Annotated in this window: 54 protein-coding genes and 4 pseudogenes (1 of these 58 only partly in view); 27 read left to right on the top strand and 31 right to left on the bottom strand. The window is 69.1% G+C overall.

Translation table 11 applies throughout. The features are described from left to right. The 3 genes from pstC to aroC all read right to left on the bottom strand — a co-directional run. Window positions 1–168: the start of a phosphate ABC transporter permease subunit PstC gene (pstC, locus tag PARN5_RS0100275; RefSeq protein ID WP_017997798.1), read on the bottom strand. The gene continues 1,023 nt to the left of window position 1, outside the view; 168 of the gene's 1,191 nt are visible here — the first part of the coding sequence; its start codon is at window positions 166–168; the stop codon falls past the left edge of the window. A 71-nt stretch (window positions 169–239) separates the two neighbouring features. Next, window positions 240–1,268 (bottom strand): substrate-binding domain-containing protein, encoded by a 1,029-nt coding sequence (locus PARN5_RS0100270; protein ID WP_017997797.1) that lies wholly within the window; start codon window positions 1,266–1,268, stop codon window positions 240–242. A 257-nt stretch (window positions 1,269–1,525) separates the two neighbouring features. Continuing rightward, window positions 1,526–2,626: a chorismate synthase gene (aroC, locus tag PARN5_RS0100265; RefSeq protein WP_017997796.1), complete on the bottom strand. Its 1,101-nt coding sequence runs from the start codon at window positions 2,624–2,626 to the stop codon at window positions 1,526–1,528. Window positions 2,627–2,832: 206 nt separating this feature from the next. Here aroC and PARN5_RS21350 point away from each other — a divergent pair, with 206 nt between their 5' ends. Continuing rightward, window positions 2,833–4,596, top strand: coding sequence for a calcium-binding protein (locus PARN5_RS21350; RefSeq protein WP_017997795.1), 1,764 nt, complete (start codon window positions 2,833–2,835; stop codon window positions 4,594–4,596). Between the two features lie 63 nt (window positions 4,597–4,659). Here PARN5_RS21350 and PARN5_RS0100255 read toward each other — a convergent pair whose 3' ends face one another. After that, window positions 4,660–6,474, bottom strand: coding sequence for an ATP-binding cassette domain-containing protein (locus PARN5_RS0100255; protein ID WP_026155053.1), 1,815 nt, complete (start codon window positions 6,472–6,474; stop codon window positions 4,660–4,662). Window positions 6,475–6,600: 126 nt separating this feature from the next. Next, window positions 6,601–7,563: a serine hydrolase gene (locus PARN5_RS0100250; RefSeq protein ID WP_017997793.1), complete on the bottom strand. Its 963-nt coding sequence runs from the start codon at window positions 7,561–7,563 to the stop codon at window positions 6,601–6,603. 107 nt (window positions 7,564–7,670) lie between these two features. Between PARN5_RS0100250 and PARN5_RS0100245 the strand changes: the two genes are divergently transcribed. From PARN5_RS0100245 to recR, 4 genes are read left to right on the top strand one after another with little or no spacing between them, the layout of a single operon-like run. Beyond that, window positions 7,671–7,964 (top strand): DUF2218 domain-containing protein, encoded by a 294-nt coding sequence (locus tag PARN5_RS0100245; protein ID WP_017997792.1) that lies wholly within the window; start codon window positions 7,671–7,673, stop codon window positions 7,962–7,964. A gap of 58 nt (window positions 7,965–8,022) precedes the next feature. Beyond that, window positions 8,023–9,792, top strand: coding sequence for a DNA polymerase III subunit gamma/tau (locus PARN5_RS0100240; protein WP_017997791.1), 1,770 nt, complete (start codon window positions 8,023–8,025; stop codon window positions 9,790–9,792). A 3-nt stretch (window positions 9,793–9,795) separates the two neighbouring features. Next, the gene (locus PARN5_RS0100235; RefSeq protein ID WP_017997790.1) at window positions 9,796–10,140 is read left to right on the top strand and encodes a YbaB/EbfC family nucleoid-associated protein; all 345 of its coding nucleotides are present in this window, start codon (window positions 9,796–9,798) and stop codon (window positions 10,138–10,140) included. Further along, complete coding sequence (gene recR, locus PARN5_RS0100230; protein ID WP_017997789.1) at window positions 10,141–10,740, top strand: recombination mediator RecR; 600 nt, start codon at window positions 10,141–10,143, stop codon at window positions 10,738–10,740. A 182-nt stretch (window positions 10,741–10,922) separates the two neighbouring features. Here the strand turns inward: recR and PARN5_RS0100225 are convergent, their stop codons facing one another. The 4 genes and pseudogenes from PARN5_RS0100225 to PARN5_RS0100215 all read right to left on the bottom strand — a co-directional run bounded on the left by PARN5_RS0100225 (window position 10,923) and on the right by PARN5_RS0100215 (window position 12,656). Continuing rightward, window positions 10,923–11,369, bottom strand: a complete 447-nt coding sequence (locus PARN5_RS0100225) for an Hsp20 family protein (RefSeq protein WP_017997788.1) — start codon at window positions 11,367–11,369, stop codon at window positions 10,923–10,925. 182 nt (window positions 11,370–11,551) lie between these two features. Next, window positions 11,552–11,824, bottom strand: a pseudogene (locus tag PARN5_RS24665) (glycolate oxidase iron-sulfur subunit); the annotation flags it as partial. Window positions 11,825–11,939: 115 nt separating this feature from the next. After that, window positions 11,940–12,414 (bottom strand): annotated as a pseudogene (locus tag PARN5_RS23065) (FAD-binding protein); the annotation flags it as partial. Then, on the bottom strand, window positions 12,414–12,656 hold the full coding sequence (locus PARN5_RS0100215; RefSeq protein ID WP_017997786.1) for a DUF465 domain-containing protein: 243 nt from the start codon (window positions 12,654–12,656) through the stop codon (window positions 12,414–12,416). The gene PARN5_RS0100215 and the pseudogene PARN5_RS23065, both read right to left, overlap by 1 nt. A 92-nt stretch (window positions 12,657–12,748) precedes the next feature. On the opposite strand from PARN5_RS0100215, the gene PARN5_RS0100210 reads away from it, so the two are divergent. Then, window positions 12,749–13,501, top strand: coding sequence for a DUF599 domain-containing protein (locus PARN5_RS0100210; RefSeq protein ID WP_017997785.1), 753 nt, complete (start codon window positions 12,749–12,751; stop codon window positions 13,499–13,501). Here PARN5_RS0100210 and PARN5_RS0100205 read toward each other — a convergent pair. The 7 genes from PARN5_RS0100205 to PARN5_RS0100175 form a co-directional block, all read right to left on the bottom strand. After that, complete coding sequence (locus PARN5_RS0100205) at window positions 13,412–14,608, bottom strand: MFS transporter (RefSeq protein WP_017997784.1); 1,197 nt, start codon at window positions 14,606–14,608, stop codon at window positions 13,412–13,414. The two genes, PARN5_RS0100210 and PARN5_RS0100205, sit on opposite strands and share 90 nt — an antisense overlap. Before the next feature lie 276 nt (window positions 14,609–14,884). Beyond that, window positions 14,885–15,670, bottom strand: coding sequence for a crotonase/enoyl-CoA hydratase family protein (locus PARN5_RS0100200; protein WP_026155052.1), 786 nt, complete (start codon window positions 15,668–15,670; stop codon window positions 14,885–14,887). Beyond that, window positions 15,667–16,521, bottom strand: coding sequence for a hydroxymethylglutaryl-CoA lyase (locus tag PARN5_RS0100195; protein WP_017997782.1), 855 nt, complete (start codon window positions 16,519–16,521; stop codon window positions 15,667–15,669). The genes PARN5_RS0100200 and PARN5_RS0100195 overlap by 4 nt, the downstream gene beginning before the upstream one ends. Next, a complete protein-coding gene (locus PARN5_RS0100190) occupies window positions 16,508–17,173 on the bottom strand; it encodes a glutathione S-transferase (RefSeq protein ID WP_017997781.1) in 666 nt (221 codons plus the stop codon). Before PARN5_RS0100190 ends, PARN5_RS0100195 begins: the two co-directional genes overlap by 14 nt. Continuing rightward, window positions 17,166–19,091 carry an acetyl/propionyl/methylcrotonyl-CoA carboxylase subunit alpha gene (locus PARN5_RS0100185; RefSeq protein WP_017997780.1) on the bottom strand — a complete coding sequence of 642 codons (1,926 nt, stop codon included), beginning with the start codon at window positions 19,089–19,091 and terminating at the stop codon, window positions 17,166–17,168. The genes PARN5_RS0100190 and PARN5_RS0100185 overlap by 8 nt, the downstream gene beginning before the upstream one ends. A 79-nt stretch (window positions 19,092–19,170) precedes the next feature. Further along, entirely contained in the window at window positions 19,171–19,674 is a 504-nt protein-coding gene (locus tag PARN5_RS0100180) for an O-acetyl-ADP-ribose deacetylase (RefSeq protein WP_017997779.1), read from the bottom strand. A gap of 4 nt (window positions 19,675–19,678) precedes the next feature. After that, on the bottom strand, window positions 19,679–21,283 hold the full coding sequence (locus tag PARN5_RS0100175; RefSeq protein ID WP_017997778.1) for a carboxyl transferase domain-containing protein: 1,605 nt from the start codon (window positions 21,281–21,283) through the stop codon (window positions 19,679–19,681). Window positions 21,284–21,432: 149 nt separating this feature from the next. Here PARN5_RS0100175 and PARN5_RS0100170 point away from each other — a divergent pair, with 149 nt between their 5' ends. After that, complete coding sequence (locus PARN5_RS0100170; protein ID WP_017997777.1) at window positions 21,433–22,044, top strand: OmpW family outer membrane protein; 612 nt, start codon at window positions 21,433–21,435, stop codon at window positions 22,042–22,044. Window positions 22,045–22,118: 74 nt separating this feature from the next. Here PARN5_RS0100170 and PARN5_RS0100165 read toward each other — a convergent pair whose 3' ends face one another. From PARN5_RS0100165 to PARN5_RS0100155, 3 genes are read right to left on the bottom strand one after another with little or no spacing between them, the layout of a single operon-like run. Further along, on the bottom strand, window positions 22,119–22,592 hold the full coding sequence (locus PARN5_RS0100165) for a lysozyme inhibitor LprI family protein (protein WP_017997776.1): 474 nt from the start codon (window positions 22,590–22,592) through the stop codon (window positions 22,119–22,121). Further along, a complete protein-coding gene (locus PARN5_RS0100160; protein WP_017997775.1) occupies window positions 22,589–23,086 on the bottom strand; it encodes a lysozyme inhibitor LprI family protein in 498 nt (165 codons plus the stop codon). The genes PARN5_RS0100165 and PARN5_RS0100160 overlap by 4 nt, the downstream gene beginning before the upstream one ends. Continuing rightward, the gene (locus PARN5_RS0100155; protein ID WP_017997774.1) at window positions 23,086–24,246 is read right to left on the bottom strand and encodes an isovaleryl-CoA dehydrogenase; all 1,161 of its coding nucleotides are present in this window, start codon (window positions 24,244–24,246) and stop codon (window positions 23,086–23,088) included. The genes PARN5_RS0100160 and PARN5_RS0100155 overlap by 1 nt, the downstream gene beginning before the upstream one ends. Before the next feature lie 147 nt (window positions 24,247–24,393). Here PARN5_RS0100155 and PARN5_RS0100150 point away from each other — a divergent pair, with 147 nt between their 5' ends. Further along, window positions 24,394–24,948 carry a histidine phosphatase family protein gene (locus PARN5_RS0100150; RefSeq protein ID WP_017997773.1) on the top strand — a complete coding sequence of 185 codons (555 nt, stop codon included), beginning with the start codon at window positions 24,394–24,396 and terminating at the stop codon, window positions 24,946–24,948. Continuing rightward, window positions 24,945–25,886: an adenosylcobinamide-phosphate synthase CbiB gene (gene cbiB, locus PARN5_RS0100145; RefSeq protein WP_017997772.1), complete on the top strand. Its 942-nt coding sequence runs from the start codon at window positions 24,945–24,947 to the stop codon at window positions 25,884–25,886. The genes PARN5_RS0100150 and cbiB overlap by 4 nt, the downstream gene beginning before the upstream one ends. Here the strand turns inward: cbiB and hemC are convergent. After that, window positions 25,883–26,818 carry a hydroxymethylbilane synthase gene (gene hemC / locus PARN5_RS0100140; RefSeq protein WP_017997771.1) on the bottom strand — a complete coding sequence of 312 codons (936 nt, stop codon included), beginning with the start codon at window positions 26,816–26,818 and terminating at the stop codon, window positions 25,883–25,885. The genes cbiB and hemC overlap by 4 nt on opposite strands. Before the next feature lie 76 nt (window positions 26,819–26,894). On the opposite strand from hemC, the gene hemE reads away from it, so the two are divergent. Together hemE and PARN5_RS0100130 are read left to right on the top strand one after the other, a co-directional pair. After that, a complete protein-coding gene (gene hemE / locus PARN5_RS0100135; protein ID WP_017997770.1) occupies window positions 26,895–27,923 on the top strand; it encodes a uroporphyrinogen decarboxylase in 1,029 nt (342 codons plus the stop codon). Then, on the top strand, window positions 27,923–28,801 hold the full coding sequence (locus PARN5_RS0100130) for a DMT family transporter (RefSeq protein ID WP_017997769.1): 879 nt from the start codon (window positions 27,923–27,925) through the stop codon (window positions 28,799–28,801). Before hemE ends, PARN5_RS0100130 begins: the two co-directional genes overlap by 1 nt. On the opposite strand, the gene PARN5_RS0100125 is transcribed toward PARN5_RS0100130, so the two are convergent. Next, window positions 28,788–29,378, bottom strand: a complete 591-nt coding sequence (locus PARN5_RS0100125) for a LysE family translocator (RefSeq protein ID WP_017997768.1) — start codon at window positions 29,376–29,378, stop codon at window positions 28,788–28,790. The two genes, PARN5_RS0100130 and PARN5_RS0100125, sit on opposite strands and share 14 nt — an antisense overlap. Window positions 29,379–29,445: 67 nt before the next feature. Between PARN5_RS0100125 and PARN5_RS0100120 the strand changes: the two genes are divergently transcribed. Both PARN5_RS0100120 and PARN5_RS0100115 read left to right on the top strand, forming a co-directional pair. Further along, on the top strand, window positions 29,446–29,922 hold the full coding sequence (locus tag PARN5_RS0100120) for an Lrp/AsnC family transcriptional regulator (protein WP_051070963.1): 477 nt from the start codon (window positions 29,446–29,448) through the stop codon (window positions 29,920–29,922). A gap of 165 nt (window positions 29,923–30,087) precedes the next feature. Further along, complete coding sequence (locus tag PARN5_RS0100115; protein WP_017997766.1) at window positions 30,088–31,623, top strand: AAA family ATPase; 1,536 nt, start codon at window positions 30,088–30,090, stop codon at window positions 31,621–31,623. Here the strand turns inward: PARN5_RS0100115 and PARN5_RS0100110 are convergent. Then, complete coding sequence (locus tag PARN5_RS0100110; protein WP_017997765.1) at window positions 31,620–32,441, bottom strand: EcsC family protein; 822 nt, start codon at window positions 32,439–32,441, stop codon at window positions 31,620–31,622. The genes PARN5_RS0100115 and PARN5_RS0100110 overlap by 4 nt on opposite strands. Window positions 32,442–32,578: 137 nt before the next feature. Here PARN5_RS0100110 and PARN5_RS0100105 point away from each other — a divergent pair, with 137 nt between their 5' ends. Further along, entirely contained in the window at window positions 32,579–33,046 is a 468-nt protein-coding gene (locus PARN5_RS0100105) for an Ivy family c-type lysozyme inhibitor (protein WP_017997764.1), read from the top strand. A 1-nt stretch (window position 33,047) separates the two neighbouring features. On the opposite strand, the gene PARN5_RS21345 is transcribed toward PARN5_RS0100105, so the two are convergent. Beyond that, the gene (locus PARN5_RS21345; protein WP_017997763.1) at window positions 33,048–33,584 is read right to left on the bottom strand and encodes an N-acetyltransferase; all 537 of its coding nucleotides are present in this window, start codon (window positions 33,582–33,584) and stop codon (window positions 33,048–33,050) included. Window positions 33,585–33,843: 259 nt separating this feature from the next. Between PARN5_RS21345 and PARN5_RS0100095 the strand changes: the two genes are divergently transcribed. The 7 genes from PARN5_RS0100095 to PARN5_RS0100065 all read left to right on the top strand — a co-directional run bounded on the left by PARN5_RS0100095 (window position 33,844) and on the right by PARN5_RS0100065 (window position 38,400). Next, window positions 33,844–34,437, top strand: a complete 594-nt coding sequence (locus PARN5_RS0100095; RefSeq protein ID WP_017997762.1) for a flavin reductase family protein — start codon at window positions 33,844–33,846, stop codon at window positions 34,435–34,437. Next, window positions 34,437–34,979 (top strand): adenine phosphoribosyltransferase, encoded by a 543-nt coding sequence (locus PARN5_RS0100090; protein ID WP_017997761.1) that lies wholly within the window; start codon window positions 34,437–34,439, stop codon window positions 34,977–34,979. The genes PARN5_RS0100095 and PARN5_RS0100090 overlap by 1 nt, the downstream gene beginning before the upstream one ends. 39 nt (window positions 34,980–35,018) lie before the next feature. Then, on the top strand, window positions 35,019–35,972 hold the full coding sequence (ispH, locus tag PARN5_RS0100085; RefSeq protein ID WP_017997760.1) for a 4-hydroxy-3-methylbut-2-enyl diphosphate reductase: 954 nt from the start codon (window positions 35,019–35,021) through the stop codon (window positions 35,970–35,972). 223 nt (window positions 35,973–36,195) lie between these two features. Further along, a complete protein-coding gene (locus tag PARN5_RS0100080) occupies window positions 36,196–36,525 on the top strand; it encodes a DUF1330 domain-containing protein (protein WP_017997759.1) in 330 nt (109 codons plus the stop codon). 94 nt (window positions 36,526–36,619) lie between these two features. Then, window positions 36,620–37,225 carry a glutathione S-transferase family protein gene (locus PARN5_RS0100075; protein ID WP_017997758.1) on the top strand — a complete coding sequence of 202 codons (606 nt, stop codon included), beginning with the start codon at window positions 36,620–36,622 and terminating at the stop codon, window positions 37,223–37,225. Between the two features lie 85 nt (window positions 37,226–37,310). After that, window positions 37,311–37,772 carry a ribonuclease HI gene (gene rnhA, locus PARN5_RS0100070; RefSeq protein WP_026155049.1) on the top strand — a complete coding sequence of 154 codons (462 nt, stop codon included), beginning with the start codon at window positions 37,311–37,313 and terminating at the stop codon, window positions 37,770–37,772. A 1-nt stretch (window position 37,773) separates the two neighbouring features. Further along, window positions 37,774–38,400: a trimeric intracellular cation channel family protein gene (locus PARN5_RS0100065; RefSeq protein ID WP_017997756.1), complete on the top strand. Its 627-nt coding sequence runs from the start codon at window positions 37,774–37,776 to the stop codon at window positions 38,398–38,400. 10 nt (window positions 38,401–38,410) lie between these two features. Here PARN5_RS0100065 and PARN5_RS0100060 read toward each other — a convergent pair whose 3' ends face one another. The 4 genes and pseudogenes from PARN5_RS0100060 to PARN5_RS24655 form a co-directional block, all read right to left on the bottom strand. Further along, a complete protein-coding gene (locus PARN5_RS0100060; RefSeq protein ID WP_017997755.1) occupies window positions 38,411–38,734 on the bottom strand; it encodes a VOC family protein in 324 nt (107 codons plus the stop codon). Window positions 38,735–38,794: 60 nt separating this feature from the next. After that, complete coding sequence (locus PARN5_RS0100055) at window positions 38,795–39,193, bottom strand: group III truncated hemoglobin (RefSeq protein WP_036744623.1); 399 nt, start codon at window positions 39,191–39,193, stop codon at window positions 38,795–38,797. 114 nt (window positions 39,194–39,307) lie between these two features. Further along, complete coding sequence (locus PARN5_RS24660) at window positions 39,308–39,895, bottom strand: FAD-dependent monooxygenase (RefSeq protein ID WP_232419360.1); 588 nt, start codon at window positions 39,893–39,895, stop codon at window positions 39,308–39,310. A 170-nt stretch (window positions 39,896–40,065) separates the two neighbouring features. Continuing rightward, window positions 40,066–40,425 (bottom strand): annotated as a pseudogene (locus PARN5_RS24655) (FAD-dependent monooxygenase); the annotation flags it as partial. 183 nt (window positions 40,426–40,608) lie between these two features. On the opposite strand from PARN5_RS24655, the gene ileS reads away from it, so the two are divergent. Continuing rightward, window positions 40,609–43,524, top strand: a complete 2,916-nt coding sequence (gene ileS / locus PARN5_RS0100045) for an isoleucine--tRNA ligase (RefSeq protein ID WP_017997753.1) — start codon at window positions 40,609–40,611, stop codon at window positions 43,522–43,524. Window positions 43,525–43,554: 30 nt separating this feature from the next. On the opposite strand, the gene PARN5_RS0100040 is transcribed toward ileS, so the two are convergent. Further along, window positions 43,555–44,751 (bottom strand): hypothetical protein, encoded by a 1,197-nt coding sequence (locus tag PARN5_RS0100040; protein ID WP_017997752.1) that lies wholly within the window; start codon window positions 44,749–44,751, stop codon window positions 43,555–43,557. 609 nt (window positions 44,752–45,360) lie between these two features. Between PARN5_RS0100040 and PARN5_RS0100035 the strand changes: the two genes are divergently transcribed. Beyond that, a complete protein-coding gene (locus tag PARN5_RS0100035; protein WP_017997751.1) occupies window positions 45,361–46,608 on the top strand; it encodes a urate hydroxylase PuuD in 1,248 nt (415 codons plus the stop codon). Window positions 46,609–46,617: 9 nt separating this feature from the next. Here PARN5_RS0100035 and PARN5_RS0100030 read toward each other — a convergent pair whose 3' ends face one another. After that, a complete protein-coding gene (locus PARN5_RS0100030) occupies window positions 46,618–46,965 on the bottom strand; it encodes a hypothetical protein (protein WP_017997750.1) in 348 nt (115 codons plus the stop codon). Window positions 46,966–47,105: 140 nt separating this feature from the next. Continuing rightward, entirely contained in the window at window positions 47,106–48,002 is an 897-nt protein-coding gene (locus tag PARN5_RS0100025; protein ID WP_017997749.1) for a LysR family transcriptional regulator, read from the bottom strand. A 117-nt stretch (window positions 48,003–48,119) separates the two neighbouring features. Here PARN5_RS0100025 and xdhA point away from each other — a divergent pair, with 117 nt between their 5' ends. From xdhA to guaD, 4 genes are read left to right on the top strand one after another with little or no spacing between them, the layout of a single operon-like run. Then, a complete protein-coding gene (xdhA, locus tag PARN5_RS0100020) occupies window positions 48,120–49,568 on the top strand; it encodes a xanthine dehydrogenase small subunit (protein ID WP_017997748.1) in 1,449 nt (482 codons plus the stop codon). Next, window positions 49,565–51,862 carry a xanthine dehydrogenase molybdopterin binding subunit gene (gene xdhB / locus PARN5_RS0100015; protein ID WP_017997747.1) on the top strand — a complete coding sequence of 766 codons (2,298 nt, stop codon included), beginning with the start codon at window positions 49,565–49,567 and terminating at the stop codon, window positions 51,860–51,862. The genes xdhA and xdhB overlap by 4 nt, the downstream gene beginning before the upstream one ends. Beyond that, entirely contained in the window at window positions 51,859–52,602 is a 744-nt protein-coding gene (gene xdhC / locus PARN5_RS0100010) for a xanthine dehydrogenase accessory protein XdhC (RefSeq protein WP_017997746.1), read from the top strand. Before xdhB ends, xdhC begins: the two co-directional genes overlap by 4 nt. Next, window positions 52,590–53,897, top strand: a complete 1,308-nt coding sequence (guaD, locus tag PARN5_RS0100005) for a guanine deaminase (RefSeq protein WP_017997745.1) — start codon at window positions 52,590–52,592, stop codon at window positions 53,895–53,897. The genes xdhC and guaD overlap by 13 nt, the downstream gene beginning before the upstream one ends. 65 nt (window positions 53,898–53,962) lie before the next feature. On the opposite strand, the pseudogene PARN5_RS21335 reads toward guaD, so the two are convergent. After that, window positions 53,963–54,468 (bottom strand): annotated as a pseudogene (locus PARN5_RS21335) (IS5 family transposase); the annotation flags it as partial. Window positions 54,469–54,480 lie beyond the last annotated feature (12 nt).

Below are 54,480 nucleotides of genomic sequence, written 5' to 3'. Positions count from 1 at the left end.
CAGCGCGGGCAGCGCGGTCAGCAGCGCCGCGTTCCAGCCGTGGTAGCTGGGCCGCGAATGCAGCTTGCGGGTATCGCCGCCGGTCAGGGCGACGGCCCGCGCCCGGGTGGCAAGATAGCCCGCCAGTGCCAGCGCAAGCACGATCAGCAGGGTCCAGGAGACAGGCATGAGGCCCTCGTGGCTGGGAAAGTGTCTGGAAACGGAAAAGGGCGCGGGATCCCTGCCCCGCGCCCGCCACCTTATTCGGCCATAGTCACTTCATCGGCGACGGCCTTCTGCACCGTGGCCAGTTCCGGATCGGCGACCAGGCCATAGGCGGCCAGCGGCCCCTCGGGTCCGGCGATCTCGTCCGAGACGAAGAATTCGGCGAATTCCTTCAGGCCCTGGATCTCGCCGATGTGCTGCTTCTTGACATAGAAAAACAGCGGGCGCGACACCGGGTATTCGCCCTTGGCGATGGTCTCGGTCGAGGGGGTGATGCCGGCGATGGTCGCGACCTTCAGCTTGTCGGTGTTGTTTTCATAGAAGGACAGGCCGAAGACGCCGATGCCGTTCTTGGCCGACTGGATGCGGGCCAGGGTCTCGGTATAGTCGCCGTCGATGTCCACGGACTTGCCGTCGGTGCGCAGCGCCATGCAGGCCGATTCGCCGTCCTCCTCGCCCTTTTCCTTGGCAAAGACCTCGGCGGCGCCGGATTCCTTGCAGCCGGCCGCGATCACCTTCTCCTCGAAGACCTCGCGGGTGCCGTGCTTGGTGCCGGGCACGAAGGCCAGGATCTCCTGCTCGGGCAGGTCGGCGCGGATCTCGCTCCACTTGGTATAGGGGTTCGCGACCACCTTGCCGTCCTTGACCACCTCGGCGGCCAGGGCGTTGAACCAGTCGGCGGCGGTGAACTGGAAGTCGTTGCCGGCAATGTCGCTGGCAAAGACGATGCCGTCATAGCCGATGCGGACTTCCATGATGTCGGTCACGCCGGCGGCCTTGCAGGCCTCCCTCTCGCTGTCCTTGATCGGGCGCGAGGAGTTGGCGATGTCGATGGTGTTCTCGCCCACGCCCTCGCAGAATTTCTTCAGACCGGCCGAGGAACCGCCCGATTCCACCACCGGGGTCGGGAAGTCGGTATTCTCGCCGAAGGCTTCGGCGACGATGGTCGAATAGGGCAGCACCGTGGACGAGCCGGCGACCTGGATCTGGTCGCGGGCCGAGGCGACCGAGGCGGTGGCGGCGATCACGGCCAGGGCCGAAACGGTGAGTTGGGCGGATTTCATCGGATCACTCCTGAAGTTCATCGGGCCGTCTTGGCCTGCGCGCTGTCTAGGCCGGTGATGCGACGGTTATGCGAAAACATTGTGACAATCTTGCGACAACATCACCGCCGCAGGGGTATTTGAAAAACAAAGAAGGCCCGAGCCGCCACGCCCGGGCCTTCTTTGTTGCGAAAATACCCCATGGGGTGAATTGGCCCGCGAAGCGGGGCAAGAGGGGAACGGCGTTCCCCTCCCTTGCGCGCTGCCGAATCGCGCGCTTAGCCGATGCGGCCGCGTTGGCCGCCGGTCTGGGCCCGGTCCAGAAGCAGATGGTCCAGGATCACGCAGGCCGCCATGGCCTCGGCGATGGGCACGGCACGGATGCCGACGCAGGGGTCGTGCCGGCCCTTGGTGATCAGCTCGATCTCCTCGCCCTTCTGGTTGATGGTCCGGCGCGGGGTCAGGATCGAGCTCGTGGGCTTCACCGCGAAACGGACCACGATATCCTGCCCGGTCGAGATGCCGCCCAAGATGCCGCCGGCGTGGTTCGAGAGATAGCGCGGGCCCTCGTTGCCCATGCGGATCTCGTCGGCATTCTCGGTGCCGGTCAGGGCCGCCGCCGCCATGCCCTCGCCGATCTCGACGGCCTTCACCGCGTTGATCGACATCATCGCCGCCGCCAGGTCGGTGTCGAGCTTGGCATAGACCGGCGCGCCCAGGCCCGGCGGGCAGCCCTGGATCAGCACCTCGAGCGCGGCGCCGACGCTGTCCTGGGCTTTGCGGATGCCGTTCAGGTAATCCTCCCAGGCCGGCACCGCCGAGGCATCGGGCAGAAAGAACGGGTTCCTGCCGATCTCTGCCGCGTCGAAATTCGCCCGGTCCAGGTGCAGCGTGCCCATCTGCACCATGTAGCCGGTGATCTTCAGCCCCGGCACCAGGTCGCGCAGCACCGCCTGGGCGACGCCCCCGGCCGCGACCCGCGCCGCCGTCTCGCGCGCGCTGGACCGCCCGCCGCCGCGATAGTCGCGGATGCCGTATTTCAGGTGATAGGCGATATCGGCATGGCCGGGACGGAAGGCCTGGGCGATGTCGCCGTAATCCTTGCTGCGCTGGTCGGTGTTCTCGATCATCAGCTGAATCGGCGTGCCGGTGGTCCGTCCCTCGAACACGCCCGAAAGGATGCGGACCTGGTCCGGCTCTTGCCGCTGCGTGGTGAATTTGGACGTGCCGGGCCGGCGGCGGTCCAGGAATTGCTGGATCCAGGCCTCGTCCAGCGCGACGCCGGGCGGGCAGCCGTCCACGGTGGCGCCAAGCGCCGGACCGTGGCTTTCGCCCCAGGTGGTGAAGGTGAAGACGCGGCCGAATGTGTTGACGCTCATGGTTCCCGGACCCCCTTTTTGCCTGCGATAGCGGCGCAGGCGGCAGGGGGCAATCCCTGCCCGCCCCGGTCCCGCCCATGGCTCGCGCCGATTGTGCAGGGATTTCAGCGCCGAGCCCATATTTCACGCCGGCTTCACGGGCGCGGGCGCACTCTCGCGACACGGGCGGAACAGGCCCCAGCGACAAATGCGAACAGGAGGAAGACATGCCAACCGGCACAACGGGCAACGACACCCTGATCGGGACGTCGGCCAATGAGGTATTCTACGCCTTGGCGGGGAATGACTATGTCCTGGGTCAGGGCGGAAACGACACCATCTACGGCGACGCCGGCAACGACTATCTCTCCGGCGGCAGCGGCAATGATTATATCCACGCCGGCACCGGCATCGATACCGTGCATGGCTGGGAAGACAACGACACGATCGTTTCCAGCGGCTACGGCCAATATTATGGCGATACCGGCAACGACTATATCTATGCCGGCAGCGGCGGCGGCGAGACGCTGGACGGCGGCGGTGGCACCGACTGGCTGAATACCACCAGCTGGAGCGGAAATTACTCGGTGAACCTTGGCACCGGCGCGACCAACTTCTCATTTGAAAGCTTCGTGAATTTCGAAAACATCTATTCCGGTTCGGGCAATGACACGCTTTACGGCACCGCCGGCGCGAATACCATGTATGGCAATGACGGTAACGATTACATCTATGGCTACGGCGGCAACGACTACCTCTATGGCGGCAATGGCAACGACTATCTGCATGCCGGAACCGGCACCGACACGGTCTATGGCGTGGCCGGCAACGATACGCTCGTTTCCAGCGGCTACGGCTATTACTCCGCCGGGAACGACAACGACTATGTCTATGCCGGAAACGGCGGCGGCGAGACGCTGGACGGCGGCGCCGGCACCGACTGGCTGAATACCGCCGCCTGGAGCGGGGACTACTCCGTCAACCTCGCCAGCGGCGCCACCAACTGGAGCGGAGAGAGCTTCGTCAATTTCGAACATCTCTATTCCGGCTCTGGCAATGATACGCTGATCGGAACCGACATCGCAAATTACATCTACGGAAACGACGGAAACGACTATATTTACGGTTACAACGGTAACGACTATCTCTACGGCGGCAATGGTAACGATTATATCAATGCTGGTGTAGGCACTGATACCGTTTACGGCGTTTCTGGCAATGACACCATCATTTCCAGTGGATACGGCCAATATTACGCTGGAGACGGAGCCGATTCGGTTCTTGCTGGAAATGGCGGCGGCGAAACTTTGGATGGCGGCAACGGCACCGACTGGTTGAACACCACGGCATGGTCGGGGAATTATTCCATCAACCTTGCAACCGGCGTCACCAACTACGGCGGCGAAAGCTTCGTGAACTTCGAGAACGTGCTTTCGGGCATCGGCAATGACACGATCAACGGCACGGCCGGCGCGAATCGCGTGAACGCCAATGCCGGCAACGACAGGGTCTATGGCCTTGGGGGCAACGACTTCCTGCAAGGCATGGGCGGTAACGACCTCGTTTCGGGTGGGGTAGGCGCCGATTTCATCCAGGGTGGCAGCGGCAACGACACCATGATTGGTGGCGCAGGCTCTGACACGCTGAACGATGGCGCCGGGTTCGATGTCTTCCGCTTTGTCGCCCTCAGCGACTCGGCGGTCGGGGTCGGTATCGACCTGATCAACGGCTTCGACGGGGCCGGCGGGGCGCCGGGCGACCGGTTCGATCTGTCGGCCATCGACGCCAATACCCTGGTCGCAGGCAATCAGGCGTTCACCTTCCACGGCACCACCAATGGCGGCGCCGGCACCGCCTGGGTGATCAACAACGGCGCCGAGACCTGGCTCCAGGTCAATGTCGACGGCGATGCCGCAGCCGAGATGCGCATCCGCATCGCCGATGGCGCGACCCTGGCGGGCAACTACGCCGCCTCGGACTTCATACTCTGAGCCGTTCTCCCCCCGGCTCGACGACTGGCGCGGTCCTTCGGGGCCGCGCTTTTTCGCGGGCGGCTAGCCCTGCTCGCGCCCGGCCAGATCCAGCCATTCCTCCTCGGCGGCCTCCAGCGCGGCCTGGCGCTCGGTCAACCCCTCGCTCGCCTTGGAGAATTTCGCGGGCTGGGTCTGGAACAGGTCGGGCTGGGCCAGGAATTCGGTCAGCTTGCCGATCTCGGCCTCGAGCCGCTCGATGATGCCGGGCAGCGCCTCGAGCCGCTTCTTCTCGGTGAAGCTCAGGCCGGTGCGCGGCGCGGTAGCCCTTGGCTCGGGTGCCGCGGGCTTCGGTGCCGCGGGCTTGGGCGGCTCGGCAACCGCGACCGTCTCGGGGCGCTGGCGGCGATAATCCGACCAGCCGCCGGGATAGATCGTGGCGCGGCCGTCGCCCTCCATCGCCACGGTGGTCGTGGCCACGCGGTCGATGAAATCGCGGTCGTGGCTGACCAGCAGAACGGTGCCGTCGTAATCGCCCAGGATGTCCTGCAAGAGGTCCAGCGTCTCGACGTCCAGATCGTTCGTCGGCTCGTCCAGCACCAGGAGGTTCGAGGGCCGGGCCATGATCCGCGCCAGCAGCAGCCGCGCCTTCTCGCCGCCCGACAGGCTGCCGACCGGCGCGCGGGCCTGCGCCTCGTCGAACAGGAAATCCTTGAGATAGGCGACGACATGGCGGGGTTGGCCCCGCACCATGACCTGGTCGGCGCGCCCCGAGACCCGCATCGCCGGATCGCCCGCCAGCGCGTCCCACAGGCTGACCGTTTCGTCGATGGCGCTGCGGGCCTGGTCGAAGACCGCAATGTCGAGATTGGTGCCGTGCTTCACCTCGCCGTTGTCGGGGGCCAGCTCGCCGGTCAGCATCTTGATCAGCGTGGTCTTGCCGGCGCCGTTCGGGCCGACGAAGGCGACGCGGTCGCCGCGCAGCACGCGCAGGTCGAAGGGCTTCAGGATCACCCGCTCGCCGAAGGATTTCGAGATACCCCTGGCGTCGATGACCCGCTTGCCGGACTGCTGGCCGGCGTCCATCTCCATCGCCGCGGTGCCCTGACGGCGGATCTGGCCGGCGCGTTCCTCGCGCAGCGCGGCCAGGGCGCGCACCCGGCCCTGGTTGCGCTTGCGCCGGGCGCTGATGCCCTCGACGGCCCATTTCGCCTCGGCCTTGATCTTGCGGTCCAGCTTGTGGCGGGCCTCGTCCTCGGCCGCCCAGACGGTTTCGCGCCAATCCTCGAAATGCTCGAAACCGCGGTCCTGGCGGCGCACCGCGCCGCGGTCGATCCACAGCGTCGCCCGCGTCAGCGCCCGCAGGAAGGCGCGGTCGTGCGAGATCAGCACGAAGCCCGCGCGCGTGGTCGAAAGCTGTTCCTCGAGCCAGCCGATGGCCTCGATGTCCAGATGGTTCGTCGGCTCGTCCAGCAGCATCAGCTCGGGCGCCTCGGCCAGAAGCCGGGCCAGCGCCGCGCGCCGCCGCTCGCCGCCCGAGGCGGTGGCCACGGCCCGGTCGGGGTCGAACTTCAGCCCCTCGGCCGCCATCTCGACCCGGTAGCCCTGGTCGTCGCCCAGGCTGGCGCGGGCGAAATCGCCCAAGGTGGCAAAGGCCGCAAGGTCCGGCTCCTGCTCCATATAGCCGACATGGATGCCGGCGGGCGTGATGACCTGGCCGGCATCGGGCTCGACCAGCCCGGCCATGACCTTCATCAGCGTGGACTTGCCCGAGCCGTTGCGGCCGACCAGCGCCAGCCGGTCGCCCTCCTGCACGGTCAGATTCAGCCCGTCGAAGACGGGGTTGCCGCCGAAGGTCAGCGAAATGTCGGAGAGTTGCAAAAGCGGTGCGCGTGCCATGGCTCGCAGATAGGCCGCGCCGCTGGTCGGGTCAACGGGGGACGGATGCGGGCGGAATGGGGGCGCTGCCCCCGGCCCTGCGGGCCTCCCCCGGGGTATTTTCGCAACGAAGAAATGGCGGAGCAATCACAGCGCCGCGACCAGCCGGCCGGCCAGCGCGTGCAGCTCGGTACGATAGCCCGAGCGCGCCGAGGGCCGGTCGGGGTCGGAGGTCATGGCGATGGCGACCGGCACCCGGCCGGGAAAGACGTAGATCATCTGCCCGCCATAGCCCCAGCCGTAGCGCACCGGCCGGCCGGCGATGCGGCTGACGAACCAGCCATAGCCATATTCCTCGCCGTTGAAGATCGAGCGGGTGCGCGGCCGCCAGCTCTCGGCGATCCAGTCCTCGGGGATCACCCCCTGCCCGCCCGCGGCATAGGCGGCGCCGAAGGAAAGCAGGCTGCGGGTGCTCATCGCCATCTGGTTGCCGCCCAGATAGATGCCCTGCGGGTCGCGCTCCCATGCGGCGATGGCGAAGCCGGGCAGCGTCAGCCAATCCCGCGCCAGCGCCAGCGTCGAGCGCCCCGAGGCACGCGTCAGCATGGCCGAGACCAGATGCGTCGAGGCGGTGGAATAAAGCATCCCCTGCCCCGGATCGGCGACGAAGGGTGCGGCCAGTGCGGCGCGCACCCAGTTGCGGCTGCTGACCCAGGCCCCGTAATTCGGCCCCGACTGCCGCTCCAGCCCGGCCTGCATCGACAGCAGATGCCCCAGGGTCAGCCGGGCCAGGCGCGGATCGGGATCGGCCGGCAGGTCGGCGCGCAGCAGTTCGGCCACCCTCTGGTCGGGGCCGGAAAACAGCCCACGCGCGATGGCGATGCCCGCCAGCGCCGAGACGATGGATTTCGAGGCCGATTTGATGTTCGTCGCCCGGTCCGGGGTAAAGCCGCCGAAGCCGCGCGCCGCCACCTCCTCGCCGTCGCGCCAGACGGCGATGGCGCGCAGTTGCGGCAGGTCCGCCGCCTCGAGCACCTCGCGCAGCGAGGCCCGCGCCAGGTGCGGCATCGCCAGGAGCGGCAGGGCCAGCAGGATTGAACGTCGCTTCATCCGGGTTATATGGGGGACACCGGGTCCGGGCCGAGCCCCCTCACCCATTCGTGACCCTTTCATGTCCGCCAGCCGCCGCCAGCCGGACCCGCAAGACAGGAAAGCCCATGTCCCAGACCGTCATCCTTTCGACCTGCCGCGTGGCGACCGCGCATGGCAGCCGCTATCTGCAACAGCTCTGCAAGCATTGGGCGCACAAGTTCGAGGTCGAGTTCGACGCCAGCCGCGGCCGCATCGCCATGCCCGAGGATCGCACCGTCAACCTGACCGCCACGCCCGAGGCGCTGGAAATCACCCTCGACGCCCCGGCCGAGACGACCGAGCACATGCGCCACATCGTCGACAGCCATATCGCCCGCTTCGCCTTCCGCGAGGAGCTGGTCTTCAACTGGACGCCCTGACCCGGTTGCCGGCCCGCGCCGGCACCGCTAATCTCGGCCGGTCACGAAAGGCCGGCGGATGAGCGAAGAACAGACCTATCAAGTACTGGCGCGGAAATACCGCCCCGAGACCTTCGCCGACCTGGTCGGCCAGGACGCGATGGTGCGCACGCTGAAGAACGCCTTCGCGGCCGACCGGATTGCGCAGGCCTTCATCATGACCGGCATCCGCGGCACCGGCAAGACCACCACCGCGCGCATCATCGCCAAGGGGCTGAACTGCATCGGCCCCGACGGCACGGGCGGCCCGACGACCGAGCCCTGCGGGGTCTGCGAGCATTGCGTGGCGATCTCCGAAGGCCGGCATGTCGACGTGCTGGAAATGGACGCCGCGTCTCGAACCGGCGTGAACGACATCCGCGAAATCATTGAATCGGTTCACTATCGCGCGGCTTCGGCGCGCTACAAGATCTATATCATCGACGAAGTCCACATGCTCTCGACCAGCGCCTTCAACGCGCTGCTGAAGACGCTGGAGGAACCGCCGCCGCATGTGAAATTCATCTTCGCCACCACGGAAATCCGCAAGGTGCCGGTGACGGTGCTGTCGCGCTGCCAGCGCTTCGACCTGCGCCGGATCGAGCCCGAGGTGATGATCGCGCTTCTGCAGAAGATCGCCGGCCGCGAGGGCGCCGAGATCACCGATGACGCGCTGGCGCTGATCACCCGCGCGGCCGAGGGCTCGGCCCGCGACGCGACCAGCCTTCTTGACCAGGCGATCAGCCATGGCGCGGGCGAGACGACGGCGCCCCAGGTTCGCGCCATGCTGGGCCTCGCGGATCGCGGCCGTGTCCTTGACCTGTTCGACATGATCCTGCGCGGCGCCGCGGCCGAGGCGCTGGCCGAGTTGCAGGCGCAATATGCCGATGGCGCCGACCCGATGGCGGTCCTGCGCGACCTGGCCGAGATCACGCATTGGGTCAGTATCGTGAAGATCACCCCCGAGGCGATCGAGGATCCGACCATCGGCCCGGACGAACGCGCCCGCGGCCAGCAGATCGCCGAGCGCATCCCGATGCGCGCCCTGACCCGGCTGTGGCAGATGCTCTTGAAGGCGCTGGAAGAGGTCGGCCAGGCCCCGAACGCGATGATGGCGGCCGAAATGGCGATCATCCGCCTGACCCATGTCGCCGACCTGCCCGACCCCGAGGCGCTGATCCGCAAGGTCCAGGCCTCAGCGGCGGCCGGCGAGTTCAACCGCGCGCCCGCCGCCTCGCAGCGCAGCGAGGCCCCGCGCGCCGCCGCGCCCCGCGCCCCGGTCGCGGTCCGCGAGGGCGGCAGCGCCGCCGCCATCGCCGTCTCGCCCGACGCGCTGGCCGGCTTCCCCGATTTCGCCTCCGTCATCGAACTGATCCGCCGCATGCGCGACATGAAGCTGCTGCTCGATGTCGAGGATCACCTGCGCCTCGTCCGCTATGCCCCCGGCCGGATCGAGTTCAACCCGACCGAGGACGCGCCCCGCGACTTTGCCCAGCGGCTGGCCGAGCGGCTGCGCGGCTGGACCGGCGGCCAGCGCTGGGCGGTGGTCGTGGTCTCGGAACCGGGGGCGCCGACCCTGCGCGAACAGGCGCTGGCGCGCGAGGCCCAGACCCGCGCCCGTGCCATGGAAAACCCGGCCGTGCAGGCGATCTTCGCCCATTTCCCCGAGGCCAAGATCACCAGGATTCGCCCGGTGCCGCAGCCGGTCGCGGTTGAAAAACCGGCGGGCGAGGATACATCCCCGCATGAGCTGACCGAAGGCCCGGTGGCCGAGGTCGAGGAATGGGATCCTTTCGAGGACGAGGAGTAGGCGATGTTCAAGGGCTTGGGCGATATGGGCGACCTGTCGAAGATGATGGAAGCCGCCCAGCAGATGCAGACCAAGATGGCCGAGATGCAGGAGGGGCTGACCCGCCTGACCGTCACCGGCGAATCCGGCGCCGGTCTGGTCAAGGCCACGGCGACGGCCAAGGGCGAGCTGACCGCACTCGACATCGACCCCTCGATCTTCAAGGCCGAGGACAAGGAGGTGGTCGAGGACCTGATCCTGGCCGCGATCAAGGACGCACAGCGCCGCGCCCAGGACAAGGCGGCCGAGGAAATGGCCCGGCTGACCCGCGAGCTGGGCCTGCCCGCCGACATGAAGATGCCGTTCTGAATGGTTTCCTCGGGCGATGAGATCGAGACGCTGATCGCCACCATGGCGCGGCTGCCGGGCTTGGGCCCGCGCTCGGCGCGCCGCATCGTGCTGCACCTGATCCGCAAGCGCGCCGGCCAGATGGCGCAGCTGGCCGGGCTGATGGGCCATGTCGCGGAAAACGCCCGCGAATGCCTGGTCTGCGGCAATGTCACCGGCGCCGACATCTGCCCGATCTGCGAGGATCCTGCCCGCGCCACCGGCGAGATCTGCGTCGTCACCGACGTGGCCGACCTCTGGGCGATGGAGCGCGGCCGGGCCTTCCGCGGCCGCTATCATGTGCTGGGCGGCAGCCTGTCGGCGCTGGACGAGATCGGCCCCGAGGACCTGCGCATCCCGCAACTCATCGACCGCATCGCCGAGGAAAACATCACCGAGGTCATCCTCGCGCTCTCGGCCACGGTCGAGGGCCAGACCACGGCGCATTACATCGCCGAGGCGCTGGCCGCGACCGGCGCCACCGTCACCGGCCTGGCGCAAGGCGTGCCCATCGGCGGCGAGCTCGACTATCTCGACGACGGCACCATCGCCGCCGCGCTCCGCGCCCGCCGCAGGTTCTAGCGGCGCCCGCAGAGCCGGGGCTCTGCCCCGGACCCCGGGGTATTTTCGCAACAGAGAAAGACGCGGGCAAGCGCTTCCGCCTGCGCATGACGAAAGGGGCCCCGAACCCGGCGCCCCTTGGCTTTCACCGTTTTGCAAATACCCCGGGGGTCCGGGGGCAGCGCCCCCGGCCGCGGCCGCCCTCAGGCGTCCAGCTTGCCCACCGCCTTCACCGGTTTCGCGATCTCGATCCGGCGCGGCTTCAGCGCCTCGGGAATCTCGCGCACCAGGTCGATGTTCAGCATGCCGTCCTCATGGCTCGCGCCTTCGACGCGGACATGGTCGGCCAGGGTGAAGCGGCGCTCGAAGGCGCGGTTGGCGATTCCGCGATGCAGGAAGCTGCGGCTTTCGTCCTCGCTGGCCTTGCGGCCCGAGACGATCACGGCGCCGTCCTTGACCTCGACGGTCAGCTCGTCGGCGGAAAAGCCCGCGACGGCAATCGAGATGCGATAGGCATTCTCGCCGGTCTTCTCGATGTTATAGGGCGGGTAGCTTGCGATATCGGCGGAAAGAGCCCGGTCCATCACATCCGCCATGCGGTCGAAGCCGACCGAGGCACGGTAGAGCGGGGTAAGATCGAAGTTGCGCATTTTCGCATCCTTTTCCAAAGCGATACAAAGGCTTGCCCCCCGGCTGCCGGGCGGGCAGGTCCGTCGGCGCCATCCGGCCCTCCGACAGCGCATAGCTGGGATCGGCGCGGGCGGTTTTCAAGACCCTGCGCCGGGGCCGTGGCGCGGGTGGCGTGGGTATTTGGGCAACAAGGAAGACGGGTCTAGGGTGTCAGGACGCGCGGACGCGGGCCGCCGCTGGCCCGATCAGCAGTTCCACGATATGGACCAGCGGCAGCGCGGTGCCGGTGCCGATCTGCATCATGCAGCCGATATTGCCGGCGCCGCAATTCCCCGGACAATTCCGGTTGCAGCAGATTATAGGTCCTGGCCGAGCAGAGATGCGGATTTTCTGGTTCCATGATGTGGAATCCGACCTGCGCCAGCAGCATCTTGGGAGCCGTGCGGATCTGATGGCCGTGCCGCAGCGAGCAGGCGACGCGCATGCCCCGGCCGCGGCCGTTCTGCTCGGGGCCGAGCGCGGCAGCGATGGCCTGGTAGACCGCCGGTTCGAGATCCGCGAGGACCGGCTGTTCGTCGCGCAGCGCGCCGGCCACCGATGGCGCAGGCGAGTTGGCTGGACGGATCGGGCGCATAGAAGAAGCCCGCCGCCTCGACCGCGCCCGAAACCGACAGCGTGGTGCGGCCGGCCTGCACGCGGATGAAGCGATCGGCGAGGTCGGTTTCCAGCACCGCGTTCATGCGCGCCAGGCTGATCACCACCGCGTCGGCTGTGGGCATTGAGCCGCCGGCCAGGCTGGTCCCGCCCCGCGCGGCACCACCGGCACGCGCTCTTCGTGGCAGAGCCGCAGCACCGCCGCGACGCCCACGGTGGTCGAGGGCAGCACGACGGCCAGCGGCGGCAGTGATAGGCCGAGAGCGCGTCGCATTCATAGGCGCGGGTCTCGGCCGGGTCGGCGATCACCCGCGCCGCGACGTCGCCCGCCGCCGACAGCGCCACGATCAGCCGCGCCACGATCAGGTCGCGGCGGGCGATGACGGCCTGGTCCGGGGCGGGCATCTGCATCAGGCGGGCGCCGCGGCGATCAGGCGCGCGATCTCGTCCTTCAGCGCGGCGCGACGCTTGCGCAACGCGGTTTCGGCCTCGTCCGACATGGGCGTGTGGCGGCTTTCGGCGGCACCGACCTGGTCGTTCACCTGGTCGTAATCGACCAGCAGCCGGGCGAAATGCGCGTCCGACAGCTTCAGCGCATGGATGCGGGCGGCATCGTTCGGAAATTCCTCGTGAATGGCGTGCGGTGCGGCCATGTTACCCTCCGGTTCTCTGCGCGTTTCCTCCTGCAGGTTAGGCAGCCGGGCGGACGCTGGCAACACGTGCCGGGTGGCGGTAAGATCTGGTCATGCAGATTCCCCTTCCGCCCGCCGGCCCCTTCACCCCCGCCGACCTGGCCGCACTGGCCTGGCTTTTCCTGGCCTGGCTGGGCATCGGCTGGATCACCGAGCATCCGCCAAGGCAGCACCCCTCGGTCTCGGTGCTGATGAAGGACTACCGGCGCGAATGGATGCGGCATTTCGTCACCCGCGATCCGCGCATCTTCGACGGCAATATCCTGACCACATTGCGCGAGGGCACGGCCTTCTTCGCCTCGGCCTGCCTGATCGCCGTCGGCGGCGGGCTGGCGCTGATCGGCAAGACCGACCAGCTGGCGGGCGTGGCGCGGCAGTTCGACCTGGGCCATGTCCCGGCGCTGAAATGGGAAATCAAGATCGTCGTGGTGCTGTTCTTCGTCGCCAACGCGCTGTTGCGCTTCGTCTGGGCGCATCGGCTGTTCGGCTATTGCGCGGTGATGATGGCGGCGGTGCCGAACGATCCCGAGGATCCGCGCGCCATGCCCGCCGCCATGCAGGCGGCCGAGATCAACATCACCGCGGCGCGCAGCTTCAACTCGGGGCTGCGCTGCGTCTATTTCGCGCTCGGGGCGCTGGGCTGGCTGGCGGGACCGCTGGGGCTGTTCCTCGCCACGCTCTACGTGCTTGTCATCTCGTGGCGGCGGGAATTCGCCTCACACTCGCGCGGGGTGATCCTGCATGCCCATCCCGGCAGCGCGGGACTGCCACCAGGCCAGGCCCAGGGCCAGCATCCCCGCGACTGACAGCGCCATCGCCACCAGGCCTGAGCTCTGCCAGCCCCAGCCCGCCGCCAGCGCCATGCCGGCAAGCCAGGGCCCCAGCGCATTGGCGGCGTTGAAGGCGGCGTGGTTCATCGCGGCGGCCATGCTCTGCGCGCGCCCGGCCACGTCCATCAGCCGGGTCTGCAAGGGCACCACCATGCCCGAGCCCAGCCCCAGCAGGAACGAGGACAGAAGCATCAGCCCCCAGCTGCCGACGGCCCAGGCGGCAAAGCCCTGCGTCGCCAGCATGAAGCCCATCAAGAGCAGCGCCGAGCGCCAGGTCCCCAGCCGGATGGTCAGCCGCGCCGCCATGATGCTGCCCAGCGTGCCGCCGATACCGAAGCCCGACAGCATGGCCGGCACCGCCCAGCCCGGAGGCTGCGTCGTGGCCAGCATCGCGGCCGAGAGATAGGAATAGACCGCGAAAAGCCCGCCGAAGCCGATGGCCCCGACCAGCAGCGTCAGCACCACGGCCGGATTGCCGAGCGCCTTCAACTCGTCCATCGGCCGGGCATCCTTCGCGGCACCGACGCGCGGCGCCAGCCGCAGGATCAGCCAGCCCGCCAGCAGCGCCAGCACGCCCGGCAGGGCAAAGCCCCAGCGCCAGCCGAGGCTCTGGCCCAGCACGCCGGCCAGCGGCACGCCGGCGATATTGGCGATGGTCAGGCCCAGCAGCACCTGGGTCACGCCCTTGGCCCTTTGCTCGCGCGGCAAGGCGTCGGCGGCGAACAGCATGGCGACGCCCAGGAAGCCGCCATGCGGCAGCCCGGCCAGGAAGCGGGTGGAGACCAGCGTGCCATAGCCCGGCAGCACCGCCGCCAGCAGGTTCATCACGCCATAGGCGGCGATCAGCGCCGCCAGATAGCGCCGCCGCGGCAGCCGCGCGCCCAGGATCGAGGTGATCGGCGCCCCCACCACCACCCCCAGCGCATAGGCGCTGACGACATGGCCCGCCTGCGGCTCGGTGATGCCGAGGTCGCCGGCATACCAGGGCAGCAGCCCCATGGCGGCGAATTCCGAGGTGCCGATGGCAAAGGCACCGAGGCCAAGGGCGAGAATCGCAAGTTTCAGGTTTGGCTGCGGCGGCATGGCGGCACCTTCCGGGGCATGGTGGCGGGATTTTCGGGAATCCTGTTGGCGATAACAGATTCCCGGCCCGCCCGTCACCCTGCCGCCGCCGAAATGCGGCCATGCACTGCGCGCAAATGTCGCGCCCGAGCGGGTCTGACCAGCCTTCTCTGTTGCATAAATACCCAAACCGCAAGGCTGCCACGGCAGCACCCTCGCCCATTCCCGCGAAACCGGCATCGCGGGCGCCTCGCCGCCGCGCAGCGTGGGTATTTATACAACAGAGAAGGCCGGGGCTCAGCCCTGCTGCCAGCGCGGCTTTCGCTTCTCGAAGAAGGCGGCGATGCCCTCGGGTGCCTCGTCGCCTTCCCAGACCGCGATCAGGGCGTCGATGCTGGCCTCGATCTCGGCCGGGCCGATGGCGGGGCCAAGGCGGCGGGCCAGGCGCTTGGCCGCCGCCACGGCGCCGGGGGCGCAGGAGAGATAGGGCGCGACCTCGGCCTCGACGGCGGCGTCCAGGGTCTCGGCCTCGGCGGTGGCCGCCAACAGGTTCAGCCGGATCGCCTCATCCGCGCCGAAGAGCCGGGCGGACATGAAGACGCGGCGCGCGCAGTCCTCGCCCATCCGGGCCAGGACATAGGGGCCGATGGTGGCGGGGATCAGGCCGAGTCGGGTTTCGGTCAGGCCGAAGCGGGCCTCGGGCACGGCGATCGCCACGTCGCAGACCGAGATCATGCCGACGCCGCCGCCGAAGGCGTTGCCCTGCACCCGGCCGATCAGGGGCTTGGGCAGGGTGTTCAGCGCGTTCAGCATCATCGCCAGCTCGCGGGCGCCGGCGCGGCGGGTGTCGGCATCGGCGCGCATCTGCTCCTGCATCCAGCCGAGGTCGCCGCCGGCGCAGAAGCTGCGCCCCTCGGCCGCCAGCACCACCACGCGCACGGCCGGGTCATGGCCCAGATGCTGCGCGGCGAGCGTCAATTCGCGGATCATCTGCGCCGACAGCGCATTGTGCTTGTCGGGGCGCGCCAGCCAGAGATGAGCGACGCCGCGCGGGTCGGTCTCGATGCGGATGGTCTCCATCACGGCTGTCCTCTCAGGCTGCGGGCCATGGCGGCGGCGCGGGCGATCACGTCCATGTCCAGGCCCGTGTCGTGGCCCGCCGTCGCCAGATGCGCGGCGACGGCTTCCGTCGCGACATTGCCGGCCGCGCCCGGGGCATAGGGGCAGCCGCCAAGGCCGCCCACGGCGGCGTCGAAGACCCGCAATCCGCGCGCCAGGCTCGCCTCGATATTGGCCAGCGCGCGGCCGGCGGTGTCGTGATAGTGGCCGGCCAGCCGCTCGGGCGGCAGTTCTTCCAGCACCGCCGCCAGCATGGCATCGATGCTCTCGGGCCGGCCCTGGCCGATGGTGTCGCCCAGGCTGATCTCGTAACAGCCCATGTCGCGCAGCGCCGCCGCGACGCGGGCGACATGGGCAGGCGGAGTCGGCCCGTCGAAGGGGCAGTCGGTCACCACCGAGACATAGCCCCTGACCGGGATGCCGTCCGCGCGGGCGGCCTCGGCCACCGGCGCCAGCCGTTCCAGGCTCTCGGCAATGCTCGCATTGAGGTTCGCGCGCGAAAACCCTTCCGAGGCCGAGGCGAAAATCGCGACCTCCGAGGCGCGGGCTGTCCGCGCCGCCTCGTAGCCCTTCATGTTCGGGGTCAGCACGGCATAGCTGACGCCGGGCGCGCGGCGAATGCCGGACATGACCTTGGCGGCGTCGGCCATCTGCGGCACCCATTTCGGCGAGACGAAGCTGGTGACCTCGATGCGCCGGAACCCGGCCTGCGACAAGAGGTCGACCAGCGCGATCTTTTCGGCGGCCGGGATCAGGCGCTTTTCGTTCTGCAACCCGTCGCGCGGGCCCATTTCGAAGATCTCAACGCGGGACATCGGGCACCTCGTAGAAGTCGCGGGCATAGATGACCGCCGTGCCCTCGGGGGGCAGGCTGCGCTGGAAGGCCGGCCGCGCCGCGCAGCGGTCGCGATAGGCAGCCAGCGCCGGGCGGTCGGCGAAGCTGACGAAACGCGCGGCGATCCAGACCGAATAACCGACCTGGCAATCGACGCCGGAAAACTCGCTGAGCAGCCAGTCCGATTCCGCGACGCAGGTCTCGACCAGGCGCAGCGCCCGCGACAGCCGCGCCGCCTCGAGCCGCATCAGCGTGGCCGAGCGCTGGCTGTCTTCGCGCAGGAAGACATGCTGCTGGGTCAGGTTGGCGATGTGCTGGCCCAGCGTCTCGCCGAAATGCAGCCAGTCGAGCCAGCCCAGCCGCCCGGGCGTGCCCGGCGCGCGCCAGAGCTGCGGCGCGCGCGTCTCGCACAGCCATTCGGTCATGGCGCCGGATTCGTGGATGGTGGTGTCGCCGTCACGCAGCGCCGGCACGCGGCCGACCGGGTGGATCGCGTCATAGGGCGGCCGGCGCGTCGAGCCGTCCGCGAGGTCCATCAGCCGCAGATCATAGTCGCAGCCGATCTCCTCGAGCAGCCACAGGATGCGCATCGAGCGCGACAGCGGCACATGCCAGAGCGTCAGCTCAGCCATCCTCTTCCTCCAGCCGGATCAGGGGCGCGCCGGCCTCGACCTGGTCGCCGGCGGCGGCCAGCACCTCGGCCACGGTGCCGTCGCGGGCGGCGGTCAGGGTGTGCTCCATCTTCATGGCCTCGAGGATCGCCAGCCGGTCGCCGGCCGTGACCTGCTGGCCGGCGCTGACGAAGACCGCCTTGACCAGCCCCGGCATGGGCGAGAGCGTCAGTCCGCCGCCGGCCTCGTCGCCGCCACGGTCCAGCGGGTCGAGCGGCGCGAGCGTCAGCGCCCGGCCGCCGAAGACGCTGGTGCCGGCGCCGTGGCTGACGATGCGCCAGCGGCGCGGGCTGCCGTCGACCCACCAGCGCCCGCCCTCATAGCCGATCTGATGCGTGCGTCCGTCCAGGGTGACGCGGGCGGCGCCGGGGCCCAGCACCTCGAGCACGGCCTCGCCGCCCTGCCAGGCGATGGTGCGGCGCAGCGGCTGCCACAGGGTCACGCCGCCGCGGATGGTCGGATCGTCGAGCCCGGCCAGGCCCAGCACCGCCAGAGCCCTTGCGCCGGGATCGGGTTCCGCTGCCGCGACCAGCGCGTCGAGGTCGCGGGCGATCAGGCCGGTATCGACCTCGCCCCGCTGGAAACCCGCATGCCGGGTCAGGGCGATCAGGAAATCGACATTGGTGACGGAACCCGCGACCTCGGTATCCTCCAGCGCCGCTTCCAGCGCGCGCAGCGCGATGGCGCGGGTGGCGCCATGGGTGACGATCTTGGCGATCATCGGGTCGTACCACGGGCTGATCGTGTCGCCGGGCCGCACCCCGGTCTCGATGCGGGCGTGGTCCGGGAAGCGCAGATGCGCGAGCCGGCCGGTGGCGGGCAGGAAGCCCGCGGGCACGTCCTCGGCATAGAGCCGGGCCTCGAAGGCGTGGCCGGTGATCGTCAACTCCTCCTGCCGGGCCGGCAAGGGCTCGCCGCTGGCGACGCGCAATTGCCATTCGACCAGGTCGATGCCGGTGATCGCCTCGGTCACCGGATGCTCGACCTGCAGGCGGGTGTTCATCTCCATGAACCAGAAGCCGTCGGGGCGCAGGCCCTGGCTGCCGTCGACGATGAATTCGACGGTGCCGGCGCCAGCATAGCCGATGGCCTCGGCGGCCCGGACGGCGGCCTCGCCCATGGCGGCGCGCATCTCGGGCGTCATGCCGGGGGCCGGGGCTTCCTCGATCACCTTCTGGTGGCGGCGTTGCAGCGAACAGTCGCGCTCGAAGAGGTGGACCGCGCGGCTGCCGTCGCCGAAGACCTGCATCTCGATATGGCGGGGTTGCTGGATGTATTTCTCGATCAGCACCGCGGGGTTGCCGAAGGCGGTGGTGGCCTCGCCCTGCGCGGATTGCAGGGCGGCGGGGAAGTCGCTGCTGCGTTCCACCAGCCGCATGCCCTTGCCGCCGCCGCCGGCCACGGCCTTGATGAGCACGGGATAGCCGATGGCATCGGCCTGGGCCTGCAGATGGTCCGCCTGCTGGTTCTCGCCGTGGTAGCCGGGCACGACCGGCACGCCCGCCTGCACCATCAGCGCCTTGGCGGCGTCCTTGAGGCCCATCTTGCGGATCGCCTCGGCCGAGGGGCCGATGAAGGTCAGGCCGGCCTGCGTCACCGCATCGACGAAATCCGGGTTCTCGCTGAGAAAGCCGTAGCCGGGGTGGATGGCCTGGGCGCCGGTGTCCTGCGCAGCGCGGATGATGGCATCGCCGCGCAGGTAGCTGTCCCTGGGCGCCGGGCCACCGATATGGACGGCTTCGTCGGCCAGCGCGACATGGCGGGCGGCGCGGTCGGCCTCGGAATAGACCGCGACGGTGCGGACGCCCAGGCGGCGGGCGGTGTCGATGACCCGGCAGGCGATCTCGCCGCGGTTGGCGATCAGGATCTTCTGGAACATGGGCGGCTCCTCGTGGCGCGGGCGGCGCCGGGGGTTTCACACCCCCGGACCCCCGTGGGGTATTTTTGAAACGGAGAAATCATCGGGCGGCCCTGTCGAGGGCGGATTCCAGCGTCGCGAGGCTGGCGCGGTCGAAGGCGACCAGGGTCACGTCGAGGAGGCCGGCGTGGGCTTCGATCGTCTCGACGGCGATCAGCGCGGCGCGGGCGGCGGGAAAGCCGTAGATGCCGGTCGAGATCGCCGGGAAGGCGATGCTGGCAAGGCCGTGGTCGTCGGCCAGCGCCAGGCTGCTTCGGTAGCAGCGGGCGAGCAGGTCGTCCTCATCCGCCTGGCCGCCCTGCCAGACCGGGCCGACGGTGTGGATGACGTGGCGCGCCGGCAGGTCGTGGCCGGCGGTGATGCGCGCCTCGCCGGTCGGGCAGCCGCCGAGCGCGCGGCATTCGGCCAGGAGGCCGGGACCGGCGGCGCGGTGGATGGCGCCGTCGACGCCGCCGCCGCCCAGGAGCGTGCGGTTCGCGGCATTGACGATGGCGTCGAGGGCGAGCGTGGTGATGTCGCCCTGCCAGAGGGTGATCGCGGCCATGGCGCTACATCCTGAAGATGCCGAAACGCGTCGGCGGGATCGGCGCGTTCAGGCTGGCGCGCAGGCTGAGGGCCAGGATGTCGCGGGTTTTCCTGGGGTCGATGACGCCGTCGTCCCAGAGCCGGGCCGAGGCATAGAGCGGGTGCGACTGGCGCTCGAACATCTCGATGGTGGGGCGCTTGAACTCGGCCTCTTCCTCGGCCGTCCATGTGCCGCCCTGGCGCTCGATCCCCTCGCGGCGCACAGTGGCGAGCACGCCCGCCGCCTGTTCGCCGCCCATGACCGAGATGCGCGAATTGGGCCAGGTCCAGAGGAAGCGCGGGCCATAGGCGCGGCCGGCCATGCCGTAATTGCCGGCGCCGAAGCTGCCGCCGACCAGCATGGTGATCTTGGGCACGCCGGTGGTCGCCACCGCCGTCACCATCTTGGCGCCGTGCCGGGCGATGCCCTCGTTTTCATATTTGCGCCCGACCATGAAGCCGGTGACATTCTGCAGGAACACCAGCGGGATGTTCCGCATCGAGCAAAGTTCGATGAAATGCGCGCCCTTCTGCGCGGCCTCCGAGAAGATCACGCCATTGTTGGCGATGATGCCGACGGGGCAGCCCTCGACATGGGCGAAGCCGGTGACCAGCGTCTCGCCGAAGCGGGCCTTGAACTCGTCGAAGCGCGAGCCGTCCACCACGCGGGCGATGACCTCGCGGATGTCATAGGGGGTGCGCAGGTCGGCGGGGACCACGCCGAGGATCTCCTCGGGGTCGTAGGCGGGGGCCTCGGGGGTTTGCCATTGCACGGTTGTGGGCTGCCCATGGTTCAGGTTCGCGATGGCGCGGCGGGCCATGGCCAGCGCATGGGCGTCGTCCTCGGCCAGGTAGTCGGCCACGCCCGAGAGGCGGGTATGCACGTCGCCGCCGCCCAGATCCTCGGCCGAGACCACCTCGCCGGTCGCGGCGCGGACCAGCGGCGGGCCGGCCAGGAAGATCGTGCCCTGGTTCCGCACGATGATCGTCACGTCGGACATGGCCGGCACATAGGCGCCGCCCGCGGTGCAGGAGCCCATGACCACGGCGATCTGCGGGATGCCCATCGCGCTCATCTGCGCCTGGTTGTAGAAGATGCGGCCGAAATGGTCGCGGTCGGGAAAGACCTCGTCCTGGTTCGGCAGGTTCGCCCCGCCCGAATCGACCAGATAGACGCAGGGCAGATGGCATTCCTGGGCGATCTCCTGCGCGCGCAGGTGCTTCTTGACCGTCATCGGGTAATAGGTGCCGCCCTTGACCGTGGCGTCATTGGCCACGACCATCACGTCCTGGCCATGCACCCGGCCGATGCCGGCGATCACCCCGGCGCCCGGAGCGGCATTGTCATACATGCCATGCGCGGCGGTGGCGCCGATTTCCAGGAAGGCCGAGCCGGGGTCGAGCAGGTTCGCCACCCGCTCGCGCGGGGGCATCTTGCCGCGGCTGGTGTGACGCTCCAGCGCCTTGGCCCCGCCGCCGGCGGCGGCGGCCAGCGCGGCCTCGCGCACCGTCTCCAGCATGGCCAGATGCGCCGCCCGGTTGGCACGGAACGGCTCCGAGGACGGCAGGGCGGAAGTGCCGAGTTTCATCGCGTCATCCTTTCGGGTCGGGCCGGCGCCCGGGCGGCTGCGCCAAACTGACGCAGCCGGGCCGGGATGGCCGGATCTTGATGCAGATCAAGGTTTCGTGAGCGGCGCGGGCGCCTTGTCACGGCGGAAAACAAGACGAGAGGATCGCCATGAAACACCATATGCTGATCGCCGCGGCGCTTGCCCTGCTGGCTTCGCCCGCGCTGGCGCAGTCGCAGGGGGAATGGACGCTGGGCTTCGGCCTGGCGAATGTGAACCCCAAGTCGGACAATGGCGTGCTGGCCGCTGGCACCGTGCCGACCGAGATCGGCGACAGCACCCGCCCGACCATCACCGCCGAATATTTCATCCGCGACAACCTGGGCATCGAGCTGTTGGCCGCCCTGCCCTTCAAGCATTCGATCAAGTCGAACGGGGTCGAGATCGGCACCGTCAAGCAACTGCCGCCGGTGATCTCGCTGCAATACCACTTCGACGCGACCGAGCAGTTCAAGCCCTTCGTCGGCCTGGGCGTGAACTTCACCGGCTTCTGGGACGGCGATGCGCGCGGGCCGCTGAGCGGGTCCGAGCTGCGGGTCAAGAACAGCTGGGGCCTGGCCGCGCATCTGGGCGCCGATTACTGGATCAACGACCGCGCCGCGATCCGCGCCGACCTGCGCTGGATCGACATCGACGCCGACGTCGAGCTGAACGGCGCCGAGATCGGCAAGGTCGAGGTCGATCCGGTCGTGGTCGGCGTCAGCTATGTGATGAAGTTCTAGGCGGGAATCCGGGGATCCACCACGACCCGGAGAGGGGCGTCCCGTCGCGGGGCGCCCTTTCGGCGTCCGGGCGGTCATTCGGCCGGCTCCAGCGCCAGCAGCAGCGCGGTCTGGCGCGCGGTCTCGTCGCGGATGCAGCGGGCGGCGGCCAGTTCGCCCTGGCCCTCGGGCGCGGCGGCGCGGGCCCGGTTGCACAGGTCTTCGCGGAATTGCAGCCAGCTGCGCTCGGCCTCGCGCAGCATCTCCTGCGGCTTGGTGCCCTGCGCCGCCAGGGCCGCCTCATAGGTCGCGGTCAGCTTCGCCTCCCAGGCCTGATGCGAGGCGTCGAGGCAGTTCGCCATCGGGAAATCCGGGTCGTCGCCGCTGTATTTGCCCTTGGCATAGGTCAGGCAGGCCTCCATGCCGATGCCGGCGCAATCGGCGCGCGCGCCCTGGGTCGGCGCGGCGGCCAGGCATTGGTCGATGCTGGCCGGATCGAAACCCGAGGCATCGCCGGCCAGGGCGGGCGCGGCGAGCCCTGCCGCCAGCAGCAGAGCGGCGCGGATCATGGCGCATCCTCCAGCAGGTCGCGCAGGTGCAGCGCCTGTTCGCCGGTCATCTGCATCAGGCAGGTCGCGGCGGCCGGGCCGCCGGCGGTGCCACCCTGATAGCGGATGGACTGGAACTTGCAGCTGGAATCGCGAAAGGCGATCCAGTCGCGTTGCGCCTGCTTCAGCACCGGCGCGGCGGGTTCGGCGGCCGAGCCCAGCGACTTCATCTCGGCGTCCAGCGCCTCGGCCTGCTGCATGGCCTTGCCATACCAGCCGTTCATCAGGCTGTCCCAGTCCCTGGCCTCGGCGCTCAGGCAATCGACGATGCCGACGGTGGTGTCGCCGCCGGGCTGCGCCATGCATTGCGTCGCGGCCTCGCCGATGCAGACCTGGGCATCGGCGGACGAGCCCGCGGTCCGGTCGAGACAGGCGGGCAGGATACTGGCATCATAGGGCGGCCCCTCGGCCAGGGCGGGCGAGCCGGCCAGGGCCAGCAGCAGCAGGAAGCGCATCAGGCGATCTCCATCAGTTGACGCCCGATCAACATGCGACGGATTTCCGAGGTTCCGGCCCCGATCTCCATCAGCTTCGCGTCGCGGAACAGCCGCGAGACCACCGAATCGTTCAGGAAGCCCGCGCCGCCAAGCGCCTGCACGGCCTGATGCGCCTGGACCATGGCCTGCTCGCTGGCATAAAGCACGGCGCCGGCCGCGTCCTGACGGGTGACCTTGCCGGCGTCGCAGGCGCGCGCGACCTCATAGACATAGGCCCGCGCGGTGTTCAGCGCGACATACATATCGGCGATCTTGCCCTGCATCAGCTGGAACGAGCCGATGGGCTGGCCGAACTGCTTGCGGTCGCGGACATAGGGCATGACCTCGTCCAGGCAGGCGGCCATGATGCCGGTGCCGATACCCGAGAGCACCAGCCGCTCGTAATCGAGGCCGGACATCAGCACGCGCACGCCCTTGCCCTCGGCGCCCAGGATGTTCTCGGCCGGCACCTCGCAGTTTTCGAAGATCAGCTCGCCGGTGTTCGAACCGCGCATGCCGAGCTTGTCGAAATGCGGGCTGGTGCTGAAGCCCGTCATGCCGCGCTCGACGATGAAGGCGGTGATCCCCTTGCTGCCCGCCTCGGGGTCGGTCTTGGCATAGACGATTAGCGTATGGGCGTCGGGGGCGTTGGTGATCCAGTATTTGCTGCCGTTCAGCACATAGCGGTCGGCGCGCTTTTCGGCGCGCAGCTTCATGCTGACCACGTCGCTGCCGGCGCCCTCTTCGGACATGGCCAGCGCGCCTACCGCCTTGCCGCTGCACAGGTCGGGCAGGTATTTCGCCCGCTGCGCATCGCTGCCGTTCAGCTTGATCTGGTTCACGCAGAGGTTGGAATGCGCGCCATAGGACAGGCTGACCGAGGCCGAGGCGCGGGCGATCTCCTCGGTCGCGATCACATGCGCCAGATAGCCCATGCCGGTGCCGCCGAATTCCTCGGGCACGGTGATGCCCAGCAGGCCCATCTCGCCCATCTCGGGCCACAACTCGTTCGGGAAAGCGTTGCCGCGGTCGACCTCGGCGGCGATGGGCTTGACGCGCTCCTGCGCCCAGCGGTGAACGGTGTCGCGAAGCGCGTTCACATCCTCGCCCAGATCGAACGCCATGCCTGCGGTGAACATCGGTTCCCTCCCCGGTTATTGAACGATTGTTCATTTAAATGATTAATGCCTGCGGATGGGGCTCGCGTCAAGCCTTCTGTCGCCACCGATCCTGCGCTTCGGCGGGGCGCGTTGACAAGCGCCGGAGGCCGCGCCAAGGCTGCGGCGATGAATGCTGCGCCCGACGCCCCGACCCGGCTGATGATCCTGCGCCACGCGCCGCTTGCGGTGCCGGGGCTGGCCGGGCGGCGTGACGTGTCGGCCGATTGCAGCGACCGCGCGCGGCTCGACTGGGCGGCGCGGATGCTTTCGCAGGCCACGCAGGTCTGGGCCAGCCCGGCGCTGCGCTGCCGGCAGACCGCGCAGGCGCTGGGGCTTTCCCCCGACTATCACCCCGCCCTGTGGGAGCAGGATTTCGGCGCCTGGGAAGAGCCCGGCGCCGCAATCCCCGACCTCGGCCCGCTGCCGCCCGAGACGCTGGCCGAGGCCCGCCCGCCGGGCGGCGAGAGTTTCCTCGACATGGCCGCGCGGGTGCAGGCGCTGCTGGAACGCGCGCGGGGCACGACCGCGATCATCGCCCATGCCGGCACGGTGCGCGCCGCGCTGGCGCTGGCGGTGGGACCGGCGGCGCTGTCCTTCTTGGTCGCGCCGCTGTCGCTGACCGTGTTGACCCGCAGCCCCGGCGGCTGGGCGGTCGAGGCCGTCAACCGGGTCGCGCCATGATCCTGTCGTCCCAGACCCTGACCGTGGCGCTGGTGGCGCTGGCGGTGGATGCGGCGCTGGGCTGGCCGGACGGGCTCTATCGCCGCATCGGCCATCCGGTGACCTGGATCGGGCGGCTGATCGCGGCGCTGGATCGGCGCTGGAATCGCGGCGGGCGGCGCATCCTGCGCGGGGCGCTGGCGGTCGCGGTGGTGGTGACGGCGACGGTGCTGCCGGCGCTGCTGTTGAGCTGGGCGCTGCTGCCGCTGCCCGGCGGCGCGGTGGCTCTGGGCGTGCTGGCCTGGCCGCTGGTCGCCGTGCGCTCGCTTGACGATCACGTCGCTGCCGTGGCCCGGCCGCTGCAGGCCGGAGACATGCCGGCCGCGAAGCGCGCCGTGGCGATGATCGTCGGCCGCGATCTCGACGACCGCCCCGCCCCCATCGCGCGCGCGGCGCTGGAGAGCCTGGCCGAGAATGCCTCGGACGGCATCGTCGCGCCGGTGTTCTGGGCCGCCGTCGCCGGCCTGCCCGGGATTGCCGCCTACAAGGCGATCAACACGCTCGATTCGATGATCGGCCACAGGAGCGAACGCCACGCGCTCTTCGGCCGGGTCGCGGCGCGGCTGGACGACCTGGTGAACCTGCCGGCCTCGCGGCTGACGGCGCTGCTGTTCCTGCTGGCCGCGCCGCCGAACAAGGGCCGCGTCTGGCGGGTGATCCGCCGCGACGCGCGCCGCCACCGCTCGCCCAATGCCGGCTGGCCCGAGGCCGCCATGGCCGGCGCGCTGGACGTGCGCCTGTCGGGGCCGCGCTGCTATCACGGCGTCGAATCCCCGGAGCCCTGGCTGAACGAAACCGCCCGCGATCCCGCCCCGCGCGACCTGACGGCCGGGCTGCGGCTCTATCGCCGCGCGATGCTCATGCTGGGGCTGGCGCTGGCCGCGATGCTGGCGCTTTAGGACCAGTCGAAGAAATCCGCGGGCGCGCGGCCGCGCAACTCTGCCGCCAGGTCGTCGCCCATGGCGGCGCCGTCGCCGGCCGGGCCGATGCGCTCGCCCGCGATGACCGCGCTGCCGTCGGGCCGCAGGATCTCGCCCCGCAGCCGCAGCCGGTCGCCCTCCAGCTCCGCCAGCCCGGCGATGGGCGTCTGGCACGAACCGTCGAGCCGCGCCAGGAACGCCCGTTCCGCCGCGACGCGCAGCGCGCTGTCCCGGTCGCCGATCGCCGCCAGCAGCCCGGCCATGCGCGCATCATCCGCCCGCCGCTCGACCCCGATGCAGCCCTGCGCCACGGCAGGCAGCATCTCGTCGGGGCTGACCGGACCGCGCGCGACATGCAGCATGTCCAGCCGCGACAGCCCGGCCATGGCGAGGAAGGTCGCGACCGCCAAGCCGTCTTCCAGCTTTTTCAAGCGCGTCTGCACGTTTCCCCGAAATTCCACCAGCTGCAGATCGGGCCGCCGCGCCGCCAGCTGCGCCCGCCTGCGCAGGCTCGAGGAACCGACGACAGCGCCTTGGGGAAGCTGGGAAATTCCGGAATATTGCGGCGAGACGAAGGCGTCCCGCACATCCTCGCGCGGCAGGTAGCAGTCGATGACCAACCCTTGCGGCTGGACCGTCGGCATGTCCTTCATGGAATGCACGGCGATGTCGATCTCGCCCGACAGCAGCGCATCCTCGATCTCGCGGGTGAACAGGCCCTTGCCGCCGATCTCTTTCAGCGGCCGGTCCAGCACGCGGTCGCCGGTGGTCTTGATCACCACGATCTCGAAGGCGGCCTCGGGCAGGCCATGCGCGGCCATCAGCCGGTCGCGGGTTTCATGCGCCTGCGCCAGCGCCAGCGCCGAGCCGCGCGTGCCGATGCGGATGATCTGGGTCTGTGTCGGTTCCATGGCCAAGGGCTTAGCGCCCTCTCGCGCCCTTGACAACGGGGACAGGCCGGCCATGAAGGGGCGCAAGAGGTGATCCATGTCCGACAAGACCATCCTGCGCGCCCTGAAGGGCGAGCGCCTGCCCGTGCCGCCCGTCTGGATGATGCGCCAGGCCGGCCGCTATCTGCCCGAATACCGCGCCACCCGCGCCCAGGCCGGCGACTTCCTGTCGCTGTGCTATACGCCGGACCTCGCGGCCGAGGTGACGTTGCAGCCGATCCGCCGCTATGGCTTCGACGCGGCGATCCTGTTTGCCGACATCCTGCTGCTGCCGCAGGCGCTGGGGCTGGACCTGTGGTTCGTGACCGGCGAGGGGCCGCGCCTGTCCACCATCACCGATGCCGCCGGCGTGGCGGCGCTGAAGCCGGTCGAGGCCATCCACGACACCCTCGCCCCGGTCTATGAAACCGTCCGCATCCTTGCCCGCGAACTGCCGCGCGAGACGACGCTGATCGGCTTTGCCGGCGCGCCCTGGACCGTCGCCACCTATATGATCGCCGGCCGCGGCACGCCCGACCAGGGCCCGGCCCATGCCTTCAAGGCCGCCGACCGCGCCGCCTTCGCCGCGCTGATCGACCGCATCACCGAGGGCACCATCGCCTATCTCTCGGCCCAGATCGAGGCCGGGGCCGAGGTGGTCAAGCTCTTCGACAGCTGGGCCGGCTCGTTGAAGGGCGCTGATTTCGACGATTTCGCGCTGGCGCCGGCGCGCCGCATCATCGCCGCGCTGAAGGCGCGCCATCCCGGCGTGCCCGTCATCGCCTTCCCGCGCGAGGCCGGGCCGCGTTATGCCGGCTTTGCCCGCGCCACCGGCGCCGATGCGGTGGCGCTGGACAATTCCGTCAGCGCCGACTGGGCCGCCGCCGAGGTGCAGAAGGACGGCTGCGTCCAAGGCAACCTCGACCCGCGGCTGATGGTCACGGGGGGCGAGGCACTGGTGGCCGAGACCCGCCGCATCGTCCGCGCCTTCTCGAAGGGCCCGCATATCTTCAACCTCGGCCATGGCATCACGCCCGACGCCGATCCCGACAATGTCAGCCGCATGATCGAGGCGATCCGGGGCTGATGGGCTGGATCCTCGCCACGCTGGTCGCGGCGGCGGCGCAGACCGGCCGCAACGCGGCGCAGCGCCGGCTGACCGCCGAACTCGGCACCATGGGCGCGACGGCGGTGCGTTTCCTTTTCGGCCTGCCCTTCGCGGCGCTGCTGCTGGCAGTGCTGGCCGGCTTCACCGCCATCCCGCTGCCCGGCGCGGCGAGCCTCGGCTGGGCCACGCTGGGCGCGCTGGCGCAGATCGCCGCGACGGCCCTGATGCTGCTGACGATGGAAAGCCGCGGCTTCGGCGTCACCACCGCGCTTATCAAGACCGAGCCGGTCACCCTGGCCCTGATCGGGGCGCTGCTGCTGGCCGAGCCGCTGGGTCCGGCCCGCATGGCAGCCGTCGCCACGGCGACGCTGGGCGTGGTGCTGATGTCGGGCGCCGACTGGCGGCGCGGCGGCTGGCGCGCGGCGGGCCTGGACATCGCGGCCGGGGCGCTTTTCGGCCTTTCGGCCATCGGCTTTCGCGGCGCGATCCTGGCGCTGCCCTACGGCGCAAGCGGGCTGCGCGCCGCCACCATCCTGGCGCTGAGCCTGGCCCTGCAAAGCGCGATCATGCTGGCCTGGCTCGGGCTTGCGGACCGGCCGGCGCTTGCCGGCATCGCCCGGCACTGGCGCGGTTCGCTGGGCGCGGGGGCACTGGGGGCGCTGGCCTCGCTGTTCTGGTTCCTGGGCTTCGCGCTGACCTCGGCCGCGAATGTCCGCACCCTGGCGCTGGTCGAGGTGGTCATGGCGCAGCTCGTCTCGGGCCGGGTGTTCCGTGAAGGCGCCTCGCTGCGCCAGCGCGCCGGCATGGCGCTGATCGTGCTGGGCGTCGCCGGCCTGATCGCGGTCAGTGCCCGCTGAGCACCGGCAGCATCGAGGCGACCAGCAGCACCGCCATCACCCGGTTGAAGAGCCGGCGCCGCCCGGCGTCCTGCAAGAGCCCGCGCAGCCCCTGTCCCATCGCCGCCCAAAGCGCGACCGAGGGCAGGTTCACCAGCGTGAACACCGCCGCCACCATCAGCGCGCCGCCCACACCGGCGGAATAGGCCGAAAGCGCCCCCAGCCCCATCATCCAGGCCTTGGGATTGACCCATTGAAAGGCGCAGGCGGCCAGGAATCCCATCGGCCGGCCGGTGCCGGCCGGCCCCTCGGGCGCGGCGGCATGGGCGATCTTCCAGGCCAGCCACAGCACATAGGCCAGGCTCACGCCCTTCAGCGCCAGCGCCAGCCGGGGCGCCTCGGCGATCAGCCGGTCCAGGCCCAGGCCCAGCAGCGCCACCATGGCCCCGAACCCAAAAGCCACGCCCAGCAGATGCGGCACGCTGCGCCGCAAGCCGAAGTTCGCCCCCGATGCCATCAGCATCAGGTTGTTCGGCCCCGGCGTGACCGAGGTGGCAAAGGCAAAGGCGACAAGCGCCAGCAGGATCTGATGCGACATTGGTGATTTCCCGTTCTGCCGCGCGATGATATTGCAGGATAACCGCAATTTTCGACCAGAGTGCCGCATGTCGGGAAAAGATCAGCAATCTGCTTTCGACGACGACCCGATATCCGCGCGGATATTGCGCATCCTCGAACGACGGGGACGGATCCCGAATCAGCAGCTCGCGGCCGAGGTCGGGCTCTCGCCCTCGGCCTGCCTGCGCCGGGTGCAGGATCTGGAACGGCGCGGCGCCATCCTGGGCTATCGCGCCGTCATCGCGCCTGCCGCCCGCGCCGCCGGCTTCACCGCCTATGTCACCATCGGCCTGGCCCGCCACTCGAACGAGGCGCAACGTGCCTTCGAGCGCGCCTGCCTGGCCGCCCCGCAGGTCCGCGAATGCCACAATATCACCGGCTCGGTCGAATACCTGCTGCGGGTCGAGGTGCGCGACCTCGAATCCTATCGCCGCTTCCATACCGAGGTGCTGGGCGCCTTTCCGCAGATCGCCACCATCACCACCCATGTGGTGATGAGCTCGCCCAAGGACGACCGCGCCTGACCGGCACGCTTTGCCGGGCGTTGCCCGGTCGGCGGGGTTATTTGGAAAACAGAGAAGGACGGAGCCAGCCGCGCCATGCCTTCTTTGTTTTTCAAATACCCAAAAAAGCCACTGTGCCACCGGAACGGCCTTTCCGCCCGGACGTGGGCCGGGTAACAAGGCGCCATGACGCTGCCCACCCTTTCCCCAGACCAGGCCGAGGCCTGGGACGCCGTCGCCTCGGCGCTGGAGGATGCCGGCATCGACCTGCTGTCGGAAGAGATCGCGCCGCCGTCGGAAGGCAAGGGCCGGGTCATGGCGGTGATCGGCAAGGCCGGTTCGGGCAAGACGCTGCTTCTGGCCGAGTTGACCAAGGCGCTGCGTGCGGCCGGGGTCGAGCTGGTCTCGGGCGATTACGAGGGCAAGAAGCGCAAGGACCGCCGCACCGTCGCCATCCTGGCACCGACCAACAAGGCGGCCTTCGTGCTGCGCATGCGCGGCGTGCCGGCGACGACGATCCACCGCATCCTCTATACCCCGGTCTACGACCCGGATTACGAGCGCATCGCAGACTGGCTGACCGGCGCCGGCGAGCGGCCGAAGGTCGAGGGCGTGATCGAGGGCCTGACCGAGGCGGCGCTGGACCGGGCCAAGGCGTTCTATGACCAGCATGCCTCGATCCCCGGGGCGCTGGCCGCGGCGGGGTTGCGCGGCTCGGACTTCATCCGCGGCTGGAAGCGGCGCGAGGACGGGCTGGACGTGGGGCTGATCGACGAGGCCTCGATGCTGGACGAGCGCCAGTTCGAGGATCTGCGCGAGATCTTTCCCACCCTGATCCTGTTCGGCGACCCGGCGCAGCTGGCGCCGGTCGGCCAGTCCGGGCAGATGGTCTTCGACCGGCTCGCGGCCCCGCAGAAGCTGATCCTGAACCGCATCCACCGGCAGGAGGGCGACAGCCCGATCCTGGACCTCGCCCATGCCCTGGCCGATCCGGCGCTGGAATTCGACGCCTTCGAGCGCATGATCCGCGAGGCCGCCGCCCGCGATCCCCGGGTGATCTGGGCCGAGCGCGTCTCTTCGGACCTGATGGCGCAGAGCCCGGTGCTGGTCTGGCGCAACATCACCCGGATCAAGCTGATCCAGGCCTTCCGCTCGGCCCATGGCGCGCCGGGCGACGCGCTGCTGCCGGGCGAGCCGCTGATCTGCGACGGGCTGGAACTGCCCCTGAAGCACCGCAAGAAGCGCATCGACCTGGAAGCGCGCGGGCTGATCAAGGGCGCGCAGGTGGTCTATCTGGGGCCGGGGCGCAAGCCCGGCTTTTCCCGCCTGCATGTCGTCGGCGCCGAGGACCCGCGGCTGTCCGCCGCCAGCATCGTCAAGATCGAGATGCCGGATGTCGAGGAGCCCTTCATCCCCTATGCCGCCCGCATGGGCGCCACCTTCCTGCATGGCGCGGCGGTGACGATCCACAAGGCGCAGGGCAGCCAATGGCCCGACGTGCAGGTCTTCGGCCCCGACATCAGCGCCGCCGCCTGGTCGGGCCGCAGCGAGGCCGGCATCGCGCTGTGGAAGCGGCTGGCCTATGTCGCCATCACCCGCGCGCAGGAACGGCTGCATTGGGTGGTGAAATCACGGCTCGCCCGGCCGACCAGCCCCTTGGGCATCGACCATCTGGAAGCCCCGGCCGCAACCCTGGAACTGGCGGCAGAGGTCGAGGACTAGCCGCGCCGCATCAGCTTGCGCGCGGCCGTGTTCGGGCGCAGCTGGATCATGCGCAGCTCCAGCGCCTCGGCCAGCGCCTCGCGCGGGATGCCGGTTTCCTCGGAAAGCCGCAGCAGGCCGAAATGCACCCGCGCCAGCTCCTGGTAATAGCGGGTGAAATTGTAGTTGATCGCCGCCCCGGCCAAGGCGCCCAGCACTGGCACCGCCTGCGCCGCGAATTTCTGCGCCATCGAGGTGGAGAGCTTCGGCGCCACCTTGGCGATCAGCGCCTGCACCGAATGGCCGGTGATGGTCATCCGCGCCGTCAGCAGCCCCAGGTCGGTGCCCTCGTCCTCCGACAGCGGCCCGGCCGAGGCAAAGACATGCAGCGCCTCGCGCCGGGCCTGGTCCGAATCGGGATCGAAGCCATGCTCGCCGGCAATGTCCATGATCGCGCGCAGAAGCAGCGTCACCGTCACCGGCAGTTCCAGCACGGCGCCCCCGACGCCGGCAAGGCCGCCGACCGCGCCCGAGGTGGTCGAGAGCAGCCGGTTGAACAGATCGCCCCGTTCCCGCAGCACCCCGCGCGAGCGCGAGGCGGCGTCGAAGGCCCGGTTCAGCGCCGCCAGCGTGATGCGGTCCATGCGCCCGCGCACGCCTTGGGGCAGCCGCTCGATCAGCCCCTCGGCCTTGCCGCCGATGGCGGTCATCAGCTCCATCGCGATGCCGCCGGCCGCCAGATAGCGCCGCGCCAGCCGGTCGATCTCGGCGTGGACGGTCGGGTCGTCGATGGGCGGCAGCACGTCCTGGCGGACCGGGATGGGCGTGTTCTTGGTCATGCGTGGGCAACCTCGAGATGCGTGGCACAAGGGCAGAAGATCGCCCGGCAAGGGAACTTGCAAGCGCCGCACGGGGTTCCGGCTCCTCGACGAAAACCTAAGGGCCACCGGCCTGCGATCCAGATGAAGGAAGACCCATGACGATCCGCCGCATCCTCTCCGTCCTGACGCTCGGGGCCGCCCTGGGCCTTGGCCCCGCCCTGGCGCAGGAGGCCGCCGGCCCGAGCCTTGCCGACCTCGGCCAGGACCAGGCGCTGACCGCGGCCTTCGACAAGATGGCCGAGGGTCACCCCATGCCGGAATGGCTGCGCGGCGCGGCGGTGACCACCCCGGCGCAGAAGGTCTCGTTCGGCGGCAAGGACTACCTGGCGATGACCGCCTGCAAGCAGCACGATTGCGCCGCGAACCAGCTGGCCATGCTTTACGCGCCGGACAGCGGCGAGGCCTACGGTCTGCTCTCGGTCCAGGACGGCAAGGGGGCCGAGCTGCTGACCTGGCTCAACATCGGCGGCAATGCCGAATCGATCGACGGCCGCACCATCCTTTACGCGGCGCTGACCGGCAGCCTGGCGAACCACCCCGAGGCCTTCGACTACAAGGATTGACTCAGCCGCGCCCGCCCAGCGACCGCCAAGCCTGGTTCGCGGCCTCGTTGTCGCTGGTGTCGCGGGTGACGGGGCCCTCGACCCCGGCCCAGGCGCCGGGTTCCAGTTCCAGCCCCAGCACGCGGTCGGGGTTGGTCGGCGGCGGCATCTGCACATGCTCGAGCTTGCGAAAGCCGAAGCGGCGGTAATAGGGCTCGTCGCCGACCAGCATGACCCGCGACCAGCCCTGCATCTCGGCCCGCTCCAGCCCCTCGCGAATCAGCAGGCCGCCCAGGCCCTCGCCCTGGGCGGTCGGGTGCACGGCGACGGGACCCAGCAGCAGCACGTCCTCATCGCCCACATGCACCGGCCAGAAGCGGATCGCCCCCACCATCACGTCGAAACTGTCGCGCAAAACCAGGCACAGGCCGGGCACCGGCGCCACGCCCTCGCGCAGGCGATAGGAGCTCAGCGCGGTGCGCCCCGGCGCGAAGCACAGGTCGAGAAGCGCCTCGACCTCGGCGTAATCGACAGCGCGTTCGGGGCGAAGAGCATACATCCGGCCATTCCAATCTTGCCCATGCCGCGGGCCAGGCGTCCCGCGGGCGAAAGCCCCCGTAACACGCATGGCGGGCGGCGAAAACCGCCCGGGCGCCCCTGCGGCCGCGCGCGGGATGAATTTTCCGCGACACCGCACGCTTCGGCCCGCAGGCAGGCTGCCGAGCTTGCGCTTGACCTCGCGGGGCCGTCCGGGCAGACCTTGGGACCGGACCGGGCGTCCCGCAGGCGGGCCCGGCAGCAATCGGCGGAGGCCGCAGATGTTCTACCGACCCGAGGCCGGCCACGGCCTGCCGCACAACCCGCTGAACGCGCTGGTGGCGCCCCGGCCGATCGGCTGGATCTCGACCCGCGGCCGGCTGGGCGACAATCTCGCGCCCTATTCCTTCTTCAACCTGACCGCCTATGTGCCGCCGCAGGTGATGTTCGCCTCGACCTCGGCCAAGCCCGACCGGCCGGGGACCAAGGACAGCGTGGCCCAGATCGTCGAAAGCCGGGTGTTTTGCGTCAATATCGCCGACGGCGGCCTGAAGGACCAGGTGAACGCCAGCTCGGCCGTCCTGGACGCCGGGACCAGCGAATTCGCGGCCGCCGGCATCGCGGCCGCGGAATGCCAGACCATCGACTGCCCGCGCGTGGCCCAGGCCGCGGCCTCGCTCGAATGCCGCATGACCCAGGTCATCCGGCTGGCCGGCCAGGCCAATGTCATGGTGCTGGGCGTGGTGACCGGCATCCACATCCGGCCCGACTGCATCGTCGACGGCCGCTTCCGCCCCGCGCTCGGCTGGCTGTCGCGGCTGGGCTACATGGATTACACCATCACCACCGAGACCTTCGAGATGGAGCGCCCCTGATGGCCCGCGATACCCGGGCCGTGCGCGACTATATCCGCACCATCGTCGATTTCCCGCATGAGGGCATCCTGTTTCGCGACGTGACCACGCTCTTTGCCGACGCCCGCGGCTTTCGCATGGCGGTGGACCAGTTGCTGGCCGCCTATGCCGGCGAACGCATCGACAAGGTGGTGGGGCTCGAGGCGCGCGGCTTCATCCTGGGCGGCGCGGTGGCGCATCAGCTCTCGGTGGGCTTCGTGCCGATCCGCAAGAAGGGCAAGCTGCCCGGCGCCACCATCAGCCAGGCCTATGCGCTGGAATATGGCGAGGCGGTGATGGAGATCCACGATGACGCGCTGAAACCGGGCGAGCGGGTGCTGATCGTGGACGACCTCTTGGCCACCGGCGGCACGGCCGGGGCGGGCATCGCGCTTTGCGAGCGGCTCGGCGCCGCGGTGGTGGGCTGCGCCTTCGTGATCGAGCTGCCCGAACTCGGCGGCCGCGCGCTGCTCGAGGGACTGGGCCACGAGGTCCATGCCCTGACCGCCTTCGAGGGCGCCTGACCGCTTGCGGCGGCCCGCCCGGGCGACTAGGTGACAGCCATGGACCAGAAACCGCCCCTGACCCTCTATCTCGCCGCACCGCGCGGCTTCTGCGCCGGCGTGGACCGGGCGATCAAGATCGTCGAAATGGCGCTGCAGAAATGGGGCGCCCCGGTCTATGTCCGCCACGAGATCGTGCATAACAAGTTCGTCGTCGACAGCCTGCGCGACAAGGGCGCGGTCTTCGTCGAGGAACTGGACGACGTGCCCGACGACCGGCCGGTGATCTTCTCGGCCCATGGCGTGCCGAAATCGGTCCCGGCCGAAGCGCGCCGGCGCGAGATGGTCTTCGTCGATGCGACCTGCCCGCTGGTCAGCAAGGTCCATGTCGAGGCCGAGCGCCACCATGCCGAGGGCTTGCAGATGGTGATGATCGGCCATGCCGGCCACCCCGAGGTGCTGGGCACCATGGGCCAGCTGCCCGAGGGCGAGGTGCTGCTGGTCGAGACCGTCGAGGACGTGGCCCATATCGCGCCGCGCGACCCCGGCCGGCTGGCCTTCATCACCCAGACCACGCTCTCGGTCGACGACACCGCGGCCATCGTCGCAGCCTTGCAGGCACGCTTCCCGCTGATCGTCGGCCCGGCCAAGGAAGACATCTGCTATGCCACGACCAACCGCCAGGCCTCGGTCAAGGCCATCGCCGGCAAGATCGACGCGCTGCTGGTGATCGGGGCGCCGAACAGCTCGAACTCGCGCCGGCTGGTCGAGGTCGGCAGCGCCGCCGGCTGCGCCTATTCGCAGCTTGTGATGCGCGCCGACCAGATCGACTGGCGCGCCATCGCGGGCGCCCGGGCCGTGGGCGTGACCGCCGGGGCCTCGGCGCCCGAGGTGCTGGTCAACGAGGTCATCGACGCCTTCCGCACGCGCTACGACGTGGCCGTGGAACTGGTCGAGACCGCGCGCGAGAATGTCGAGTTCAAGGTGCCCCGCGTGCTGCGAGAGCCGGGCTGACACCGCGCCTGGCCGAAGCGCCGCGGGGGTATTTGAACAACAGAGAAAGCCGCCGGGGGTCGGGTCCGCACCGCCCTCGGCCTTCTTTATTTTACAAATACCCATGTCGCGACGTATGCCACCGGGCGGGCTCGGCCCATGGTCGCGCTTGCCGGTCGGCGCACGGCTTGCCATGCTTCCGCCAGGGCGGCCGCAGGCGCCGCCGGCAAGGGAGGGAAAGCGCATGACCGTCTATCTCATCGCCGAGGTCAAGGTGACCGACGAGGCCTGGATCCCGGATTACGCCGCGCGGGTGCATGAGATCGCCGCCCGGCACAACGGCCGCTATCTGTCGCGCAGCGGCAATATCGAGGAGTTGGAGGGCGAGCCGACCGATGTCACGCTGATCGCGCTGATCCAGTTCCCCTCGCGCGAGGATGCCCTGGCTTTCGCGAACGACCCGGAATACGCCCCCTTCGGCGCGGCGCGCAAGGCCGGCTCGGTCAGCCATTTCCGCCTGATCGACGACACCGACCTGGCCGGCAGCATCCCCTATCTCGGCAAGCCCGGATAGGGGCTTTCCGGCGCTGGCCGCTCGTCCTGTTCCCGCCTATAGTGCCGGCGAAAACGGCGCTACGCGGCGCGGCGACAAGGCGAAAGGATCGACGATGCGGCTTTACTCCATGCCCTCCTCGGGCAACAGCTACAAGGTGCGGCTGCTCTTGGCGCTGCTGGGCCGGGCCTGCGAGATCGTCGATGTCGAATACATGACCGAGGCGCTGGAAAGCGCCCGGGCCGAGGGGCGGCTGCCCTTCGGCAAGGCGCCGGTGCTGGCGCTGGACGATGGCCGGCTGCTGCCCGAATCCAATGCGATCCTGTGTTTCCTGGGCGAAGGCTCGGCCTATGTCCCGGCCGATCCGGTGCTGCGCGCCGAGATGCTGGGCTGGATGTTCTGGGAGCAGAACCAGCACGAGGGCACCATCGCCGTGCGCGCCGCGCTGCGCTTCTATCCGCATCGCCGCGCCCTGGCCACGCCCGAGCGCATGGCCGAGCTGCTGGATCGCGGCCATGCCAACCTGCGGATCATGGAGGAGCGGCTTTCGGGGCGCGACTGGCTGGTCGGCGACGCGGTCAGCCTGGCCGACATCTGCCTTTACGCCTATACCCATACGGCCGGCGCGCGCGGCGGCTTCGACATGGCGCGGTTTCCGGCCATCGCGGCCTGGCTCGACCGCATCGCCGCCCTGCCCGGCTATCAGGGGCTCGAGGCATGAGCGGGTTGTTCCACATGGTGGAATGCGGCGGCCTTTTCGCCGGGCGAAACCGGCCGTTCCATATCGTGGAATGCGGGGCGTGCGCATGACCCGGCTCTATGCATGGACCGACGGGGCCTGCAGCGGCAATCCCGGTCCGGGCGGCTGGGGCGTGCTGATGCGCGCCATCGAGGGCGGCGCGGTGCTGAAGGAGCGCGAGCTGTCGGGCGGCGAGCCCGACACCACCAACAACCGCATGGAGCTGATGGCCGCCATCGCCGCGCTGGAGATCCTGACCCGGCCCAGCGAGATCACCGTCACCACCGACAGTGCCTATGTGAAGAACGGCGTCACGCAATGGATCCACGGCTGGAAACGCAACGGCTGGCGCACCGCCGACCGCAAGCCCGTGAAGAATGCCGAGCTGTGGCAGCGGCTCGACGCGGCGCAGGCCCGCCACCAGGTGCGCTGGGAATGGATCAAGGGCCACGCCGGCCACCCCGAGAACGAGCGCGCCGACGAACTGGCCCGCGCCGGCATGGCGCCCTTCAAGCCGGCGAGGGTCTGAGATGCAGGCGCTGGTGGCGCTGCTCGACTATGCCTCGGTGCTGGTCTTTGCGCTGACCGGGGCGCTGGTCGCCAGCCGGGCGCAGCTCGACCTGGTCGGCTTCGTCTTCTTCGCCACGCTGACCGGGGTCGGCGGCGGCACGCTGCGCGACCTGGTGCTGGGCCGGGCGCCGGTGTTCTGGGTCGATCGGCCCGAGCTGATCCTGCTGACCACCGCCGCCGCCATCGTGGTGTTCTTCACCGCGCATCTGCTGGAAAGCCGCTATCGCGCGATCCTGTGGCTGGATGCCTGCGCGCTGGCCGTGGCGGTGCCGGCCGGCGTGGGCGTGGCCCTGCAGGCCGGGGTCGGCCCGGTCGTCACGGTGATGATGGGGGTCATGACCGGCACCTTCGGCGGGCTGATGCGCGACGTGGTCGGCAACGAGGTGCCCCTGGTGCTGAAACAGGGCGAGCTCTACATCACCGCGACCTTCGGTGGCGCGGTCGCGGGGCTGGCGCTGCTGGCGCTGGGGCTGCCCTATCCGCTGGCGCTGTTCGGCTGCGCCGCCGTGGTGCTGGCGCTGCGCGCGGGCAGCATGGCTTTGGGCTGGCGGCTGCCGGTCTACAAGGCGCGGCCGCCGCGCGGCTAGCGCGTGCGGCTCAACGCTCGGACCAGACCGCCATCTCGGTGCCCCCGGGTTCGCGGAACTGGAAGCGCCGGCCGCCGGGGAAATCGAAGATCGGCCGGGTGATCTCGGCCCCCGCCCCGGTCACGCGGGCCAGCGCCGCCTCGAGATCGTCGGTGCGCAGGATGACCAGCGGCGGCGCCAGGGCACCGGCCGCGATGCCGCCCGAGATGCCGGCATCGGCCAGTTCCTGGTATTCCGGACCGTAGTCGTTGAAGCCCCAGCCGAAGGCGCTGGCAAAGAACGCCTTGGTCGCCGGCAGATCGGGCGAGGAGAATTCCAGATAGTCGATCTTCATGGCTGGCCCTCCACAATGTTCCTGTTTTGTTTACAACTGCGGGGCCGATGACGCAAGGCTCTAGCGCAGGACCGGCGGGCCGGCGGTGGCGGCCATGTTCTCGACCCCCATGCGCAGCCCGGCGCCGATGCGATGCGCCAGCGCCGACCAGCCCTGCGCGGCCTCGGGCGGCAGGGTGCGGCGCAGGGTTTCGTCGAAAAGCATCAGCCAGGGCGCGAAATGCTGGCCGTGGACATTGCCGGCCATGATATGCGCGCGCATCGGGCTGCCCTCGTAGCTGCGCTCGTAGAGGATGGCATTGCGCCAGAAAGCGGCGATCTTGGCCTCATGCGCGGGCCAGTCGGCGACATGGGCGGCGAAGATCGGGCCGAGCTCCTCGTGCCGGCGGATGGCGGCATAGAAGGTGGCGACGACGCGGTCGATCTGTTCGGGGGTGATGTCGAAACGAGGCGGGATCATGGCGGCGATATGGGCCCGCGCGCGCGCCGGCGCAAGGCGGCCGGATGTCACAGGAGGCCTATGGTGCGTGCGCCCCGGCCAGCGGCGGCGCCATGGTGCCCGCGACCAGCCGCGTCAGCCCGCCCCGCGCACCAGCGGCAGGGTCGATGCGGGCGCCAGCAGCCGGTCGCGCAGCCAGGGCAGGCTGCGGCTGCCGGATTGATACATCGGCGTGAAGGCCGCGCTCAGGCCCTGGTAGATCAGGACGTGCCAGCGGCGCATGGCGGCGTAATCGGCGGGCGCGTCCTCCAGCGGTCCGCGCAGCGCCAAGCCAAGCGCGAGCGCGTCGAGCAGCGCCATGTTCGCGCCCTGCCCCAGCTGCGGGCTGGCGCGATGCGCCGCGTCGCCGATATGGACCAGCCCCGGCGCGAGGGGCCGGCGCAGGGTGCCATGGGCATAGCGCGCCTGGGTCATCGCCGCATTGTCGCGGATGCCGTCCAGGAAGGGCGCCAGCTGTGGCCAGAGGGCGACGGCCTCGGCCTTCCAGGCCAGGAGATCGCGTTGCGGCCAGGTGTCCAGTTCGGCGCGGGCATCGACCAGAAGACGGCGGCGCGCGGCGTGGCCTCGGTGGGCAGGCGGCCGATGGGCAGCACCCCCGCCATGCGGCTGGCGGCGCGGTAGCGCTGGCGCAGCTGGTCGCGCGGCAGGTCGGTCTCGGGCCAGGGCACGGTGCCCCAGATCGCGCCATGGCCGAGCGGCCGCGCCTTCAGCGGCGAGAGGCGCGAGCCGGCGCCGCTGGCATCGACGACCAGGTCGAAGGGACCGGGGTTGCGGCCATCCGCCAGCGCCAGGCGCCGCCCTGCGCCGTCCTGGGGCGCCGCCACAGCCTCGGCCCCGGTCAGCACCGACAGGCCAAGCGCCTGCACCCGGTTCCAGAGCAGGCCGAAAAGCGTCGCGCGGTGGATGCCGCGCCCCGGTGCGCCGGCGGGATAGGACACATCCAGCGCCTTGCGGCCGCGCGCCGCCTGGCCCAGCATCCGCGCGATGGGACTGGAAAGCCGGCGCGCATCGTCGCCGGCGCCGAGCCGGTCCAGCACCGCCAGCCCCACCGGCTCGATCACCAGGCCCGAGCCCAGCGGGCGCGGCGCGGCGAAACGCTCGAACAGGGTGACGTCATGGCCGTCGCGGGCCAGCAGCAGGGCAAGGGCAAGGCCGCCGATCCCGGCGCCCGCGATGGCGATGCGGTAGCTCATGGCGCTTGCTGCCCCAGCCGCGCGCGGGCCGCAAGCCGCGCTTGCAGGCGGCGGGGCGGTTTTCTATAACCCGGCGCATGTTCAGCATGGGCAGCATCATTCGAATTACCCGCCCGGCGGCCTAGGGGATCCTTCGCCGCCGGGTTACGCATGCCAGCCCTGCCACCGAAGGATTCCCGCCCGATGAGCGACACGACCGAGACCGCGCCCGACTATCGCGACACCGTCTTCCTGCCCCAGACCGATTTCCCGATGCGCGCCGGCCTGCCGCAGCGAGAGCCGGAATGGCTGGCCCGCTGGGAGCGGATCGGCATCTATGACCGGCTGCGCGAGCGGGCGGCGGGCCGGACGCCCTTCATCCTGCACGACGGCCCTCCCTACGCGAACGGCAATCTGCATATCGGCCACGCGCTGAACAAGACCATCAAGGACATCATCGTGCGCAGCCACCAGATGATGGGCCGCGATGCGCGCTATGTGCCGGGCTGGGACTGCCACGGCCTGCCGATCGAATGGAAGATCGAGGAGAAATACCGCCAGGATGGCCGCGACAAGGATGCCGTGGACGTGGTCGAGTTCCGCCAGGAATGCCGCCGCTTCGCCGAATCCTGGGTCGATATCCAGCGCGAGGAGTTCAAGCGCCTGGGCATCACCGGCAAGTGGGACGATCCCTATCTGACCATGGACTACCACGCCGAGGCGGTGATCGCGGCCGAGTTCATGAAGCTGCTGATGAACGGCGCGCTTTACCAGGGCTCGAAGCCGGTGATGTGGTCCCCGGTCGAGAAGACCGCGCTGGCCGAGGCCGAGGTCGAATATCACGACCATACCAGCCATACCATCTGGGTGCGGTTTCCCGTCACCGGGTCGGCGGGTATTTGGGGAGCAAAGAAGCCTGCAAGCGTGGTGATCTGGACCACCACCCCCTGGACGATTCCGCAGAACCGGGCCGTGGCCTATAACCCCGCCATCGCTTACGGGCTGTATCGCGTCGGTGCGGTGGCCGAGAATGCAACGGCGCGGCCCGGCGAATTGCTGGTGCTGGCCGATGCGCTGGCCGAGAGCGTGAAGCAGGCCGGCAAGGTCGAGGACTGGGAGCGGGTGGGCGACGTGGCGGCCTCGGACCTGGAGGGGCTGGTGCTGGCTCATCCGCTGCGTGGCGTCGAGGGGGGGCTGGGCGAGTGGGATTTCGACGTGCCCATGCTGCCCGGCGATCACGTCACCGAGGACGCGGGCACCGGCTTCGTGCATACCGCGCCCAGCCATGGCGACGACGACTATCAGCTGGGGCTGAAGTTCAAGCTGCCGATGACCTATAACGTCGAGCCGGACGGCTCGTATCGCGCCGACCTGCCGATCTTCGGCGGTCAGGCCATCCTGACGCCCGAGGGCAAGGAAGGCCCGGCCAATGTCAGCGTCATCAAGCAGCTGGCCTATGCCGGGGCGCTGCTGGCCAAGGGCAAGGTCAAGCACTCCTATCCGCATTCGTGGCGGTCCAAGGCGCCGCTGATCTATCGCAACACGCCGCAATGGTTCGCCGCCATCGACTTCGAGCTGGCCGATGGCATGGGGCAATATGGCGCCACCATCCGCAGCCGGGCGCTGACCTCGATCGACAAGCTGGTGAAGTGGTGGCCGCAATCGGGGCGCAACCGCATCCATTCCATGGTCGAGAACCGGCCCGACTGGGTGCTGTCGCGCCAGCGCGCCTGGGGCGTGCCGCTGACCTGCTTCGTCAAGAAGGGCGCCAGGCCCACCGACCCGGACTTTCTGCTGCGCGACCAGCGCGTAAACGACCGCATCATCGCCGCCTTCGAACGGGACGGCGCCGATGTCTGGTATCGCCCCGGCTTTGCCGCCGAGGTGCTGGCGGGCGTCGCCGATCCGGCGGATTACGACCAGGTCATGGACGTGCTGGACGTCTGGTTCGACAGCGGCTCGACCCATGCCTTCGTGCTGCGCGACCGCGCCGACGGGGCGCCGGACGGTATCGCCGACGTCTATCTGGAGGGCACCGACCAGCATCGCGGCTGGTTCCAGTCCTCGCTGCTGCAAGCCTGCGCGACCAAGGGCCGGGCGCCCTATCGCAACGTGGTCACGCATGGCTTCACGCTGGACGAGAAGGGCATGAAGATGTCCAAGTCGCTGGGCAATACCATCGTTCCGGCCGAGGTCATCAAGCAATACGGCGCCGACATCCTGCGGCTCTGGGTGGCGCAGACCGACTATACCGCCGACCAGCGCATCGGGCCCGAGATCCTGAAGGGCACCGCCGACAGCTATCGCCGGCTGCGCAACACGCTGCGCTTCGTGCTGGGCAACCTCGACGGCTTTGCCGAGGCCGAGCGCATCGACCCGGCGGACATGCCGGAACTGGAGCAATGGGTGCTGCACCGGCTGGCGCAGATCGACGCGCAGCTGCGCCATGGCTATGACAGCTTCGACTTCCAGGGCGTGTTCCAGACCGTGTTCCAGTTCGCCACGGTGGATCTGTCGGCCTTCTATTTCGACATCCGCAAGGACGCGCTTTACTGCGACGCCCCCGATTCGGCGCGGCGGCGGGCGGCGCGGACGGTGCTGGACCTGCTGTTCCACCGCATCGTGACCTGGCTGGCGCCGATCCTGCCCTTTACCATGGAGGATGTCTGGCTGGCGCGCTTCCCCTCCGAGGAGGGCAGCGTGCATCTGCAGGACTTCCCCGCCACCCCGGCCGGCTGGCTGAACGAGGGCCTGGCGCGGAAATGGGAGGCGATCCGCCGCATCCGCCGCGTTGTCACCGCGGCGCTGGAGATCAAGCGCAGCGACAAGGTGATCGGCGCCAGCCTCGAGGCCGCGCCGGTGGTGCATGTCGAGGAAGCGGATGAGCTGAAGGCGCTGAAATCGGTGGATTTCGCCGATATCTGCATCACCTCCGGCATCAGCCTGACCGCCGATCCGGCCCCGGCCGAGGCGTTCCGGCTGGCGGATGTGCCGGGCATCGGCGTGGTCTTCGAGGGCGCGATGGGCGAGAAATGCCAGCGCTGCTGGAAGATCCTGCCCGACGTCGGCACGCACCGGCACCCGGGCACCTGCGCGCGCTGCGACGCGGTGCTGGGCTGAAACCGGCGGGCGCCGCCTTCGCGGCGCCCCTCAGCGGAACCAGAGCTCGGCCCGACGCAGCCGCTGGCGCATGGCTTTTTCCGGCGGGGCCGGGTCTTCGCCGGCAAAAAGCGGGCGGATGCGATCCCGCCCCTCGCCCGCGACGATCAGGCGCTGCACCGCCTCGTCATCCGCAAGCAGCGGCGCGATGCGGGGATCGGCGGCAAGCGCCTCGATCAGCGCGACGACCGCATCGGATTCGCGGGCATAGAGCAGCGACAGGTTGCGGTAATGGCAGCTGGCCCAACCGTCCAGCCCGTCCAGTTCCGGCCCCGGCCGGCCGCCGCCCAGCGAATGGATCACCAGCGGCAGCGCCACCTGGTCGAGCCAGGGGTCGAGCGACTGGCAGGCCAGCGCCTCGCCCGGGTCGGCCTGGATCCGGTCGGCGAAGTCGAGGAAGCGCCGGCCGAATTCCTGCGCATCGGCGCCGAAGAACCAGCCGGCGTTGAAATAAAGGTAACGCTCCCAATGCTCGTCGGGCTGGGCGAGGTCGAGCGAGCCCGCGAAATCCAGCCCGAAACGGTCATAGAGCGATTGCCAGATCTGCGTGTAGCCGGGGCCGTAGGGCGGCGGCTCGGGCCAGCTGGCGCTGCGCCGCATCGAGGCCGAGGGCCGCGCGAAGTCGAAGCCGACGCGGTCGAGCGGGCCGGTGATCAGCGTGTCGCTGTCGAAAAAGACGAAGGGCTGGTCGGCGGGCAGGATGGTCAGCGCCTCGATCTTGTTGCCGTAGGGATAGCTGCGGCCGAAGCGGGTGGCGGTGAAAGGCAGGATCTCGGCGCCGAATTCCGCGAGCGCCTGACGCACCGGGGCGGGCATCGCGGTGGCGGCGCCGGCCCAGGCGGCCTCGGGGCGCGGTTCGGCGACGATCAGCCGGCCGCGCCAGTCCGGGGCGTTGCGGCGCAGGCTGGCGGCGAAGAGCACCGCCTGGGCGCCCAGCCGCTGGCCCTGGCCGATCAGCAGGATGTCGAAGCCCTGCGACGGGAAGAGCCGCGGAGCGGGCGCTGTCGCATCGGAGGGGGGCTGGAATTCCGGCACGCTGGCTGCGGGCTGCGGCTGGGCGGCGCCCTTGCGCGCGGCGCGCTCGGCCTGGCGGGCGGCGCGGCGCTCTTCGCGCGCGGCGCGGTTGGCGGCCTGGCGGGCGGCCCGCGCGGCGGCCTTTGTCTCGGCGTCCCTGCTGTCTTCGGCCATGCTTGCGCCCCGTAGCGAATCTTATTCGCACAGGTCTTAGCAAGGCTGGGTGCCATCATTCCAGAGAAGAATTGAATTGATAAAATTCAACCTTAAATGGATTTGAACCGCCGCGATTTTCGATATTCGTCCAGCTGCCCGGCCTATTCGGACTGCCCGGCGTGAAAACCTCACCAAAAAGGCAGGTTCACGCATGGGATGTTTCACGGCAGGTTGCCCCTAGCCGTTGAACGATTTCCTCTTTTTCTCAGGTACGGCGAGACCGGGTGAGACTGGGCACGGTCCTCACCCGGTCGCTCATTTCCGTATATATCTGGCAGATCGGAATATTCCTGTCGATGCGCTTGAATTCGCACCGGCGGATTTCCACCGATTTCCGCTGGGGAAACTGCCCGGGGCGCGGCAGGAATTCCACCGTGAATTGAGCGATTATCTTTATGGTTGAATCGCGCCCGCGGATCCCGCCCCGCCGGTTCCCGGCCCGGACCCGCTTCCCCTGTCGGCGCCGAAAGATTTTCAACGCTGCGTTAAGACAGCAAGGGCAAATGGGCGAATAGCGGCACCTCGTCGCGCAAGCTAGTGTTCCGGCAGCTAGAGAGGGAGTCCATCATGTCCGATTTCGCCGTCATCTGGGACTGGCTCGCATTCGCCATTCGCTGGACGCATGTCGTCACCGCGATCTGCTGGATCGGCTCGTCCTTTTACTTCGTCGCGCTCGACCTGGGCCTGCGCAAGGTGCCCGGGCTGCCCGCCGGCGCGCATGGCGAGGAGTGGCAGGTCCATGGCGGCGGCTTCTACCATATCCAGAAATACCTGGTGGCGCCCGAGCGGATGCCCGACCACCTGATCTGGTTCAAATGGGAAAGCTACATGACCTGGATCTCGGGGGCGGCGCTTCTGATGGTCACCTATTGGGTCGGGTCCGAGCTGTTCCTGATCGACCCCGCCAAGATGGAGCTGGCGCCCTGGCAGGCGATCCTGATCTCGGCCGGTTCGCTGTCGATCGGCTGGCTGGTCTATACCAACCTGTGCAAGTCCAAGCTGGGTGAGACGCCGACGCTGCTGATGCTGCTCTTGTTCGTGCTGCTGATGGCGATGGGCTGGGGCTATAACCAGGTCTTTACCGGCCGCGCCACCATGCTGCACCTGGGCGCCTTTACCGCCACGATCATGACGGCGAACGTGTTCTTCATCATCATGCCGAACCAGCGCATCGTCGTCGCCGATCTCAAGGCCGGGCGTCCCGCCGATCCGAAATACGGCAAGATCGCCAAGCTGCGCTCGACGCATAACAACTACCTGACCCTGCCGGTCGTGTTCCTGATGCTGTCGAACCACTATCCGCTGGCCTTCGCCACCGAATACAACTGGATCATCGCTGGGCTGATCTTCCTGATGGGCGTGACCATCCGCCACTTCTTCAACACCATGCACGCCGGCGGCGGCATGAAATGGTGGACCTGGGCGATCACCACGATCCTGTTCATCATCGTCATGTGGCTTTCGACCGCGCCGATGTTCCGCCAGACGCTGGAAGAGGCCGAGGCCCGCGTCCTGACGCCGACCCAGCAGGCGATGATCGACTCGCCGGGCTGGGAGGACGCCTCGAACGCGGTGCTGGGCCGCTGCGCCATGTGCCACGCCCGCGAGCCGGGCTATGAGGGGATCCACACCGCGCCCAAGGGCGTGCTGCTGGAGACCCCCGACGACATCACCCGCGCCGCGCGGGAGATCTACATCCAGGCCGGCGTGACCCATGCCATGCCGCCCGCGAACGTCAGCTTCATGGAGCCCGAGGAACGCCAGGCCATCGTCGACTGGTATCGCGGCCTGCCGAAAAGCTACGCCTGGAACTGACCGGCGGGGTTACTGGCCCAACGTGTGCCAGACGCCGCCGACACCATCCCCCGCCATGTCGCCGGCCTTCTTGTCGCCGGCGAAATAATAGGCGGGCTTGCCATCCAGCGCCCATTGCCGGCTTCCGTCCGTGCGCTCGACCGTGCTCCAGCCCTCGGGCTTCGTCTCGCCCTCCTGCGCCAGATAGGGCGGCCATTTCACCGCGCAATCGTCGTAGCAGGCGGATTTCCCGCCGGCATCCTTGTCGAAGCTGTAAAGCGTCATTCCATTGTCGCCGGTCGCGACGCCCTGCGCCTGCGCCGCGCCGAAGGACAGCAGGACCATTCCCGCCGCCAGCCAGCCATAAACCCGTTTCATGATCGACCTCCCTGCCCCCTTGAGGCATCTGGCGGCCGTTTCGGATCGCGCACCATGATCGGACGCAGTCCCGGCGGCCGTGATGCATTCTGGACCCGCGGCGGGCGGCCGTCGCTTCACATTTCAGCGACGGCCGGGCGTCACGCGAACACCCCCCGCGTCTCGCGCGCGATGAAATCCGCGAACAGCCGCACCTTGGGGTCCTGCAGGCGACGGTGCGGGGTCAGCACGCCGAATTGCGAGGGCAGCGGCGGGAATTGCGGCAGCACCTCGACCAGCTCGCCCGAGGCGAGTTGCGCGGCCACCTCATAGCGCGGCCGGTTGACGATGCCGCGCCCCTCCTGCGCCCAGGCGCTGAGCACGTCGCCGTCGTCGGCGTCGAACTTGCCGTTCACCAGCAGCTTCTGCGGCCCCTCGGGGGTCTGCAGCACCCAGTAATATTCCGGGCTGCGCGGATAGCGCAGCAGCAGGCAGTTGTGCTGCGTCAGGTCGTCGGGCCGTTCGGGCGTGCCATGCGCCTCGAGATAGGCCCGCGTCGCCACCAGCGCCCGCCGGCATTCGGCGATGCGGCGCCATTTCAGCGCCGAATCCTGCGGCTCGCCCAGGAAGAAGGCCAGGTCGATGCCGTCGGCGATGATGTCCACGTTGCGATCCGACAGCCGCAGGCGCAGCTCGACGCCCGGATATTCGTCGCAGAACCGCGGCACCAGCGGCGCGATCAACCGCCGGCCCAGCCCCAGCGGCGCCGTCACCCGCAAGGCGCCATGCGGATTGCCGGAAAAGCCCGAGACCACCGCCTCGGCCTCGTCCAGCGTCTCGATCACCCGGCGGGCGTTGTCGTAGAAGGCGCGCCCGACCTCGGTCGGCACCAGCTTGCGGGTGGTGCGGTTCAACAGCCGCACGCCATAGCGCGTCTCCAGATCCTTGATGCGGTTCGAGGCGACCGCCGGCGACATGCGCAGGTCGCGCCCGCCGGCGGTGATCGAGCCGAGTTCGACCACGCGCACGAAAACCCGCAGACTTTCAAGATATGGCATGGGCTCACCCTGGCTCTTTCAAGGAATCGCTGAAAGTCTTATGCTCAATCCGTGATTTCGCAAAGTCCAATTCGCATCTAGGCTTTCCCCATACCCAGCCATGCCGAGCGAGGACCGATGGGCCACGAATTGCGCTTCCTGCTGAACGATACCGAGATCCGCCTGACCGAGGCCGGCTCATCGGACACGCTTCTGGACTTCCTGCGGCTGAACCGCCGCCTGACCGGCACCAAGGAGGGCTGCGCCGAAGGCGACTGCGGCGCCTGCACCGTCCTGGTCGGCCGCCTGCACCACGGCACGCTGCATTACGAGCCGATCAATGCCTGCATCCGCTTCCTGGCCTCGTGCCACGGCTGCCATGTCGTGACCATCGAGCACCTGCGCGGACAGGGCGGCGGGCTGCACCCGGTCCAGGCAGCCATGGTCGAGCATCACGGCAGCCAATGCGGCTTCTGCACGCCGGGCTTCGTCATGGCGCTTTACGGGCTGTGGATGCAGAACCCGCGTCCCGACATGCTGGCGGTCGAGACGGCGCTGCAAGGCAACCTCTGCCGCTGCACCGGCTACGAGCCGATCGTGAAGGCCGCCTTTGCGGCGTCCGAGGCGGGCGGGCAGAACTTCGACGCCCTGACCGTCGAGCGCGACCGGGTGACGGCGGCGCTGTCGGCGATCCCGCGCGAGCGGGTCGAGATCGCGCGCGGCGCGGACCGGGCCATCCTGCCCTCCGATGCCGCCGACCTGGCGCTGGTGCTGGCCGAGAATCCCCAGGCCACCATCGTCGCCGGCGCCACCGACGTGGGGCTGTGGGTGACGAAATTCCTGCGCGACATCTCTCCGGCGGTCTTTATCGGCCATATGCAGGATCTCAAGAAGATCGAGATCACCCCCGGCCATATCACGCTGGGCGCCGGTGTCACCTATTCGGAATTCGAGCCCTTCGTGCTGGCGCATTTCCCCGAGGCGCTGGACTATTGGCGCCGCATCGGCGGCTGGCAGGTCCGCAACGCCGGCACTATCGGCGGCAATGTCGCGAACGGCTCGCCCATCGGCGAGACCCCGCCCCTGCTGATCGCGCTTGGCGCCACCCTGCGCCTGCGCAGCGCCGAGGGGGTCCGCGACCTGGCCGTCGAGGATTACTTCATCGACTATGGCAAGCAGGACCGCCGCCCCGGCGAATTCGTCGAAAGCATCACCGTGCCCCTGAAGGGCGAGGAGGCGCGCATCGCCGCCTACAAGGTCAGCAAGCGCCATCATGCCGACATCACCGCCTCGGCCGCGGCCTTCCATGTCGAGACCGACGGCGCGACGATCATCGATGCCCGCGTCGCCTTCGGCGGCATGGCCGCAACGCCGAAACGCGCCCGGGGCGCCGAGGCCGCGCTGCGGGGGCAACCCTTCACCGCCGAGACCTTCGAGGCCGCCGCCAGGGCCGTGGCCAATGATTTCCAGCCGCTCAGCGACTGGCGGGCCAGCGCCGAATACCGCCAGCAACTCGCCGCCAATTTCTTCCGCCGCTTCTGGCTTGAACAGTCGGGCGCCGAACACCGCCTGAGGAGGGTCGAATGAAACAGGACGTCATCGTGAAGGGCGCAGCCCATACCTCGATCATCCACGACAGCGCCATCAAGCACGTCACCGGCCAGGCCGATTACACCGACGACCTGATGATGCCCGAGGGCACGCTGCACGGCTATCTGGGCCTCTCGACGGTCGCGCATGGCCGGATCCTGTCGATGGACCTCGACGCCGTCAGGAAGGCGCCGGGCGTGCATCTGGTGCTGACGGCCGAGGACATTCCCGGCGTCAATGACATCAGCCCGAACGGGCTGCACGACGACCCGGTCTTCGCCACGCCCGAGGTGCAGTTCCTGGGCCAGCCGATCTTTGCCGTGATCGCCGAGACCCGCGACCTGGCCCGCCGCGCCTGCAAGCTGGCCCGCGTCGAATACGAGGAACTGCCGTTTTCGCTGGACGCCATCGCCGCCCGCGATGCCGGCCTGGGCTATGTCACCAAGCCGCTGAAGCTGGCGCGCGGCGACATGGCGGAAATGGACACGGCGCCGCGCCGGCTGGAAGGCCGGCTGACCGTCGGCGGCCAGGAACATTTCTACCTGGAAAGCCAGATCGCCTTCGCCATCCCGGGTGAGGATGACGAGGTCATCGTCAACACCTCGACCCAGCACCCGAGCGAGGTGCAGCACATGGTCGCCCATGTGCTCGACGTGCCCTCGAACGCGGTGGTGGTGAACGTGCGCCGCATGGGCGGCGGCTTCGGCGGCAAGGAATCGCAGATGAACATCTTCTGCGTCACCGCCGCGCTGGCCGCGAAGAAGCTCAAGCGCGCGGTCAAGATCCGCCCCGACCGCGACGACGATTTCCAGATCACCGGCAAGCGCCACGATTTCGTCATCGACTATCGCTGCGGCTATGACGAGACCGGCAAGATCCACGCCGTCGACGCCGATTTCTATGCCCGCTGCGGCTTTTCGGCCGATCTCTCCGGCCCGGTGACCGACCGCGCGCTGTTCCACGCCGACAATGCCTATTACTATCCGGCGGTCGAGCTGCGCAGCCATCCGATGAAGACCAACACCGTCTCGAACACCGCCTTCCGCGGCTTCGGCGGCCCGCAGGGCGTCATCATGGCCGAGCGCATCGTCGAGGACATCGCCTATGCGCTTGGCCGCGACCCGCTGGAGATCCGCAAGGCGAACCTCTACCAGAACGGCCAGCTCACCCCCTATCACCAGGAGGTCGAGGACCAGATCCTGCCGCGCATCTTCGAGGAACTCGAGGCCTCGTCGGACTACCATGCCCGCCGCCAGGCCGTGCTGGACTGGAACGCCCGCGGCGGCACCATCCGCAAGGGCATCGCCCTGACCCCGGTCAAGTTCGGCATCAGCTTCACCGCGACCTGGTTCAACCAGGCCGGCGCGCTGATCCATATCTATTCGGACGGCTCGATCCACCTGAACCATGGCGGCACCGAGATGGGCCAGGGGCTGAACACCAAGGTGGCGCAGGTCGTGGCCGAGGCCCTGGGCGTCAGCATCGACCGCATCAAGATCACCAAGACCACGACCGAAAAGGTGCCGAACACCTCGGCCACCGCGGCCTCTTCGGGCTCGGACCTGAACGGCATGGCGGCGCTTAATGCCTGCGAGCAGCTGCTGGCGCGGCTCAAGGCCTTTGCCGCCGAGGCGAAACAGGTCGACCCCGAGTTCGTCACCATCGGCGAGACGGTGCGCATCGGCGACGAGGAGATCCCGTTCCAGGATTTCATCAACACCGCCTATATCGCGCGGGTGCAGCTGTCGGCGGCGGGCTTCTACAAGACGCCCAAGATCCACTGGAACCGCGACACCGGGCGCGGCCGGCCGTTCTATTACTACGCCTATGGCGCGGCCTGCGCCGAGGTCTCGGTCGACACGCTGACCGGCGAATATGTGGTCGAACGCGCCGACGTGCTCCATGACGTCGGCCGCAGCCTGAACCCGGCGCTGGACAAGGGCCAGGTCGAGGGCGCCTTCATCCAGGGCATGGGCTGGCTCACCTCCGAGGAGCTCTGGTGGGACCAGAAAGGCCGGCTGCGCACCCATGCGCCCTCGACCTACAAGATCCCGCTGGCCTCGGACCGGCCCAAGGTGTTCAACGTCGCCCTGGCCGACTGGTCGGTGAACCGCGAAAACACCATCAAGCGCTCGAAGGCCGTGGGCGAGCCGCCCTTCATGCTGCCGATCAGCGTGTTCCAGGCCCTGAACATGGCGGTGGCCAGCTTCAACGGCTATCGCGAGAACCCGCGCATCGACGCCCCGGCCACGCCCGAGCGCGTGCTGATGGCCATCGAGAGGCTCAGATGATCCGGGTCCGGATCACCCGCACGCGCGGCTCCAGCCCGCGCGAGACCGGGGCGACGATGGTCGTCACCGCCCAGGGCGTGCAGGGCACCATCGGCGGCGGCCAGCTGGAATACATGGCCATCGACCGCGCCCGGCAGATGCTGGCGCGCGACGAGTCGGCGGCGCGCATGGACGTCCCCCTGGGCCCCGAGATCGGCCAGTGCTGCGGCGGCCGGGTCGAGCTCGACCTGACCCGCATCGCCGAGGCGCCCCCGGCCCCCGAGCATCCGCAAGTGCTGATCTTCGGCGCGGGTCATGTCGGCCGCGCGCTGTCCAGGGCGCTGGCGCTCTTGCCCCTGCGCCCGATCCTGATCGACCAGCGCGCCCAGGAACTGGCCCAGGCCAGCGGTGAAACCCGCCTGACCCCCCTGCCCGAGGCCGAGATCCGCAAGGCCCCCTTCGGCAGCAGCTTCGTGATCCTGACGCATGACCACGCGCTGGACTTCCTGCTCGCGGCCGAGGCGCTGCGCCGGATGGACGCGCCCTATATCGGCATGATCGGCAGCAAGACGAAACTGGCGCAGTTCCGCCGCTTCGCCCGCGCCCAGGGGCTCGACACCGACCGCCTGACCTGCCCGATCGGCGCCGGCTGGTCCAGGGACAAGCGCCCCGAGATCATCGCCGCCTTCACCGCCGCCGAGCTGATCGGCCGCCTGACCCAGTCCACTTCTTTGCTCCGGAAATACCCATGCGACAGCTGATCCGGGGGCGCACGCTCTCCTTCCACGCCGACCCCGTGGAAACCGAAAACGCCTTCACCTATCACGAGGACGGCGCCATCGTCACCCGCGACGGCCGCATCGAGGCCGTGGGCGATTATGCCGCCCTGCGCGACCCGGACCTGCCGGAAATCGATCACCGCCCGCATCTGATCCTGCCCGGCTTCATCGACACGCATATCCATTTCCCGCAGGTGCAGGTGGTGGCGAGCTGGGGCGCGCAGCTGCTCGACTGGCTGAACACCTATACCTTCCCCGAGGAAAGCCGCTTCGCCGAGCAGGGCCATGCCCCGCAGATGGCCGAGCATTTCCTGAACCTGCTGCTCGCGCATGGCACCACCAGCGCGGTCGCCTTCTGCTCGGTGCATCCGCAATCGGCCGAGGCGCTGTTCTCGGCGGCGCATGCCCGCAACATGGCGATGGTGGCGGGCAAGGTGATGATGGACCGCAACGCCCCCGAGGCGGTGCTCGACACCCCGCAGCAGGGTTATGACGCGAGCCAGGCGCTGATCGCCAAATGGCACGGCACCGGCCGCCAGCGCTATGCCATCACCCCGCGCTTCGCCATCACCTCCACGCCCGAGCAGATGGCGATGACCGGGCAACTCGCGCGCGAACATCCCGACTGCCACATCCAGACGCATCTGAGCGAGAACAGGGACGAGATCGCCTTCACGCTCAGCCTCTACCCCCAGGCGCGCGATTACCTGGACATCTACGAAAGCTACGGCCTGCTCGGTCCGAAGATCCTGCTCGGCCACTCGATCCATCTCGAGGAACGCGAGATCGCCCGCATGGCCGAGACCGGCAGCCACCCGGTATTCTGCCCGACCTCGAACCTGTTCCTGGGCTCGGGCCTTTTCGACGAAGGCGGCCTGCGGGCGCGCGGCATCTCTTCGGGCATCGCCACCGACATCGGCGGCGGCACCAGCTATTCCATGCTGCAGACCCTGAACGAGGGCTACAAGATCCTGCAGCTGCGCGGCCAGAGGCTGCACCCTTTCGCCGCCTTCCACTGGGCCACCCGCGGCAATGCCCGGGTTCTGGGCATGGAGGACGAGATCGGCACCCTCGCCCCAGGTTCCATGGCCGACCTCGTGGTGCTCGACAGCCGCGCGACACCGGCCATGGCGCTGCGCATGGAGCGCGCCACCACGCTGGCCGAGGAGTTGTTCATACTGCAGATCATGGGCGACGACCGCAGCGTGGCGCAAACCTATGTCGCCGGACAGCCGATGCTGCCCGTGGCACAGGGGGAGGTGCCAAAGCAAGGATGAGCCTGCGCAAACCCGTCCGGCGAAATCTGCGCGCGTCGTTGGTTTAGGCTCCAGACTCATTAACTTTAGAGCCAGAAGAGAACGGTTGCGGCGAGAGCTATGGCCGAGAGGAAGACGATGGGGCACCTGTCGTATCGGGTCGCAACCCGCCTCCAATCCTTGAGGCCTTCCGAACATGATCTCGATGCGACTGCGGCGTTTGTAGCGACGCTTGTCGTATCGAACCGCTTTCTTCCTGCCCTTCCGGCCGGGGGTGCATTCCCTTGTCCCCTGTCTTTCGATGCATCTCTGAACCAGTCGGCATCGTAGCCCCGATCGGCCAGCATCCACTCGGCCTGCGGCAAGCTGCTCAGCATGGCAGCGGCTCCGGTGTAATCGCCGACGGGGTCAGCGGTGACAAACATGCGGATCGGGCATCCCTGCGCATCGGCAACGGCATGAAGCTTCGTGTTCATGCCGCCCTTCGTGCGCCCGATCAGGCGCCCACGCCCCCCTTTTTCGCGGCCATGCTGGTCGCGGTGCGATGGGCTTTCAGATAGGTTGCATCGATCATGATCGTCTTCTCGTCAGCAGCCTAGACGGC

The sequence above is a fragment of the Paracoccus sp. N5 genome, from assembly GCF_000371965.1.
In the GTDB taxonomy this organism is placed as follows: domain Bacteria; phylum Pseudomonadota; class Alphaproteobacteria; order Rhodobacterales; family Rhodobacteraceae; genus Paracoccus.
The sequence above is the reverse complement of the archived record's forward strand: the minus strand, read 5'-3'. Positions and strand labels throughout refer to the sequence as shown.

Bases quoted from the DNA above. Each gene is read 5' to 3' on its own strand.
- guaD (WP_017997745.1), top strand. From the start codon at position 52,590: ATGCGACAGCTGATCCGGGGGCGCACGCTCTCCTTCCACGCCGACCCC.
- PARN5_RS0100150 (WP_017997773.1), top strand. From the start codon at position 24,394: ATGAATGCTGCGCCCGACGCCCCGACCCGGCTGATGATCCTGCGCCAC.
- PARN5_RS0100120 (WP_051070963.1), top strand. From the start codon at position 29,446: ATGTCGGGAAAAGATCAGCAATCTGCTTTCGACGACGACCCGATATCC.
- xdhC (WP_017997746.1), top strand. From the start codon at position 51,859: ATGATCCGGGTCCGGATCACCCGCACGCGCGGCTCCAGCCCGCGCGAG.
- PARN5_RS0100130 (WP_017997769.1), top strand. From the start codon at position 27,923: ATGGGCTGGATCCTCGCCACGCTGGTCGCGGCGGCGGCGCAGACCGGC.
- PARN5_RS0100195 (WP_017997782.1), bottom strand. From the start codon at position 16,521: ATGTCCCGCGTTGAGATCTTCGAAATGGGCCCGCGCGACGGGTTGCAG.
- xdhA (WP_017997748.1), top strand. From the start codon at position 48,120: ATGGGCCACGAATTGCGCTTCCTGCTGAACGATACCGAGATCCGCCTG.
- PARN5_RS0100095 (WP_017997762.1), top strand. From the start codon at position 33,844: ATGTTCTACCGACCCGAGGCCGGCCACGGCCTGCCGCACAACCCGCTG.
- ileS (WP_017997753.1), top strand. From the start codon at position 40,609: ATGAGCGACACGACCGAGACCGCGCCCGACTATCGCGACACCGTCTTC.
- PARN5_RS0100190 (WP_017997781.1), bottom strand. From the start codon at position 17,173: ATGGCTGAGCTGACGCTCTGGCATGTGCCGCTGTCGCGCTCGATGCGC.
- PARN5_RS0100270 (WP_017997797.1), bottom strand. From the start codon at position 1,268: ATGAAATCCGCCCAACTCACCGTTTCGGCCCTGGCCGTGATCGCCGCC.
- PARN5_RS21350 (WP_017997795.1), top strand. From the start codon at position 2,833: ATGCCAACCGGCACAACGGGCAACGACACCCTGATCGGGACGTCGGCC.
- PARN5_RS0100180 (WP_017997779.1), bottom strand. From the start codon at position 19,674: ATGGCCGCGATCACCCTCTGGCAGGGCGACATCACCACGCTCGCCCTC.
- ispH (WP_017997760.1), top strand. From the start codon at position 35,019: ATGGACCAGAAACCGCCCCTGACCCTCTATCTCGCCGCACCGCGCGGC.
- PARN5_RS0100170 (WP_017997777.1), top strand. From the start codon at position 21,433: ATGAAACACCATATGCTGATCGCCGCGGCGCTTGCCCTGCTGGCTTCG.
- PARN5_RS0100110 (WP_017997765.1), bottom strand. From the start codon at position 32,441: ATGACCAAGAACACGCCCATCCCGGTCCGCCAGGACGTGCTGCCGCCC.
- PARN5_RS0100115 (WP_017997766.1), top strand. From the start codon at position 30,088: ATGACGCTGCCCACCCTTTCCCCAGACCAGGCCGAGGCCTGGGACGCC.
- PARN5_RS0100175 (WP_017997778.1), bottom strand. From the start codon at position 21,283: ATGAAACTCGGCACTTCCGCCCTGCCGTCCTCGGAGCCGTTCCGTGCC.
- PARN5_RS0100090 (WP_017997761.1), top strand. From the start codon at position 34,437: ATGGCCCGCGATACCCGGGCCGTGCGCGACTATATCCGCACCATCGTC.
- xdhB (WP_017997747.1), top strand. From the start codon at position 49,565: ATGAAACAGGACGTCATCGTGAAGGGCGCAGCCCATACCTCGATCATC.
- aroC (WP_017997796.1), bottom strand. From the start codon at position 2,626: ATGAGCGTCAACACATTCGGCCGCGTCTTCACCTTCACCACCTGGGGC.
- PARN5_RS0100165 (WP_017997776.1), bottom strand. From the start codon at position 22,592: ATGATCCGCGCCGCTCTGCTGCTGGCGGCAGGGCTCGCCGCGCCCGCC.
- PARN5_RS21345 (WP_017997763.1), bottom strand. From the start codon at position 33,584: ATGTATGCTCTTCGCCCCGAACGCGCTGTCGATTACGCCGAGGTCGAG.
- PARN5_RS0100025 (WP_017997749.1), bottom strand. From the start codon at position 48,002: ATGCCATATCTTGAAAGTCTGCGGGTTTTCGTGCGCGTGGTCGAACTC.
- PARN5_RS0100060 (WP_017997755.1), bottom strand. From the start codon at position 38,734: ATGAAGATCGACTATCTGGAATTCTCCTCGCCCGATCTGCCGGCGACC.
- cbiB (WP_017997772.1), top strand. From the start codon at position 24,945: ATGATCCTGTCGTCCCAGACCCTGACCGTGGCGCTGGTGGCGCTGGCG.
- PARN5_RS0100075 (WP_017997758.1), top strand. From the start codon at position 36,620: ATGCGGCTTTACTCCATGCCCTCCTCGGGCAACAGCTACAAGGTGCGG.
- rnhA (WP_026155049.1), top strand. From the start codon at position 37,311: ATGACCCGGCTCTATGCATGGACCGACGGGGCCTGCAGCGGCAATCCC.
- PARN5_RS0100255 (WP_026155053.1), bottom strand. From the start codon at position 6,474: ATGGCACGCGCACCGCTTTTGCAACTCTCCGACATTTCGCTGACCTTC.
- recR (WP_017997789.1), top strand. From the start codon at position 10,141: ATGGTTTCCTCGGGCGATGAGATCGAGACGCTGATCGCCACCATGGCG.
- hemC (WP_017997771.1), bottom strand. From the start codon at position 26,818: ATGGAACCGACACAGACCCAGATCATCCGCATCGGCACGCGCGGCTCG.
- PARN5_RS0100205 (WP_017997784.1), bottom strand. From the start codon at position 14,608: ATGCCGCCGCAGCCAAACCTGAAACTTGCGATTCTCGCCCTTGGCCTC.
- PARN5_RS0100155 (WP_017997774.1), bottom strand. From the start codon at position 24,246: ATGTTCACCGCAGGCATGGCGTTCGATCTGGGCGAGGATGTGAACGCG.
- PARN5_RS0100040 (WP_017997752.1), bottom strand. From the start codon at position 44,751: ATGGCCGAAGACAGCAGGGACGCCGAGACAAAGGCCGCCGCGCGGGCC.
- PARN5_RS0100185 (WP_017997780.1), bottom strand. From the start codon at position 19,091: ATGTTCCAGAAGATCCTGATCGCCAACCGCGGCGAGATCGCCTGCCGG.
- PARN5_RS0100210 (WP_017997785.1), top strand. From the start codon at position 12,749: ATGCAGATTCCCCTTCCGCCCGCCGGCCCCTTCACCCCCGCCGACCTG.
- PARN5_RS0100055 (WP_036744623.1), bottom strand. From the start codon at position 39,193: ATGATCCCGCCTCGTTTCGACATCACCCCCGAACAGATCGACCGCGTC.
- PARN5_RS0100225 (WP_017997788.1), bottom strand. From the start codon at position 11,369: ATGCGCAACTTCGATCTTACCCCGCTCTACCGTGCCTCGGTCGGCTTC.
- PARN5_RS0100125 (WP_017997768.1), bottom strand. From the start codon at position 29,378: ATGTCGCATCAGATCCTGCTGGCGCTTGTCGCCTTTGCCTTTGCCACC.
- PARN5_RS0100240 (WP_017997791.1), top strand. From the start codon at position 8,023: ATGAGCGAAGAACAGACCTATCAAGTACTGGCGCGGAAATACCGCCCC.
- PARN5_RS0100215 (WP_017997786.1), bottom strand. From the start codon at position 12,656: ATGGCCGCACCGCACGCCATTCACGAGGAATTTCCGAACGATGCCGCC.
- PARN5_RS0100035 (WP_017997751.1), top strand. From the start codon at position 45,361: ATGTCCGATTTCGCCGTCATCTGGGACTGGCTCGCATTCGCCATTCGC.
- PARN5_RS0100235 (WP_017997790.1), top strand. From the start codon at position 9,796: ATGTTCAAGGGCTTGGGCGATATGGGCGACCTGTCGAAGATGATGGAA.
- PARN5_RS0100030 (WP_017997750.1), bottom strand. From the start codon at position 46,965: ATGAAACGGGTTTATGGCTGGCTGGCGGCGGGAATGGTCCTGCTGTCC.
- PARN5_RS0100080 (WP_017997759.1), top strand. From the start codon at position 36,196: ATGACCGTCTATCTCATCGCCGAGGTCAAGGTGACCGACGAGGCCTGG.
- PARN5_RS0100250 (WP_017997793.1), bottom strand. From the start codon at position 7,563: ATGAAGCGACGTTCAATCCTGCTGGCCCTGCCGCTCCTGGCGATGCCG.
- PARN5_RS0100065 (WP_017997756.1), top strand. From the start codon at position 37,774: ATGCAGGCGCTGGTGGCGCTGCTCGACTATGCCTCGGTGCTGGTCTTT.
- hemE (WP_017997770.1), top strand. From the start codon at position 26,895: ATGTCCGACAAGACCATCCTGCGCGCCCTGAAGGGCGAGCGCCTGCCC.
- PARN5_RS0100105 (WP_017997764.1), top strand. From the start codon at position 32,579: ATGACGATCCGCCGCATCCTCTCCGTCCTGACGCTCGGGGCCGCCCTG.
- PARN5_RS0100160 (WP_017997775.1), bottom strand. From the start codon at position 23,086: ATGCGCTTCCTGCTGCTGCTGGCCCTGGCCGGCTCGCCCGCCCTGGCC.
- PARN5_RS0100245 (WP_017997792.1), top strand. From the start codon at position 7,671: ATGTCCCAGACCGTCATCCTTTCGACCTGCCGCGTGGCGACCGCGCAT.